The organism is Janibacter sp. A1S7, assembly GCF_037198315.1.
Taxonomy (GTDB): domain Bacteria; phylum Actinomycetota; class Actinomycetes; order Actinomycetales; family Dermatophilaceae; genus Janibacter; species Janibacter alittae.
The window spans coordinates 57672-113519 of the sequence record NZ_CP144913.1; the positions used below are offsets into that span (position 1 = coordinate 57672).

At 70.9% G+C, this 55848-nt stretch carries 56 protein-coding genes and 1 pseudogene (2 of these 57 running past the window's edge); 18 read left to right on the forward strand and 39 right to left on the reverse strand.

Annotation, left to right across the window (positions count from 1 at the left end; all coding sequences use genetic code 11):
- The 4 genes and pseudogenes from V1351_RS00280 to V1351_RS00295 all read right to left on the reverse strand — a co-directional run.
- Positions 1 to 388: the start of an MDR family MFS transporter gene (locus V1351_RS00280; protein WP_338749589.1), read on the reverse strand. It extends 1253 nt beyond the left edge of the window; 388 of the gene's 1641 nt are visible here — the first part of the coding sequence; its start codon is at positions 386 to 388; its stop codon lies off the left edge, out of view.
- 2 nt (positions 389 to 390) lie between these two features.
- Positions 391 to 900 (reverse strand): MarR family winged helix-turn-helix transcriptional regulator, encoded by a 510-nt coding sequence (locus V1351_RS00285; protein WP_338749591.1) that lies wholly within the window; start codon positions 898 to 900, stop codon positions 391 to 393.
- 140 nt (positions 901 to 1040) lie between these two features.
- On the reverse strand, positions 1041 to 1664 hold the full coding sequence (locus V1351_RS00290) for a VOC family protein (RefSeq protein ID WP_338749593.1): 624 nt from the start codon (positions 1662 to 1664) through the stop codon (positions 1041 to 1043).
- A 7-nt stretch (positions 1665 to 1671) separates the two neighbouring features.
- Positions 1672 to 2208 (reverse strand): annotated as a pseudogene (locus V1351_RS00295) (DUF664 domain-containing protein); the annotation flags it as partial.
- Positions 2209 to 2230: 22 nt separating this feature from the next.
- On the opposite strand from V1351_RS00295, the gene V1351_RS00300 reads away from it, so the two are divergent.
- Complete coding sequence (locus tag V1351_RS00300; protein ID WP_338749595.1) at positions 2231 to 3070, forward strand: helix-turn-helix transcriptional regulator; 840 nt, start codon at positions 2231 to 2233, stop codon at positions 3068 to 3070.
- Between the two features lie 130 nt (positions 3071 to 3200).
- On the opposite strand, the gene V1351_RS00305 is transcribed toward V1351_RS00300, so the two are convergent.
- Positions 3201 to 3959, reverse strand: coding sequence for an SDR family oxidoreductase (locus tag V1351_RS00305; RefSeq protein ID WP_338749597.1), 759 nt, complete (start codon positions 3957 to 3959; stop codon positions 3201 to 3203).
- A gap of 152 nt (positions 3960 to 4111) precedes the next feature.
- On the opposite strand from V1351_RS00305, the gene V1351_RS00310 reads away from it, so the two are divergent.
- Positions 4112 to 4576, forward strand: coding sequence for a pyridoxamine 5'-phosphate oxidase family protein (locus V1351_RS00310; protein WP_338749599.1), 465 nt, complete (start codon positions 4112 to 4114; stop codon positions 4574 to 4576).
- Complete coding sequence (locus tag V1351_RS00315) at positions 4570 to 4848, forward strand: WhiB family transcriptional regulator (RefSeq protein WP_338752420.1); 279 nt, start codon at positions 4570 to 4572, stop codon at positions 4846 to 4848. The genes V1351_RS00310 and V1351_RS00315 overlap by 7 nt, the downstream gene beginning before the upstream one ends.
- Here V1351_RS00315 and V1351_RS00320 read toward each other — a convergent pair.
- From V1351_RS00320 to V1351_RS00340, 5 genes are all read right to left on the reverse strand, one after another.
- Positions 4845 to 5750 carry a diacylglycerol/lipid kinase family protein gene (locus V1351_RS00320; RefSeq protein ID WP_338749601.1) on the reverse strand — a complete coding sequence of 302 codons (906 nt, stop codon included), beginning with the start codon at positions 5748 to 5750 and terminating at the stop codon, positions 4845 to 4847. The genes V1351_RS00315 and V1351_RS00320 overlap by 4 nt on opposite strands.
- On the reverse strand, positions 5747 to 7009 hold the full coding sequence (locus tag V1351_RS00325; RefSeq protein ID WP_338749603.1) for a YncE family protein: 1263 nt from the start codon (positions 7007 to 7009) through the stop codon (positions 5747 to 5749). The genes V1351_RS00320 and V1351_RS00325 overlap by 4 nt, the downstream gene beginning before the upstream one ends.
- A gap of 206 nt (positions 7010 to 7215) precedes the next feature.
- The gene (locus tag V1351_RS00330) at positions 7216 to 8805 is read right to left on the reverse strand and encodes an ABC transporter permease (protein ID WP_338749605.1); all 1590 of its coding nucleotides are present in this window, start codon (positions 8803 to 8805) and stop codon (positions 7216 to 7218) included.
- On the reverse strand, positions 8802 to 9719 hold the full coding sequence (locus tag V1351_RS00335) for an ABC transporter ATP-binding protein (RefSeq protein ID WP_338749607.1): 918 nt from the start codon (positions 9717 to 9719) through the stop codon (positions 8802 to 8804). The genes V1351_RS00330 and V1351_RS00335 overlap by 4 nt, the downstream gene beginning before the upstream one ends.
- The gene (locus V1351_RS00340) at positions 9716 to 10384 is read right to left on the reverse strand and encodes a TetR/AcrR family transcriptional regulator (RefSeq protein ID WP_338749609.1); all 669 of its coding nucleotides are present in this window, start codon (positions 10382 to 10384) and stop codon (positions 9716 to 9718) included. The genes V1351_RS00335 and V1351_RS00340 overlap by 4 nt, the downstream gene beginning before the upstream one ends.
- A 233-nt stretch (positions 10385 to 10617) precedes the next feature.
- On the opposite strand from V1351_RS00340, the gene V1351_RS00345 reads away from it, so the two are divergent.
- Genes V1351_RS00345 through V1351_RS00355 form a run of 3 tightly spaced genes read left to right on the forward strand, consistent with a single transcriptional unit; the run spans position 10618 to position 13612 of the window.
- Positions 10618 to 11181, forward strand: a complete 564-nt coding sequence (locus tag V1351_RS00345) for a nucleotidyltransferase family protein (protein ID WP_338749611.1) — start codon at positions 10618 to 10620, stop codon at positions 11179 to 11181.
- Positions 11182 to 11209: 28 nt separating this feature from the next.
- Positions 11210 to 12052: an SCO6745 family protein gene (locus tag V1351_RS00350; protein WP_338749613.1), complete on the forward strand. Its 843-nt coding sequence runs from the start codon at positions 11210 to 11212 to the stop codon at positions 12050 to 12052.
- Between the two features lie 33 nt (positions 12053 to 12085).
- Positions 12086 to 13612 carry a DHA2 family efflux MFS transporter permease subunit gene (locus V1351_RS00355; RefSeq protein ID WP_338749615.1) on the forward strand — a complete coding sequence of 509 codons (1527 nt, stop codon included), beginning with the start codon at positions 12086 to 12088 and terminating at the stop codon, positions 13610 to 13612.
- A 39-nt stretch (positions 13613 to 13651) separates the two neighbouring features.
- On the opposite strand, the gene V1351_RS00360 is transcribed toward V1351_RS00355, so the two are convergent.
- On the reverse strand, positions 13652 to 13984 hold the full coding sequence (locus tag V1351_RS00360; RefSeq protein ID WP_338749617.1) for an MGMT family protein: 333 nt from the start codon (positions 13982 to 13984) through the stop codon (positions 13652 to 13654).
- A gap of 3 nt (positions 13985 to 13987) precedes the next feature.
- A complete protein-coding gene (locus V1351_RS00365; RefSeq protein WP_338749619.1) occupies positions 13988 to 14647 on the reverse strand; it encodes a peptidylprolyl isomerase in 660 nt (219 codons plus the stop codon).
- 39 nt (positions 14648 to 14686) lie between these two features.
- On the opposite strand from V1351_RS00365, the gene V1351_RS00370 reads away from it, so the two are divergent.
- Entirely contained in the window at positions 14687 to 15607 is a 921-nt protein-coding gene (locus V1351_RS00370) for an NAD(P)H-dependent flavin oxidoreductase (protein WP_338749621.1), read from the forward strand.
- Between the two features lie 88 nt (positions 15608 to 15695).
- Positions 15696 to 17183, forward strand: coding sequence for a hypothetical protein (locus tag V1351_RS00375; protein ID WP_338749623.1), 1488 nt, complete (start codon positions 15696 to 15698; stop codon positions 17181 to 17183).
- Between the two features lie 293 nt (positions 17184 to 17476).
- Here the strand turns inward: V1351_RS00375 and V1351_RS00380 are convergent, their stop codons facing one another.
- The 4 genes from V1351_RS00380 to V1351_RS00395 form a co-directional block, all read right to left on the reverse strand.
- Positions 17477 to 18118: an FMN reductase gene (locus V1351_RS00380; protein ID WP_338749625.1), complete on the reverse strand. Its 642-nt coding sequence runs from the start codon at positions 18116 to 18118 to the stop codon at positions 17477 to 17479.
- Positions 18115 to 19284, reverse strand: a complete 1170-nt coding sequence (locus V1351_RS00385) for a CE1758 family FMN-dependent luciferase-like monooxygenase (protein ID WP_338749627.1) — start codon at positions 19282 to 19284, stop codon at positions 18115 to 18117. Before V1351_RS00385 ends, V1351_RS00380 begins: the two co-directional genes overlap by 4 nt.
- Positions 19285 to 19349: 65 nt before the next feature.
- A complete protein-coding gene (locus V1351_RS00390) occupies positions 19350 to 20189 on the reverse strand; it encodes an SMP-30/gluconolactonase/LRE family protein (RefSeq protein WP_338749629.1) in 840 nt (279 codons plus the stop codon).
- Between the two features lie 10 nt (positions 20190 to 20199).
- A complete protein-coding gene (locus V1351_RS00395) occupies positions 20200 to 21147 on the reverse strand; it encodes a 5,10-methylenetetrahydrofolate reductase (RefSeq protein ID WP_338749631.1) in 948 nt (315 codons plus the stop codon).
- Positions 21148 to 21260: 113 nt separating this feature from the next.
- Between V1351_RS00395 and V1351_RS00400 the strand changes: the two genes are divergently transcribed.
- Positions 21261 to 22019 carry an SDR family NAD(P)-dependent oxidoreductase gene (locus V1351_RS00400; protein WP_338749633.1) on the forward strand — a complete coding sequence of 253 codons (759 nt, stop codon included), beginning with the start codon at positions 21261 to 21263 and terminating at the stop codon, positions 22017 to 22019.
- Between the two features lie 160 nt (positions 22020 to 22179).
- Here V1351_RS00400 and V1351_RS00405 read toward each other — a convergent pair whose 3' ends face one another.
- The 9 genes from V1351_RS00405 to V1351_RS00445 all read right to left on the reverse strand — a co-directional run bounded on the left by V1351_RS00405 (position 22180) and on the right by V1351_RS00445 (position 29481).
- On the reverse strand, positions 22180 to 22647 hold the full coding sequence (locus tag V1351_RS00405) for an aminoacyl-tRNA deacylase (protein ID WP_338749635.1): 468 nt from the start codon (positions 22645 to 22647) through the stop codon (positions 22180 to 22182).
- A gap of 27 nt (positions 22648 to 22674) precedes the next feature.
- Positions 22675 to 23082, reverse strand: coding sequence for a DUF2178 domain-containing protein (locus V1351_RS00410; RefSeq protein ID WP_338749637.1), 408 nt, complete (start codon positions 23080 to 23082; stop codon positions 22675 to 22677).
- Positions 23063 to 23263, reverse strand: coding sequence for a helix-turn-helix transcriptional regulator (locus V1351_RS00415; RefSeq protein WP_338749639.1), 201 nt, complete (start codon positions 23261 to 23263; stop codon positions 23063 to 23065). Before V1351_RS00415 ends, V1351_RS00410 begins: the two co-directional genes overlap by 20 nt.
- A gap of 137 nt (positions 23264 to 23400) precedes the next feature.
- Positions 23401 to 24150 carry an enoyl-CoA hydratase/isomerase family protein gene (locus V1351_RS00420; RefSeq protein ID WP_338749641.1) on the reverse strand — a complete coding sequence of 250 codons (750 nt, stop codon included), beginning with the start codon at positions 24148 to 24150 and terminating at the stop codon, positions 23401 to 23403.
- On the reverse strand, positions 24150 to 25364 hold the full coding sequence (locus V1351_RS00425; RefSeq protein WP_338749643.1) for a thiolase family protein: 1215 nt from the start codon (positions 25362 to 25364) through the stop codon (positions 24150 to 24152). Before V1351_RS00425 ends, V1351_RS00420 begins: the two co-directional genes overlap by 1 nt.
- Before the next feature lie 58 nt (positions 25365 to 25422).
- Positions 25423 to 25935 carry a GyrI-like domain-containing protein gene (locus tag V1351_RS00430; RefSeq protein ID WP_338749645.1) on the reverse strand — a complete coding sequence of 171 codons (513 nt, stop codon included), beginning with the start codon at positions 25933 to 25935 and terminating at the stop codon, positions 25423 to 25425.
- 30 nt (positions 25936 to 25965) lie between these two features.
- On the reverse strand, positions 25966 to 27501 hold the full coding sequence (locus tag V1351_RS00435) for an FMN-binding glutamate synthase family protein (RefSeq protein ID WP_338749647.1): 1536 nt from the start codon (positions 27499 to 27501) through the stop codon (positions 25966 to 25968).
- Between the two features lie 137 nt (positions 27502 to 27638).
- The gene (locus V1351_RS00440) at positions 27639 to 27770 is read right to left on the reverse strand and encodes a putative transporter small subunit (RefSeq protein ID WP_338749649.1); all 132 of its coding nucleotides are present in this window, start codon (positions 27768 to 27770) and stop codon (positions 27639 to 27641) included.
- 13 nt (positions 27771 to 27783) lie between these two features.
- Positions 27784 to 29481 (reverse strand): sodium:solute symporter family transporter, encoded by a 1698-nt coding sequence (locus V1351_RS00445; RefSeq protein ID WP_338749651.1) that lies wholly within the window; start codon positions 29479 to 29481, stop codon positions 27784 to 27786.
- Positions 29482 to 29882: 401 nt separating this feature from the next.
- On the opposite strand from V1351_RS00445, the gene V1351_RS00450 reads away from it, so the two are divergent.
- A complete protein-coding gene (locus V1351_RS00450) occupies positions 29883 to 30668 on the forward strand; it encodes a hypothetical protein (RefSeq protein ID WP_338749653.1) in 786 nt (261 codons plus the stop codon).
- Between the two features lie 79 nt (positions 30669 to 30747).
- On the opposite strand, the gene V1351_RS00455 is transcribed toward V1351_RS00450, so the two are convergent.
- The 5 genes from V1351_RS00455 to V1351_RS00475 form a co-directional block, all read right to left on the reverse strand.
- Entirely contained in the window at positions 30748 to 31356 is a 609-nt protein-coding gene (locus tag V1351_RS00455; RefSeq protein WP_338749655.1) for a class I SAM-dependent methyltransferase, read from the reverse strand.
- Positions 31346 to 31693 carry a hypothetical protein gene (locus V1351_RS00460; protein ID WP_338749657.1) on the reverse strand — a complete coding sequence of 116 codons (348 nt, stop codon included), beginning with the start codon at positions 31691 to 31693 and terminating at the stop codon, positions 31346 to 31348. Before V1351_RS00460 ends, V1351_RS00455 begins: the two co-directional genes overlap by 11 nt.
- A 27-nt stretch (positions 31694 to 31720) precedes the next feature.
- Positions 31721 to 32134: an RrF2 family transcriptional regulator gene (locus V1351_RS00465; protein WP_338749659.1), complete on the reverse strand. Its 414-nt coding sequence runs from the start codon at positions 32132 to 32134 to the stop codon at positions 31721 to 31723.
- A gap of 17 nt (positions 32135 to 32151) precedes the next feature.
- Positions 32152 to 32739: a 2'-5' RNA ligase family protein gene (locus V1351_RS00470; protein WP_338749661.1), complete on the reverse strand. Its 588-nt coding sequence runs from the start codon at positions 32737 to 32739 to the stop codon at positions 32152 to 32154.
- 151 nt (positions 32740 to 32890) lie between these two features.
- Entirely contained in the window at positions 32891 to 33334 is a 444-nt protein-coding gene (locus V1351_RS00475; protein WP_338749663.1) for a DUF2177 family protein, read from the reverse strand.
- A gap of 146 nt (positions 33335 to 33480) precedes the next feature.
- Between V1351_RS00475 and V1351_RS00480 the strand changes: the two genes are divergently transcribed.
- A complete protein-coding gene (locus V1351_RS00480; RefSeq protein WP_338749665.1) occupies positions 33481 to 33666 on the forward strand; it encodes a PspC domain-containing protein in 186 nt (61 codons plus the stop codon).
- Between the two features lie 338 nt (positions 33667 to 34004).
- Here the strand turns inward: V1351_RS00480 and V1351_RS00485 are convergent, their stop codons facing one another.
- Positions 34005 to 34202 (reverse strand): hypothetical protein, encoded by a 198-nt coding sequence (locus V1351_RS00485; protein WP_338749667.1) that lies wholly within the window; start codon positions 34200 to 34202, stop codon positions 34005 to 34007.
- 81 nt (positions 34203 to 34283) lie between these two features.
- On the opposite strand from V1351_RS00485, the gene V1351_RS00490 reads away from it, so the two are divergent.
- Entirely contained in the window at positions 34284 to 35189 is a 906-nt protein-coding gene (locus V1351_RS00490) for a LysR family transcriptional regulator (protein WP_338749669.1), read from the forward strand.
- 155 nt (positions 35190 to 35344) lie between these two features.
- A complete protein-coding gene (locus tag V1351_RS00495; RefSeq protein ID WP_338749671.1) occupies positions 35345 to 36763 on the forward strand; it encodes a uracil-xanthine permease family protein in 1419 nt (472 codons plus the stop codon).
- A gap of 200 nt (positions 36764 to 36963) precedes the next feature.
- Here the strand turns inward: V1351_RS00495 and V1351_RS00500 are convergent, their stop codons facing one another.
- On the reverse strand, positions 36964 to 38382 hold the full coding sequence (locus V1351_RS00500) for an HNH endonuclease signature motif containing protein (protein ID WP_338749673.1): 1419 nt from the start codon (positions 38380 to 38382) through the stop codon (positions 36964 to 36966).
- 99 nt (positions 38383 to 38481) lie between these two features.
- Here V1351_RS00500 and V1351_RS00505 point away from each other — a divergent pair, with 99 nt between their 5' ends.
- From V1351_RS00505 to V1351_RS00520, 4 genes are all read left to right on the forward strand, one after another.
- Positions 38482 to 38946: a VOC family protein gene (locus V1351_RS00505; RefSeq protein WP_338749675.1), complete on the forward strand. Its 465-nt coding sequence runs from the start codon at positions 38482 to 38484 to the stop codon at positions 38944 to 38946.
- A gap of 53 nt (positions 38947 to 38999) precedes the next feature.
- Positions 39000 to 40334 carry an alpha-hydroxy-acid oxidizing protein gene (locus V1351_RS00510; RefSeq protein ID WP_338749677.1) on the forward strand — a complete coding sequence of 445 codons (1335 nt, stop codon included), beginning with the start codon at positions 39000 to 39002 and terminating at the stop codon, positions 40332 to 40334.
- A gap of 196 nt (positions 40335 to 40530) precedes the next feature.
- Positions 40531 to 41136, forward strand: coding sequence for a TetR/AcrR family transcriptional regulator (locus tag V1351_RS00515; RefSeq protein ID WP_338749679.1), 606 nt, complete (start codon positions 40531 to 40533; stop codon positions 41134 to 41136).
- A gap of 90 nt (positions 41137 to 41226) precedes the next feature.
- Complete coding sequence (locus tag V1351_RS00520; protein ID WP_338749681.1) at positions 41227 to 43566, forward strand: MMPL family transporter; 2340 nt, start codon at positions 41227 to 41229, stop codon at positions 43564 to 43566.
- Positions 43567 to 43689: 123 nt separating this feature from the next.
- On the opposite strand, the gene V1351_RS00525 is transcribed toward V1351_RS00520, so the two are convergent.
- The 7 genes from V1351_RS00525 to V1351_RS00555 form a co-directional block, all read right to left on the reverse strand.
- Positions 43690 to 45276: a cation:proton antiporter family protein gene (locus V1351_RS00525; protein WP_338749682.1), complete on the reverse strand. Its 1587-nt coding sequence runs from the start codon at positions 45274 to 45276 to the stop codon at positions 43690 to 43692.
- A 95-nt stretch (positions 45277 to 45371) separates the two neighbouring features.
- Positions 45372 to 46490, reverse strand: a complete 1119-nt coding sequence (locus tag V1351_RS00530) for an enolase C-terminal domain-like protein (RefSeq protein WP_338749684.1) — start codon at positions 46488 to 46490, stop codon at positions 45372 to 45374.
- Positions 46487 to 48319, reverse strand: coding sequence for a thiamine pyrophosphate-requiring protein (locus tag V1351_RS00535; protein ID WP_338749686.1), 1833 nt, complete (start codon positions 48317 to 48319; stop codon positions 46487 to 46489). Before V1351_RS00535 ends, V1351_RS00530 begins: the two co-directional genes overlap by 4 nt.
- 41 nt (positions 48320 to 48360) lie before the next feature.
- The gene (locus tag V1351_RS00540) at positions 48361 to 50148 is read right to left on the reverse strand and encodes a glycoside hydrolase family 15 protein (RefSeq protein ID WP_338749688.1); all 1788 of its coding nucleotides are present in this window, start codon (positions 50146 to 50148) and stop codon (positions 48361 to 48363) included.
- 3 nt (positions 50149 to 50151) lie between these two features.
- Positions 50152 to 51861, reverse strand: a complete 1710-nt coding sequence (locus V1351_RS00545; protein WP_338749690.1) for a GMC family oxidoreductase — start codon at positions 51859 to 51861, stop codon at positions 50152 to 50154.
- Positions 51858 to 52598, reverse strand: coding sequence for a gluconate 2-dehydrogenase subunit 3 family protein (locus tag V1351_RS00550; protein WP_338749692.1), 741 nt, complete (start codon positions 52596 to 52598; stop codon positions 51858 to 51860). Before V1351_RS00550 ends, V1351_RS00545 begins: the two co-directional genes overlap by 4 nt.
- An 8-nt stretch (positions 52599 to 52606) precedes the next feature.
- Complete coding sequence (locus tag V1351_RS00555; protein ID WP_338749693.1) at positions 52607 to 53065, reverse strand: hypothetical protein; 459 nt, start codon at positions 53063 to 53065, stop codon at positions 52607 to 52609.
- A gap of 965 nt (positions 53066 to 54030) precedes the next feature.
- Between V1351_RS00555 and V1351_RS00560 the strand changes: the two genes are divergently transcribed.
- A protein-coding gene (locus tag V1351_RS00560) for a DUF4365 domain-containing protein (protein WP_338749694.1) crosses the window boundary here: on the forward strand, positions 54031 to 55848 show its 5' portion. 957 nt of this gene lie beyond the right edge of the window; the window shows 1818 of its 2775 coding nt (coding positions 1-1818); its start codon is at positions 54031 to 54033; the stop codon falls past the right edge of the window.

The following is a 55848-nucleotide window of genomic DNA, read 5'->3' on the forward strand; positions in this document are numbered from 1 at the left end:
TGATGGTCTGCGACAAGGGCATCAGCGTGCCCATGCCCAGTCCCTGGACGCCGCGCGCGATCACGAGCATCCAGAAGCTCTGTGCGAAGCCGGCGAAGACCGTACCGACCATGAAGACGATGATTCCGCCGATGTAGAACTCCCGGCGGCCGTAGAGGTCGGAGAACTTGCCGACGATCGGGACCGTCACCGCGGAGACGAGCATCGCGGCGGTGGCGACCCAGCTGTAGTGGCTCATCCCGCCGAGCTCGGCGACGATCCGTGGCAGCGCGGGGCTGACGATCGTCTGGCTGATCGAGGCGACGAGCATGCCGAGCATGAGGCCGATGAAGACCCGGCGGTGCTCGGCGCTCATCCGGTAGGCGGTGGGAGTGGCGGGGGCGCTCATTGTCAGGCCTTTCCGGTGGCGTGGGCGACGGGCGACGGGGGCTGCCCGGCGGACCGGGCGCCGGTGGCCAGGTCCTCGCTCAGGCGGGTGAGCAGGCGGTCGAGGTCGACGAGGTCGGCGCGCGGCCAGTCGGTGAGGACGGCGCCGATCAGGTCGGTGCGGGCGGTGCGCTCGCCGGCCAGGGCGGTGCGGCCCGCCGGGGTCAGGCGCACCGTGGAGGCGCGGCCGTCGCTGGGGTCGGCCAGGCGCTCGATGTGACCCTGCGCCTCGAGCTGGCCCAGTCGCCGGCTGACGGTGGACGCGTCCTGGCCCTGGGTCTCCGCGAGGCGGGAGGTACGCATCCCCGCCTCGTGGTGGCAGTGCTCGAGCGTGGCGAGCAGGGAGTAGTCGGTGCGCGACATCGCGGTCGGGTCGAGTGCCTGGCGGCGGGCGATCAGGCGGGAGAACTGGCCGAAGACGCGTCCCAGGGTCTCCTGCAGGTGGGGCCCGACCGGACTGATAGTTGTGTGCACCCAGCAAGTATATATCTGCGTGAGGCATGCATCAAACGCGGGCGAGGCGAGGTGCTGCAGGCAGCAGTCCGTGTCGTCGGCACGACCTCGAGGTGCTGCCGGCAGGACGACGTGCTGCTGACTCTCCGGTCGGCGTCGGGTCAGGCGCTGGCGACGAGCAGCGTCGGGACGGCGAGGTGGGGGTCGCGGACCGTCGTCACGCGGGTGCCCGGCTTGCGGCCCTCGCGCACCGGCGACAGCTCGACGCGCTTGGCAGCGAGGCGCGCGCGGGTCGCGTCCAGGTCGGCCACCCGCCAGGCCACCCCACCGAAGGTGTCCGGCCCCTCGTGAGGCTCGCCGGGCACGATGACCTCGACGACCGCGTTGCCGCACCGGAAGAACAGGCCCCGGAAACCGTGGTCGGTCTGCCGGTCCAACCGCAGGTCCAGTCCGAGGCGCGCGCCGTAGTCGGCGGCGGCGCGCTCGCCGTCACCGGTGCGCACGACGAGGTGATCAAGGGCGAGCTCGCCGGACTCGCCCTCGGTGGAGGGCGTCGGCCGCCAGGTCGTGCCGCCGAGGTCGAAGCCGGCGGCGTCCCCGACGAGCCCGCGGCGCCGCCACAACCGCTCGGTGGTGGCGACCTCGTCCACGCCGAGGAGGACTGCGGTCAGGCCCCCTTCGCCCTCTTCGATGTGCACGTCCCGGTCGACCCCACCGAGCCGGCGCCACGCGGCCCGGGTGGCAGCGACGTCGGGGGTGGCGATGACGAGTCCGGTGATCCTCACCCGGCCATCATGACGTGACCGGTTCCGGGGCCGACCACGGCTGCGCGAAGGGGGTGGCCGGCCGCCCCGTGTCGGCGAGCACCAGCTCCAGGGTTGTCGCCCCGTCGATCTGCTCGCGGATGATGTCGGCGTGACCGGCGTGCCGGGCCAGCTCCTCGATCAGATGCCCGAAGGAGTAGCGCAGGCGGGCCGTCGAGGAGTTCATCAGGCCGTACCACGGAGCGGGCGGGACGGTGATCTCCGCGTCCGGGGCGCCGGAGCGGATCCACTCGACGACACCCGTCCGCCGGCCGTCGAAGACCTCGAGCGTCCCGGCGAGGGTCTCGTCGTCGCGCAGGGCGAAGGTGTCCATGAACCCCGCGTAGGCGTCCTCGCTGATCGTTCCCCCCTCCTGGGGCCCGCTGGGCTTCTCGTCGGGCGGAGCGATGACGTAGCTCGTGTGCTTCAGGATCCCGCCGATCGACAGGGCGGATCGGGTCGGCGTCAGGCGCGCCTGCTCCTCGGTGAGTCCGAAGGCGCTGGCGCGCAGGGCCTCGAGCTGCTGGTCGACGTACTCCGCGTAGCCGGTGGTCTCGTCGTGGCTGGTCTACCCGATCGAGGCGACACCGGGAGTCGGGGGCGGGTACCGCTTCGGCGCCGGTGGGCACATGCCCCCGCTCCTGCTCGAGGAGGACGAGGTCGTGGCCGTGACCGTGGCGCTAGGTGTTGGGGCGCAGGGGATCTCGGCCATCGGTGAGCCAGCGGTACGGGCCCTGACCAAACTCGACCAGGTGATGCCGCCCCGGCTGCGCGGGGAGGTCGCCGCGCTCGCCGACGCCACCGCCCTGCTGCCGGGGGCCACCGACGATGTCGACACCGGGGTGCTCGTCGTGCTGGCGCACGCCATCCGCGACCGGGTGCGGGCCCGGTTCGGCTACACCGGCCGCACCGGTGAGGACAGCGAGCGGGACGTCGAGCCGTACCGTCTCGTCGCGACCGGCCGACGGTGGTACCTGCTCGCGTGGGATCTGCGGCGGCAGGACTGGCGCACCTTCCGCCTCGACCGGATGTCGGGGGTGCGGGCGTCGACCTTCCGGTTCACCCCGAGGCCGACCCCGGACGCCGTCGAGCACGTGCGCCGGGCCGTGACCCGGTCCGGGTACGCCCACCGGGTCCGGGTCCGGCTGAGCGCGGACGCCGCGGACGTGCGCCGTCGGGTGCCGCAGGCGTACGGCACCGCGACGTCCCTCGGTCCCGGACTGACCGAGCTCGAGTCCTCCGCGGACGACCTGGGCATGCTCGCCCGGCACCTGACCCTCGCGGCCTTCGACCTCGGCGCGCGGCTGACCGTGGTCGACCCACCCGAGCTCGCCGCCGCCATCGACGAGTTCACGACGCGGCTGGCCGACGTCCGCCGGGGCGGGTAGGTCAGGACCCGAACGAAGTGCTGCTGGCAGCAGTTCGTTGAGTCGGCACCAGCACGAGGTGCGGCTGGCCATACGAAGTGCAGCCAGCAGCAGTTCGTGACGGGAGGGGAGGCGCGGGTGCGCCGGAGGCTCAGAGCAGCTTGCGCACCACGGGCAGGGGCAGGGTCTTCATGGCGGCGCCGATGACGACCCACGGCTTCGCCGGCACGTAGGCCTTGGGCTTGCGGGCCTCGATCGCCTCGACCATCGAGCGGACGCCCACGTCGGTGTCGACCATGAACTTCGTTCGCTGCTCGACCTTCTCGTTCATCTCCGAGCGGATGTATCCCGGGTAGAGCACGCTCACGTCGATGTCGAGGTCGGGCTTGCCGAGCATCTCGGAGCGGATGCCCTCACCGAGCGAGGCGACGAAGGCCTTGCTCGCCCCGTAGGTCGTCATCGACTTGGGCATGCCACGCAGCGCGGTGATCGATGCGACGAGCACGAGGTGCCCGGCCTGCTGCTCGCGGAAGATCGCCATCGCGGCCTCGGTCTGCGCGGCGGCACCGAGGACGTTCGTCACCAGCGTCTCCCGGTTGGCGTAGTGGCTGCCCTTGCCGTACGGGGCGCCCTTGCCGAGGCCGGCGTTGACGACCACGCGGTCGAGGCGGCCGAGGTCCCCCTTCGCCTGCTCGAAGACCGCGGTGACGTCCTCGTCCCGGGTGACGTCGAGGGCGTAGGTCTCGACGCGACGCTGGGGGTGGGCCGTGGCGATCTCCGCCTTCAGCGCGTCGAGGCGGTCGGTCCGGCGCGCGGTGAGCGCGAGGTCGTGCCCGAGTGCGGCGAACTGGCGGGCCATCTCGGCGCCGAGACCGGAGCTGGCGCCGGTGATCAGGGTGGTGAAGGTCATGGCCCGACGGTATCGCGTTGCCGGTCGGACCCCGCATCGCGCGCCGATGATCGGATCTATTATTCACGATCAGAACCGTGTAAATTTAGTGGGACCAGCAGCACCCCGAAAGGACCCACGTCGCCAGGAGTGCACGAGCCAGGAGGCCCGCCATGACAACCACACAGCAGCGATCGCAGACCACCGCGACGGACCACCGCGGTCTGGGGGTGCTGGACCACCAGGAGTGTCTGCGCCGGATCGCCTCGACGCCGATCGGACGGATCGCCTTCCACGACGCCGGGGAGACGGTCATCCTCCCGGTCAACCACGTCGTCGACGGCAGCTGCATCGCCTTCCGCGCCCGGTGGGACTCGGTGCTGGCGTCTGCGGTGAACCAGACCTCCGTCGCCTTCGAGGTCGACGAGTTCGACGCGCTCGAGGGGACCGGCTGGAGCGTGCTCGTCCGGGGTGTCGCGAGCACCGTCTACGACGAGGAGACCAGCCGGCGCTTCGAGGACAGGCTCGGCGACCAGTGGGGCGAGCAACCGGACGGGACGTTCTGGACCTCCATCCGACCCGACGAGGTCAGCGGGCGCGAGATGAAGGCCACCCGGGGGGAGTGCGGCTGCTGTTGAACCCCTTCACCCGACGGGCGGATGACGCCCGGCACTGGCGCCACGACGCCGCGTGCTTCGGCGAGGAGCTGGACCTGTTCTTCCCGGTCGGCGTCGCCGGCCCGGCCGTGTGGCAGATCAGCCAGGCCAAGGCGATCTGCGAGGACTGCCCCGTGCGGGCACAGTGCCTCGAGTACGCCCTGCGCACCGGGCAGGACCACGGCGTCTGGGGAGGGCTGACCCCGCAGGAGCGGCGTGAGCTGCGTCGCGCCGACGACGCCCGCGGCGCCTAGGGGAGCCCCGTCCGTGCGGGTGCGCGCACGGACAGCGCATGCCGGATGCAGCGCACCTGCATCCGTCGGGCCGGCCCGATGACATCACCGTCGAGCTGGATGTGCAGGGGGGTGGCGCTCGTGACCGTCAGCTCCGTCGAGGGCCGTGTCCGCAAGCCGGAGACGTTGCGCCGCCAGCCCAGCGCCCCCTTCGCCGCCACACCGACCCACTGGACCGGCCGGCGCACGATCACCTCGAGCACGTCGAGGAGCCCGTCGTCGACGAGCCCCCCGGGGACCAGCACCCCGGCGCGCACCCGGGTGCAGTTGGCCGCCAGGATGCTCCAGGCGAGGACCTCGCGCTCCGGCTCGTCGTCGTGGCGCACCCTCATCGGCACCGGCCGGCGCATCGCCGAGACCGCGGCAGGGGCCAGGTAGGCCGGCCAGCCGATGCGCTCCTTCAGCCCCGGCCGGGTGGCCGCGACCGTCGCCGCGTCGTGGCCCATCCCCGCCAGGACGACGAAGGGGTGGTCCTCCACCTCGTCGTCGATGCGGGCGAGCCCGAGATCGACCGGACGGGCGCTGCCGGTGACCGCGACCTGCGCGGCCGCGGCGACGGTCTCGGGCAGATCGAGGTTGTGGGCGAGGAGGTTGGCGGTCCCGATCGGGACCACGCCCAACTCGGTGCCCGTGCCGGCCAGGGCCTGCGCCACCGAGCGCACTGTGCCGTCGCCCCCGGCGGCGATGACCACCTGCGCGCCGGCCCGGACCGCGCTCATGGCCTGGGCGCGGCCGGTCTCGGCGCGCGTCGTCAGGTGCACCGTCGGGGCGGGCCAGCCGGCCGACAGCGCTCGCTCGGAGACCGCCTCGAGTGCTCGCTCCCATCCCCCCTTCGACGGGTTGACGACGAGCGCGGACCTCACTCGGTGGCCGTGCGGGAGTCGTCGAAGACGATGATCGACCCTCCGTAGCAGGCGACCCAGACCCGCTCCTGGGTCGGCTCGTAGGTGATGCCGATCGGGTGCGGGTCGGTCTCGACGGTCTGGATGACCTCGAAGTCGTCGGTGGCGACCTTGCTCATCGTGGCGTCGTCGTAGTTGACGACGTACAGGGCGCCGCCGTCCGGACTCATCGTCATCGAGCGGGGCTGGGTGCCGACGGCGACCTCCCGGGTGACCTCACCCGTCGCGGTGTCGACCTCGCTGACGGTGCCGCTGTTGTTGTTGGTGACGTAGAGGTGCTCGCCCTCGGGGGAGAGCACCAGGTGCCGGGGACCGTCGCCGGTGTCGGTGAAGTCGGCATCCACCGCACCCGAGTCCAGGTCGACGGCGACGGTGCGGTCGGCGCCCATGAGCGCGACATAGGCGGTGGAGCTGTCCGGGGAGACCTCGATGCCGCGGGGGTTGTCGCCGCCGAGCGGGATGGTCGAGGTGACCTTGCCCTTCGCGACGTCGATGACGCTGAGGTCCATCGAGCACCAGTTGGTCACCAGGACGTGCTTGCCGTCGGGGGTGGCGGCGACGTACTTCGGCACCGCCCCGACCTCGACGACGTCGTCGATCTCGAGCGTCGTGGTGTCGATCTCGTAGACGTAGCTGTTGGAGATGCCCTCGGGCCCGGCGCACGCGTCCTTGCCCTCGGGCAGGAAGTTCTCCCCGTACATCGAGTAGTTGCTCACCCACGCGGTCTCGCCGTCGGGAGAGAAGGCCATCTCCACCGGCGCGCCCTTGCTGGTGCCCGGATGTCCCTCGATGCCGAAGTCGGCGAGCTCGACCGAGTCGTCGATGGTCTTCTGCAGGGCCCCGTCGGCGGTGAAGACGCTCACGCTGTGCCGGTACATCATGTTCTGCGCGAAGACCTGGCCCTTGGCCGAGGCGACGACCGACTTCGGTGCCATCTCGCCGGTGAGGCGTTGGACGCGCACGAGGTCGGTCTCGGCGGAGTCGGCCGACTTCCCCTGGGACGTGGCCGGGGAGTCCTCCGGCGCAGGGGTTTCCACCTCCGTCGGCTGGGTGGGTTCGGCTGCGGTGCCCGTCGACGACGCGGCCTCCGCCGGCGGCTCACCCTCGTTGGCGACGACCAGGGAGCCGACGAGCAGCACGAGGACGACGGCGATGGCGACGGCCACCGTGAGGACGATCCGTCGCCGACGGACGTAGACCGGGTCGTTCTTGATCTTCACGAAGGGCACCTCATTGTGGACAGCGTCACCGCGGAGTCTAGGGCCGGTTGGGTCCCGGGCGGGGGGAGGCGCACCGGGGCGGTGCGGATGGGGTGCGGACCAGGGAAGGTGACCCGTCACCGGTGGTCGTGGGATGGCCCTCCTGACGACGCAGGTCCCCGTGCGGCCCGGGGCGACTTCTCGAGCGGCCCGGGTGCCTGCGGGACTCAGCGCCGCGGGACGTCCCGCCGGGTGAAGCCGAGGACACCGAGCCCGAGCAGGGTCAGTCCACCCAGACCCGCGACGAGTGAACCGGTGACGTCCACGTCCTGGGCGGGGACGTTGCCGACGAGCCCGAAGGGCGCCCACTCCACGAGCGCCTCGGGCAGGTCCAGCCCGGGGCCCATGTACGCCAGCACGGCAGCGATGGCGAAGACCGCCCAGACCGCCGGCTGCATCCGCGGCAGCCACCCGAACAGCGTCACGGACAGGCCGGCGAGCAGGAGCATGACCGGCAGGTAGGCGAGCGCCGCGCCCATCAGGGTGCTGATCCACGAGGGGTCGTCGAGGGAGGCCGCGGTGGAGGTGGCCAGGGCGAGGCCACCGACGCCACCGACGACGAGCGTGCCGACCGCGAGGACGGCCAGGTGGGGCGTCAGCCAGGCGAACCGGCCACGGGCCTCGCTGAGCTGCAGCTCGAGACGGCCGGAGGTCTCCTCCTTGCGCAGCGAGCCGAGCGACTGGAGTACGTAGCCACCGACGAGCATCGCGAGCAGGAGGACGAACATCGCCGCCATCGACTCGACGATCTGCTCACCTCCGCCGGCGATGAACTGCGCCAGCTCGGGGTTGCCCGCGAAGGCGTCCAGGACCGTCTGGGTCAGCGCACCGTAGGTACCCATGAGGATCGCGACGAGCAGGGTCCAGCCGAGCGTGCTGCCGCGGTGCTCCCGTGCAGCCAGCCCGAGAGGGGTTCCCAGCCACGGGGTGGCCCGGTGTGGCCCGGTGCGGGCGGCGACGAGCGAGCCGCCGACGTCCCGGCGGGCGGACAGGCGCAGCGCGAGGGCGAGCAGCAGCAGGGTCGCCACCGCGCCGACGACGAAGGGGGTCACCCGCGGGTCGCCGAAGGGCGCCGCCTCGTCGTACCAGCCGTGCGGGGAGAGCCACACCACCCAGGTGCCGTCGACCGAGCCCGCGCCGCGGACGATGTAGGAGGTCAGGGCGAGGGCCAGGCCGACCCCCCAGACGGAGCGCATGTGGCCGAAGGCCTGCGCGAGCACCGCCGCGATCCCGACGAAGACCGCGCCCAGGAGGACGAGGTCCAGCCCGTAGACGAGGGAGCCGGTCGTGTCCGCGCCGGCCACGACGAAGGTCAGCGCCGTCAGGGCGCCCAGGGCGACCAGCGCGGCGAGGGCGAGCAGCACCGCGGCGACGAGCGGGGCCTGTCGTCCCATCCGCGATGCGAGCAGGAGCTCGAGGCGGCCGGCCTCCTCCTCCCTTCGTGTCCCGCGACCGGTGAGGGAGATCGCCAGGACCGGGATGGCGAAGCCGACGACGAAGCCGAGCTCGTTCATCATCACCCCGCCGAGCGTGTCGAGCCCGGCGACGTCGCCGTTGAGCATCCGGATCGCGGGGGTGTCCGAGGAGTCGGCGTAGGTCGCCAGCTTCGCCGGGGTCTCGTAGAGGCTGGTGATCGATGCGGCCGTGATCACCACGAGCGCGACGAGCCCGAGGATCCAGGCGGCGAGCGCCTTCCACCCCGTGCGCCACTGGACGCCCAGGTTGATGCCGACACCGGCGGTGCTCACGCTGCTCATCGGACGGCGTCCTCGGCTCGGACCCGGTACTGCTCGAGGAAGAGGTCGTCGAGGCTCGGCGGGGTGATCGTCAGGGTGTGCACCCCCGCGTCGTGGATGCGGCCGACGATCTCGGCGATGTCGGTCGCGTCGACGTGGCAGCGGATCTCCGGCCGGCCCTCGGCGGTGCTCGTCTCGAGAGCGCCGACGCCGGGGACGCAGGTGAGGTCGACCGTGTGGTCCGTGACGGCGTGGACCCGGCTGCTGGTGCTGCGGCGCAGGTCGGTGAGCGTGCCCGTGGTGACCGTCCGCCCGGCCCGGATGATGCTCACCCGGTCGGCCAGCGCCTCGACCTCGCCGAGGATGTGGCTGGAGAGCAGGACGGTCGTGCCCTCGGCGACACGCTCGCGGAGGGTCTCCTGGAAGACCTGCTCCATCAGCGGGTCCAGACCCGAGGTCGGCTCGTCGAGGAGGAGCAGGTCGACATCGGCGGCCAGGGCGGCGATGAGCGAGACCTTCTGCTTGTTGCCGGTGGAGTAGTCGCGGGTCCTCTTCTTCGTGTCGAGGTCGAAGCGCTCGACGAGCTCGGCCCGGCGGGTCTCGTCGATGCCGCCGTGGGCGCGGCCGAGGACATCGATGCACTGCCCGCCGGTCAGGCCGGGCCACAGCGTGACGCCGGCGGGGACGTAGGCGAGGCGGTGGTGCAGCTCGACGGCGTCGTGCCAGGGGTCGCCGCCGAGGACGGTGACGCTGCCGCTGTCGGCGCGGGTCAGCCCGAGCAGCACCCGGATGGTCGTCGACTTGCCGGCACCGTTGGGTCCGAGGAAGCCGTGCACCTCCCCGGGAGCCACGTCGAGGTGGAGGCCGTCGAGGGCGTGGGTGCTGCCGTACGTCTTGTGCAGGTCGTGGGCGCGGACGATGGGTGCATCGCTCATGGGGTCTCCTTCGGCGATGTGGGACGGGGCGCGATCGCGCTCTCTTGGGATATATCGAAGCTGGGCAAGATTGCGCCATAGAAGCGCATCGCCTCGGCGGCCCAGCGGGCGAGCCCCTCCCCGTGGAGCGGGTCGTAGCCCAGGACCTGCCGCCAGTGGTCGGCGAGGAAGAGCGTGCCGAGGTCGGCGGTCATCGCCATGGCCGCGCGGGTCTCGGGGTCGGGGCCCGCGAGGAGCCTGCCGGCGGCGTCCCAGGCCCGGAAGGTCTCGACCGTGTGCTGGTGCCAGTCGGTGAGCAGCTCGGTGGCCATCGGGTCGCCGGTCATCACCAGGCGCCGCAGGTACGGGATGACCGGAGAGTTCTCGGGGAGGGCCTGCTGGAGCATCCCACCGATCGAGGACCACTCGCCCGCCTGCACGTCCTCGACGACCGCGGCGTCGGTCGAGAGGTCGAAGAGGTCGTCCATCCATGCGCGCACATGCTCGACGACCGCCTCGCGCAGTCCGGCCCGGGAGCCGAAGTGGTGGACGACCAGGGCCGCCGAGACGTCGGCCCGCTCGGCGATCTGGCGCATCGTCACCGCGTCCTCGCCCTGCTCGGCGAAGAGCTCGAGCGCTGCGTCCCGCACTCGTGCCCGCGCGGTGCGGTCATCGACTGAACTCATGTTCAGCAGACTAAACGTTAGTTCAGTTTCCGGTCAAGGCCACACGAGGTGCGGCCGGCCATACGAACTCGAGCCTGCAGCACTTCGTTGAGTCAGCAGCAGTACGAGGTGCGGCCGGCCATACGAACTCGAGCCTGCAGCACTTCGTTGAGTCAGCAGCAGTACGAGGTGCGGCCAGCCATACGAACTCGGGCCTGCAGCACTTCGTTGGGGGGCGGCCTACGCTGGCGGGCATGGCGAACGTGAGCGGGCTGGTCCTCGCGGCGGGGGCCGGGCGCCGGATGGGGATGCCCAAGGCCCTCGTGACCGATCCCGACGGCACGCCCTGGCTGGCGCGGGCCGTCGGCGTGCTGCGCGACGGCGGGTGTGCCGACGTGACCGTCGTCCTCGGCGCCTGCGGTGGCCGCGCGGCCGGACTCGTCCCCGATGTGCCCCACCTGCTCTGCCCCGACTGGGACGAGGGGATCGGTGCCTCGCTCGCCCACGGCCTGCGCCACCTCACCGCCCGCCCGCAGGTCGACGCCGTGCTCGTGCACCTCGTCGACCTCCCCGACGTCACGGCGGACATCCCCCGTCGTCTGCTGGCGAAGGGGGCCGGTCGCGACGATCTGCGCCGGGCCGTCTACGACGGTGTCCCCGGGCATCCCGCCCTCCTCGGTCGCCACCACTGGGCGCCGCTGGTCGCCGAGCTCGCCGGAGACCGCGGCGCCAACGCCTACCTGCGGCGGCACGGCGCGTTGGAGGTCGAGTGCGGCGACCTGGCGTCCGGCCTGGACGTCGACTCCCCGCAGGTCTGAGGGTGGACGTGCACGGTAGACAGGGGACATGGATCCCCACGACGCAGGTCGCACCGCCCGGTCCCTCGAGACCCTCCACGCCTTCGGCTACTTCGCCCCCGAGGTGCAGGAGGAGCTCACCCAGCTCGGTCTGAGGAAGGGAAGGCAGTGCTACTTCACCTCCCGCTCGGCACCGATGGGCGCTCTCTCGTCGGGAACGGTGGCCGCGACCTTCTTCGTCTTCAATCCCTCCCTCGTGGCGCACCACATGAGTGACGTCTGGACACGGGTGTCGCCGCAGGAGGTCACAGCGGCCCGGTACCGCGGCATCTCCGCCGGGTGGCAGCGGCTCCTGCCGGACCTCGCGCCGGACGACCTCGCCGAAGCGGCCGAGCTGGCCCGCAGTGCGGCACGGGCCTGCTCGGTGGCCGGCCGCCCGCTCTCGGCCGCCCACGCGGACCTGCCCTGGCCGCAGGAGCCGCACCTCGTGCTCTTCCACGCCCTGACGATCCTGCGCGAGCACCGCGGTGACGGGCACGTCGCCGCCCTTCTCGGCGAGGGTCTCTCCGGCCTCGAGGCCCTGGTCACGCACACCGCCACCGGCCGCGGCTTCACCGTCTCCGCCGCCAAGGCGACGCGGGGCTGGAGCGACGACGAGTGGGACGCCGCGGTGACCGATCTCGTCGACCGGGGCGTGATGACGCCCGAAGGCGGCCTGACGGAGGCAGGGCGCGCCCTTCGTCGGGAGATCGAGGCGGCCACCGACCGGATGGCCAGCGACCCGTGGCAGGCCCTCGGCGAGGAGCGCGCCACCCGGCTTGCCGAGCTGGGTCGGCCGTGGGTGCGTCAGGCCCTGGCCAACGGCGCCTTCCCGGAGGGGGTCTTCGCCTGACGTCACCTGCGTCGGGGCGTAGCGTCGACCCCCATGACCGACAGCCCGGTGGCGCAGGCGCCCAGCACGCACGATCCCCTGCCCGAGAACCCGTGGCCGGCGCTGTGGGCGCTGGTCATCGGCTTCTTCATGATCCTCGTCGACGTCTCGATCGTCTCGATCGCGACACCGGCGCTGATGGAGTCCTTCGACGCGGGCATCGAGCCGGTGCTGTGGGTGACCAGTGCCTACCTGCTCGCCTACGCGGTGCCGCTGCTGATCACCGGACGCTTCGGTGACCGGTACGGTCCCAAGCGGATCTACCTCGTCGGCCTGACCATCTTCACCCTGGCCTCCCTCGCGTGCGGCCTCAGCCCGACGATCCACTGGCTCGTCGCCGCCCGCGTCGTGCAGGGTCTGGGTGCCTCGCTGATGACCCCGCAGACGATGGCCGTGATCACCCGGACCTTCCCTCCCGAGCGGAGGGGGTCGGCCATGGCCCTGTGGGGTGCCACCGCGGGGGTGGCCTTCCTCGTCGGGCCCCTGCTCGGCGGGCTGCTGCTGGATGCCTTCGGCTGGGAGTGGATCTTCTTCATCAACGTCCCCGTCGGGCTGATCGGCCTCGTGCTGGCGGTGCGGCTGGTGCCCTCGCTGCGCACGCATGCACACGCGATGGACTGGGTGGGGGTCGTGCTCTCCGCGGTCGGGCTCTTCCTCGTGATCTTCGGCCTGCAGGAGGGTGAGGGCCTTGACTGGGGACGGATCATCGGCCCGGTGACGGTCCCCGTGCTCATCGGTGCCGGGGTCCTGGTGCTCGTGGCCTTCGTCGGGTGGCAGGCGCGCGGACCGCAGGAGCCGCTCGTGCCGCTCGGCCTCTTCCGGGACCGCAACTTCTCGCTGGCCAACGTCGCCATCACGATGATGAGCCTCGCCGTCACCGCGATGATGTTCCCGCTGCTCGTCTGGCTGCAGACGGTGCGTGGCTTCTCGCCCACCGGGGCGGCATTGATCATCGCCCCCCAGGGCATCGCCGCGATCCTGCTGGCGCGCCGGGTCGGGCACCTCGTCGACCGGATCCACCCGCGGGTGCTGCCCACCATCGGGCTCGGCGGTTTCGCGGTCACCCTCTTCGTCCTCGCCGCGTTGATGACCCCGGACTCGCCGTTGTGGGCGGTCCTGGTCGCCGTCGCCTGCATCGGCATCACCGGGGCCTTCGTGTGGGGTCCGCTCGCGACGACCGCCAACCGCAACCTGCCGGTGCAGCAGGCCGGCGCCGGAGCCGGGGTCTACAACGCCACCCGCCAGGTCGGTGCCGTCATCGGGTCGGCGGCCATCGCGGCCGTGATGTCCGCCCGGATCGCCGCCCACATGGGGCCGGGCGCCGCCGAGCAGTTCACCGGTGGAGCAGAGGGTGCCGCAGCGAAGGGGGGTGGTGGCCTGCCACCACAGGTCGCAGAGTCCCTGTCGGCCGCCTTCGCGGAGTCGATGTTCCTGCCCGCAGGTGTCCTCGTCATCGGGGCCCTCGCCGCCCTCGCACTGGAGCAGATGCGCCACACCCGCCCGGTGCCGCCGCCGCGGTGATCCCGCGAGAGCGGTCGGGCGTTGGTGCAGCTACCCGGCTCACAGATCCGCGACCGCCGCGGCGTGCGCCCGCGCGAGCTCCTCGAGGTCGACGCGCTGCTCGGCGATCCGGCAACCGAGTCCGTTCGGCTTGATCGGGATCCCCTCGTCACGCCAGTGCTCGAAGGCCGCCTGCCGCTTGTGCTTCGGTGCATCACCCGAGGCGTTGACCACCCGCCACCAGGCGACAGTGCTGCCGTACTCGCGCAGGACCGTGCCGACGTGCCGCGGCCCCGTCCCGACGAGGGCGGCGATGTCGCCGTAGGAGATCACCCGCCCGGAGGGCACGAGCTCGACCGCCCGCAGCACCTTCTCCACCAGGACGTCGTCCACCGCTCACCCCTGACTGATCGTCACGCTCTCGATGGTGTGCACCGTGGCCGGTGAGCCCTCGCCCTCGGACCCGTCGGCCTCGATCGTCTCGACGACGTCCATCCCGTCGGTCACCGTGCCGAAGAGGCTGTACTTCGGTGGCAGCCCGACGCCCGCCTCGCCGGTGACGACGAAGAACTGCGACCCGTTGGTGTCGGCGCCGGAGTTGGCCATCGCGACGGACCCGACCTCGTACTGCCCCGCCTCGGGCAGCTCGTCGTCGAACTGGTAGCCCGGGCCGCCGCTGCCGTCTCCGGACGGGTCGCCGCCCTGGGCCATGAAGCCCTGGATGACCCGGTGGAAGGTCAGCCCGTCGTAGAAGCGGTACCGCGCCAGGACGACGAAGTTGTTGACCGTGCGCGGCGCCGTGTCCTCGAGCAGGTCGACCTCGATGTCGCCCACGTCCGTCGTCAGCGTGGCCGTGTAGTCCGTCGACTCGTCGATGCACATGGGGGGCGCCTGCTCGAACTGCGTGACCCGCTCGGCGCTCCCGTCGGCCGGAGGGCACTCGGTGGCGCCCGTGCTGCGACCACCGTTCACCTCGCCCTCCTGGTCTGCGGATCCGCCGCACCCGGCCAGAGCGAGCACGGCGGCAGCGAGGAGGGGAAGCACGCGAGGGGTCATGGGGCGAGTGTAGAAGGCACCCGGGCGCATCATGGGGGCATGAGCCCTCTCAGCGACACCCTCGGCATCGCCGCCCCGATCGTGCTGGCACCCATGGCCGGAGTCGCCGGCGGCCGTCTCGCCCACGCGGTCTCGAGCGCCGGTGGGCTCGGGATGATCGGCACCCGCGGCAGCTCCTCTCCCGACTGGATCCGTGAGCAGGCGGCGATCGCGGGAGAGGGGGGCACCCCCTTCGGCATCGGGCTGATGGCCTGGGTGCCGCACCTGCGCACCCAGATCGAGACGATCCTCGCCCTCGAGGACGAAGCCCGGCCGACGCTCGTGTCGGTCTCCTTCGGTGATCTCGCCGAGCCGGTCCGGGTGCTGCGCGAGGCCGGGCTGGCCGTGGCCTGCCAGGTCGGCAACGCCGCGGACGTCGCCGCGGCCGCCGCAGCCGGTGCGGACGTGGTCGTGGCCCGTGGGGGCGAAGGGGGCGGACACGGCCGGGACGAGATGGCCACCGACGAGATCCTCGCGCTCGCGCTCGAGTCGACGGACCGTCCGGTCCTCGCCGCCGGCGGCATCGCCGATGCGGCGGACGTCTCCCGGCTGATGGCCGCCGGGGCGTCCGGAGCCTGGTGCGGCACGGCCTTCCTCACCTGCCGCGAGGCGGACAGCCCGCACGCGGCGCGGTCCGCGATCGGGGCCTCGGCCTACACGAGGTACTCCCGGGTCCACGACGTCGCCCAGGGCTTGGCCTGGCCCCGGGAGTTCGGTGGCCGCTCGGTGGCGACCGACTTCGTCCTGGCGTGGGCCGGGCGCGAGGACGAGATGACCGACGAGGCCCGGGCCGAGCACGCTGCCGGCATGGAGCGGGGCGACGTCGACTACACGCCGCTCTACGCAGGCGTGGGCGTGGATCGGCTCGGCGCGCAGACCGACGCGGCCGAGGTGGTCTCGGCGCTGACCCCGCGCCCCTGACCGACGGTCCGCAGGAGCCTGGGCAGTTGCGCAGGAGGGGGTGGTGGCGGACTTGATCCGGTGTGAGCGTCGCCACAAGGATGGGGCCATGAGCGACGAGACCTCCGCCGGTGTCCATTTCCCGGCCGACGAGCAGGGGCGCCGGTCGACCACCTCGACGACGCGGGGAGTCCTCGCGGACGCGGTGCGTGGCGTCGACGCGGCCCTGGCCGAGCGGATCGACGGCTCCCGCGAGTGGCGCAGGGACTACGTCGACCTCGTGCACGCGGTGACCGCCGCCAGCGCCGGGTCGGCCGACCGGGCCGCGCGCATCGCCACCGACGGGCTGGCCTCGATGCGCCGCCGGATGGTGCTCGTCGACGACTCCGGCGCGCAGGCTCCGCTCGACGAGGCGACGCCGACCGTGCCCGCTGGTGCGGCCCCCTTCGGCACCGAGTCCGTGCGCGGTACGGCCGAGCCGGAGACGACCCTGCGGGTCCCGCTCGACGGGCGGGTGCTCGAGGGCGAGGAGTTGCGCGGACAGCTCGCGTCGTGGGTGGACCGGCAGCTCGTCGAACCCTCCTTCGCCACCGCCGTCGGCGAGGTCATCGACCACCCGGAGTGGCTCATGCTGCCGGGCAGACGGGTGCTGCTCGTCGGGGCCGGCGCCGAGATGGGCCCGCTCGAGACGCTGCTGTCCTGGGGCGCCGACGTGATGGCGATCGACCTGCCGCGCAGTCGCGCCTGGCGCCACAAGAAGGGCCTGGCGACCCGTGGCGCGGGCACCCTGACCTTCCCGATCGACGCGTCCGGCGACTCCGGCGCCGATGTCATCCACCAGCCGGGACAGGTGCTCGAGTGGATCCGCCGCGTGCGTGGCGACGACCCCCTGGCCGTGGGGATGCACGCCTACGCCGACTCCGGGGTGCACGTGCGCGTCAGCGCCGCGATGGACCTGCTCATGGACGAGCTGACCGCCGACGACGCCGAGACCGCGCTGGGGTGGCTGGCCACCCCGACGGATGCCTTCGTGGTCCCGCCCGAGGTCGTCGCCGCCGCCCGCGAGCGCTGGGCCGCGCGGGGCGTCGCCCTCAAGTCCGCACAGGCGCCGGCCCGGGCCCTGGGACGGGGGAAGCTCTTCGCCCCCGCCTACCGGGACGCCCACGCGGGACAGCCGGGCATCGCCGACGTGCTCGTGCCCCAGCAGGGCCCCAACTACGCGATCGCCAAGCGGCTGCAGCGCTGGCGCGGGGTCGCCGCCGAGGGCGCGGGGCAACGGGTCTCCTTCAACGTCGCGCCGGCCACGTGGACCCGCTCGGTGACCAAGAACCCGGTGCTCGGCGCCGCGTACGGCGGGGCGCACCACTTCGGGGTGGAGGTCTTCCGCCCGGAGACGGTCCGCCCGCTCATGGCGGCACTGCTCGTGCGCGACCTCGTCCGGGACGCGCCGGTGCGCTCGCACCCCGAGGAGCTCTTCAGCGAGGCCGCGGCCCACGGAGGGCTCTGGCGCGTGGGCTACGAGCCGAAGACGGCACTCGGGGTCGCGGCGGCAGCGGGGCTGCCGGGATCGCTCGGTCGGCGGTTGCGGCGGCACTGACTGTGGCCGGCCGATGTCATCGTGCACTCATACGCGCGGGAGGACGTCGACACCGGCGATGTGTCGGACCCGCCACCCCAGGGTCGATGGCGGGTCCGACTGCGAACGACGACGACGTAGGAGGAAACAGGAAAACCTTCGTCGCGTGCTCTGCGGGGAAGTCTGCCTCGATCGGCTGGGATCAGCCTGAGCGTCGTCTGCGGGTCCACTCAACGGCCTGACCCGCCGGGACACGGCCGCCCCGATCACCACTGCTGCGGACGCGACCTGCTCCCCGATGCCGACCGATCGCCTCAGCCGCCGTCGTGTCCCCGCAGCAGCTCGGCGAAGTCGGTGACCGGCGCGTCGGGCTCCACACCCTCCTCGCCGGTGCCGGCCAGACCGGCCACACCGGTGCGCTCGGCGACCACGAGGGTGGCCAGCTCACCAGCGGCCCGGTGCACGCGGCGCTCGAGGTCGACGTCCCCGCCGAAGTCCTCGGTCGCGGCGAACACCGCGGTCGGCACGACGACGGCCCGCAGGTAGCTGAAGAGCGGACGCATCGCGTACTCGAGGACCAGGCTGTGCCGGGACGTGCCCGCCGTGGCCGCGACGAGCACCGGCTTGCCGGTCAGCGAGTCCTTGTCGAGGAGGTCGACGAAGGTCTTGAACAGACCGGAGTAGCTCGCGGTGAAGACCGGTGTGACGGCGATGATCCCGTCCGCAGCAGCGATCTTCCGCTTCGCGTCGACCATCCCGGGTGTGGGCCGGTTGCCCGAGACCATCGTCTGGGCCATCTCGACGGCGAGCTCGCGCAGCTCGATCGTCTCCACCTGCGCCGACTCGCCCCGTCCGCCGACCGCTGCGCGGGAGGCGTCGGCGAGCTGGTCGGCGAGCAGGCGGGTGCTGGAGGGCTGGGACAGCCCGGCACTGATGACCAGGATGCGGCGACTCATCGGGCGCTCACCTTCTCTTGCTCGCGGGCGGCCTTCTCCTCCTCGCGGGCGATGGCGACCGGGGAGGAGACGACCTGACGGTGCGGGCCGTCGGGGCCCTGGGCAGCCAGCGACGCGTGAGTCGGCGGCTCGCTCGGCACGTGCTCGGGACGACGACGCTCGAACTCCCTGCGCAGCACCGGCACGACCTGCGTGCCGAGGATCTCGACCTGCTCGAGGGCCATCTCGAGGGGCAGGCCGGCGTGGTCCATGAGGAAGAGCTGGCGCTGGTAGTCACCGACGGAGTCGGCGAAGGACAGCGTGCGGTCGATGACCATCTCCGGGGTGCCGACGGTCAACGGGGTCTGCGCGGTGAAGTCCTCGAGCGACGGTCCGTGCCCGTAGACCGGTGCGTTGTCGAAGTAGGGCCGGAAGATGCGCTTGGCCTCGGCCTCGCTCCCGGCCATGAAGGCCTGCCCACCGAGCCCGACGATGGCCTGGTCGGCGGCGCCGTGACCGTAGTGCTCGAAGCGCCGGCGGTACATGTTCACCATCTGCGAGGTGTGCTCGATGTTCCAGAAGATGTTGTTGTGGAAGAACCCGTCGCCGTAGAACGCGGCCTGCTCGGCGATCTCCGTGGAGCGGATCGAGCCGTGCCACACGAAGGGCGGGGTGTCGTCCAGCGGGCAGGGCGTGGTCGTGAAGCCCTGCAGGGGCGTGCGGAACTGGCCCTTCCAGTTCACGTTCTTCTCGCGCCACAGGCGCCGCAGGAGGTGGTAGTTCTCGATGGCCAGCGGGATGCCCTGACGGATGTCCTTGCCGAACCACGGGTAGACCGGGCCGGTGTTGCCGCGGCCCATCATCAGGTCGACGCGACCGTCCGAGAGGTGCTGCAGGAACGAGTAGTCCTCGGCAATGCGCACCGGGTCGGTCGTGGTGATCAGGGTGGTCGCGGTCGAGAGCTTCAGCCGCTGCGTCTGCGCGGCGATGTACGCCAGGTGCGTGGTCGGCGCGGACGGCACGAAGGGTGGGTTGTGGTGCTCGCCGGTGGCGAAGACGTCGAGCCCGACCTCCTCGGCCTTGAGTGCGAGCTGCGTCATGGCGGAGATGCGCTCGCCCTCGCTCGGCGTGCGGCCGGTGGTGGGGTCCATCGTCACGTCACCGATGGAGAAGATTCCGAACTGCACTGCGTCCTCCACTGCTTGATTGAATCGTCAACTAGTCTAACAGAGGAGGCATCGGATGCATTCCCTCACCCCGCGAAGGGGGTCACCGCCTTCCCCGGCACCCCCGGCCGCGCGAGGAAGAGCGCGCCGGCAGCAGGGTCCTCACCCTCGGTGAGCCCCTCGCGGGAGGTCGTGATGTAGAGGTCCGCCAGGTCCGCGCCGCCGAAGGTGCACGCCGTCACCTGCCGCGCGCCGACCTCCACCACCGCGTCGCGGGTCCCGTCCGGCGACCACCGTTCGACCCGGCTGCCGCCGAAGATCGCCGTCCACACTCCCCCTTCGGCATCGACGGTGAGGCCGTCGGGGAAGCCGTCGACGTCGGCGAAGGCCCGTCCTCGCGCCAGCCCGTCCTCCGCCGACCAGTCGAAGACCGTGATCCGGCCCGTCGGGGTGTCGTTGTAGTAGGCGCGGGTCCCGTCGGGTGAGAAGTCGATGCCGTTGGAGACCGTCACCGAGTCGAGTGCGGTCTCCACCGCACCGTCGGGACGCACGCGGTAGAGGTGGGCGGCGCCCGTCGTCTGGTCGTAGGCCATCGAGCCGACGTAGAGGCTGCCGTCGGGTGCGACGCCTCCCTCGTTCATCCGGACCGCATCCGTGGTCCACATCGGGCGAAGGGGGTCGACCCGCCAGTCCTCGTCCGCGAGGGCCACCCCGCGCTCGACCGCGATGACGGCTCCACCGGCCGCCCGGGGGCGGACCATCGCCGCGACGTCCCCGACCGGTACGCGGTCGATCCTGCCGCTCGCGTCCAGCGCCAGCACGTCGCCGGCGAGCATGTCCACCCAGCGCAGGCCACCCCACCCCGGCCACCAGCACGGTCCCTCGGCGTGGTGGGCGATGGCATCGGTGAGGCGTTCGGCCCGCATGGACCCGAGGCTAGTCCCGCTCGAGCAGCTCCGCGATCTCGTGGGTGAGGGCCACGGCCGCCTCGATCTCGACCCTGCGGCTGGAGACGGACTCGACGTTGAAGCCGAAGGGGATGCCCAGGTACCGGCAGAAGTCGGCGAGCTCACGGGCGGCGCCCAGGGCCTGCTGGCGGGACCAGTCGAGCGGGTCCTCGGTGTGCAGGATCTCGTTGCGCACCCACTGCGGGACCTCGACGCCGAGCCACTCGAGGAAGGACAGCGTCTTCGCCGAGCCGCACAGCGACAGGCTGAAGACGAGTGGTGCGGCGTCGATGTGGCTGTCGTGGGCGGCGTAGCGGTAGTCGGAGGCGAGGTTCTTGGCGGCGCCGATGTCGTAGACGATCTGGCTGATGAAGAACTGCGAGCCTCCGCGTTGCTTGCGCAGCAGCCGCTCGTGCTCGTCACCGCGCCCGATGTGACGCTCCGGGATCGTCACCCCACCCAGGGGCAGCCCCGGTCGGGTCTCGTGGTGGATCTGCACGGCCTGCGAGAGGGTCGTGCGGGCCGGGGCGTCGCTGCTGGAGGACCCGACGAAGACCGTCATGACGTTGTCGGGAGCCGACTGCAGCCAGCCCCGCAGCTCATCCGGGTCGTACTTGCCGACGTAGCGGTAGACGACGGCCGGCTTGTCCCAGCCGGTCAGGCCGTCGCACAGGTACGTCGCCGGATCGAGCATCTCGACGAAGGGGAAGGGGCGTGGCTGCGGGTTGCGGTCGGTCTCGTCGGTGATGTCGTAGATGACCAGTGCGTCGATCGGCAGTGCGTCGACGCGGGCCAGGGTCCGCTCGGCGATCTCGGTGATGCGCTCGGGCGTGGTGTCGGCACGCGGGGGAGTCAGACCGAAGAGCAGGACCTCCCGGGGGTTGCGGGCCGGTGCGGGGAAGGCGGCCGGGGCGAGGGCGGGCGTCTGGTCCTGCATGGGGGCACGTTAACCCCCGCACCGACGCCCACGTCGTGCCGTCTCGCGACCGGTGGCCGGGTCATGGTTAGGCTCACACCAGAAGGCACCGCACCAACACGAGGAGCACGGACATGCAGGTCAAGGACACCGCCGCCATCGTCACCGGAGGCGCCTCCGGGCTGGGCGCGGCCACCGCAGCGGCGCTCGCGGAGCAGGGGGCGAGGGTCTTCGCCTTCGACCTGGCGGACTCCATCGCCACGGCGCCCGCCGTCGACGGCGTGCAGTACGTCGAGGTGGACGTGACCGACCAGGCGCAGGTCCGCCAGGGGGTGGCCACCGCAGCAGGTGCCGGCCTCCCCCTTCGCACGGTCGTCAACTGCGCCGGCATCGGCCCGTCGATGCGCGTCCTGGGCCGCAAGGGCCCGCACGACCTCGACCTCTACGCCAAGGTCGTCCAGATCAACCTCGTCGGCTCCTTCAACGTGCTCACCCTCGCGGCGGACGCGATGGCCGGGACCGAGCCGCTCGAGGACAACGCGCGGGGTGTCATCATCAACACCGCCTCGATCGCGGGGTACGAGGGGCAGATCGGCCAGGCGGCCTATGCCTCGAGCAAGGCCGGCATCATCGGGCTGACCCTGCCCGCGGCGCGCGATCTGGCCCAGCACGGCATCCGGGTGCTCACGATCGCGCCGGGCATCGTCGAGACCCCGATGCTCGCGACGGTCTCCGAGGAGTTCCGCGAGGGCCTGGCCAAGGGCGTGCCCTTCCCGCAGCGCCTGGCCCGCCCGGACGAGTACGCCCAGCTCGCGCTCTCGCTCGTCGACCACGACTACCTCAACGGTGAGGTCGTGCGGATGGACGGCGCCCTGCGCATGGCGCCCCGCTGATCTGCGCGCCCGTCCCCCGGTCCCTCCCCCTCCCTGGCCCCTCCCCCTCCCTGGCCCCTCCCCCTACGAAGTGCTGCAGGCCGCATCTCGTTGACCCAGCAGCAGCACGTACTGCGGCTGGGTCAACGAAACCGAGCCAGCAGCACTTCGTAGGGGCGGATCAGGCGGGGTCGGTGACGTCGGCGACCTGCGCGCCCAGGTGGGCGATGGCGGCGTCGGCGTCGAGGGTGGCCGCCACCCCGTGGGCGCCCGCGCCGATGGAGACCGTCCGGCCCACCATCGTCTCGTCCGCGATGACCGGTAGCGTCGTCAGCGAGCCGAAGGGGGTGATCGTGCCCCTCTCGTATCCGGTCACCTCCCGGGCGACGTCCTTGTCCGGCAACGAGATCCGGTTGACGCCGAGGAGCGTGCGCAGCTTCGGCCAGGAGATCGCCCGGTCACCGGGCACGAGGACGAAGAGGTGGTCGTCCTCGCCCCTGCGCACGACGAGGGTCTTGATGATGTCGGCCGGCTCGACCCCGCGGGCGGCCGCGGCCTCCTCGAGGGAGCCGACCTTCCCGTGCCGGGTGATCGTGTGCTCGATGCCGCTGTCGGTCAGGGCCTTCGCCGCCCGGGTGCCACCGTCCATGGCCCGAGCCTACGGCCCGCCGCGGCGTCACCCGCGGACCGAGTGCCAGATGATGCCGGCGATGAAGGCCACCCCGCCGAGGGCGGCCAGCCCCGCGAAGACCTCGGTGTACTCGGACCGGGTCGCCAGGCTGACGAAGAAGCCGCCGAGGATGGCGATGACCAGGACGTTCGCCGTGAACGCGAGCGCGCGCTGGCCGATGTCCTGCTGGCGCTCATCGGTGACGGCGCCGCCGAGCAGGGCGAGCGCCTCGAGGCGGCGGCGCCCCACGAAGAGCACGGCGCCGTAGGCGAGCATGATCAGCAGGCCGATGACGCCGAATCGGGTCTGGTCGGTGGCGACGCCGATCGCCAGGTAGACCAGGCCCATCACCACGCAGACCGTCAGGACCCCGGCGATGCCGGATGCACGGTGCTCACGTGACTGATTCGTCATGGAAGATCTCCTCGACTGTCGCGTTGAAGTGTCGGGCGATGCGCAGCGCCAGGCCCAGGGAGGGGTCGTACCGGCCCCGCTCGATCGCGATCACGGTCTGGCGCGAGACGCCCAGCGCGGCTGCGAGCTGGGCCTGGGTGTCTCCCGCTCGCCTCCGCAGCTGCTGGACGGTGTTCTGCACAATGTCAAGGGTGCTTGACGTCGGTCGTCCATGTCAAGGGACCTTGACGTGGGCGGCGGGGTGCGGGCGCAGACATCGCGAGTCCGGACGTCGGCATGCCGACGTCCGGACTCGATTGCCGCTGTGGCGAAGGGGGGTCAGCGCCCGAGGAACTGCGCGAAGAGCGCCTGCGCCTCCGGACTCGTCGAGCGGGCACTGATCGTGCCTGCCTCGTCGCGCCCGATCTCCTGTCGCGATCCGGTGACCCCCGCGCGCAGCAACCGCCGCGCCTCACCGAACGCGACCGCTGCGCCGCCGGCCCAGGTGGCGGCGAGCTCGTGGGCACGGGTGAGCGGGTCCGCCGCGACCTCGGTGACGAGGCCATGGGCGAGCGCCTGCTCGCTGGTGAGGGCGGCACCGGACAGCGCGAAGGCCAGCGCCCGCTGCTGTCCCATCGCGCGTGGCAGCGACGCCGAGGTGCCGCAGTCCGGGGTCAGGCCGATCGCGGGGTAGGCGAAGACGAACTTCGTGCCCTCCGCGGCCACGACGACGTCGCCGGAGAGCATGACCCCCAGGCCGCCGCCGGCGACCGCGCCGTGCACGGCGGAGACGACCGGCTTGGCCATCGACTCGAGGACGTGGATCCCCGCGTCGGCGGTCGTCGCGAGCTCGTGGACGTACCCACTCGGGTCGTCGGAGTCGGCGAAGGTGGAGACGTCGCCGCCCCCGCAGAAGCGTTTGCCGGCTCCGCTGAGGACCACGGCGCGCACCCCGTCGTCCTCGCGGGCGGCCACCGCCGCCTCGCCGAGCGCACGCGCAAGGCCCATGTCGATGGTGTTGGCCGCTTCGGGGCGGTTGAGCTCGATGTGGGCGACGCCGTCGGTGACGGAGTAGGTGACGGCAGACATCAGAACCTCCGGAAGAGAGCCGCGAGCGCCTGGCCGCCACCGATGCACATGGTGACGATGCCGTACTCGAGGTCGTGGCGGACCATGTGCTTGGCCGCGCGGACGGTGAGGATGCCGCCGGTCGCGCCGACGGGGTGGCCGAGCGCGATGGCCCCGCCGTAGGGGTTGACCCGCGCCGGGTCGAGGCCGCTGTCGCGGATGACGGCGACGGCCTGGGAGGCGAAGGCCTCGTTGAGCTCGATGACGCCGATGTCGGCGGGCGTCAGGCCGGTCTTGGCGAAGAGCGCCTTGAGCGCGTGCGTGGGCGCGTAGCCCATGAGCTCCGGTTCCATCGCGGCGGTGGTGACGGCCTCGAGACTGACCAGTCCGGTCAGGCCGCGCTCCCGGACGGCGGACTCACGGCCGAGGACGACGACACCGGCGCCGTCGTTGATGCCGGAGGCGTTGCCGGCGGTGACCGTGCCGTCCTTGGCGAAGGCCGGGCGCAGCGTGGCGAGCGTCTCCAGTGTCGTGTCCGGCTTGGGGTGCTCGTCCGTCTCTGCGGTGAAGGGCTTACGGCCCCCGACCTCGACGGCCGTGATCTCCTCGGCGAAGGCGGCCCGCGCCTCGGGGCTCGCCGCGCGGCGCTGCGACTCCAGGGCGAACTCGTCCTGCTCCTGCCGGGAGACGCCGTACTTCGCCGCGACGTTCTCCGCGGTGACACCCATGTGGATGTCGTGGAAGGGGTCGGTGAGCATCAGGACCGTGCCGTCCTCGAGCTTCCGGTTGCCGAGCCTGTAGCCGTTGCGGGCGCCGAAGTCGTAGAACGGCATCCGGGTCATCGACTCGTCGCCACCGGCGAGGGTGAAATCGAGGTCGTTCCACCGCATCTCCATCGCGGCGGACCAGATGGCCTGCAGGCCGGAGCCGCAGAGGCGGTTGACGGTGTATGCCGGGACGTTGGTGGGCAGGCCGGCCGCAACGGCGACCCGGCGGGCGTTGTAGGCATCCGGCCCGACCTGGCCGATGCAGCCCATGACGACCTCACTGACGTCCTCGCCGGCGACACCGGCGCGTGCCAGCGCCGCACGGCCGGCCGTCGCGCCGAGCTCGTGCGCGGGGACGTCCTTGAAAATGCCGCCGAAGCTGCCGGTGGGGGTGCGGGCTCCGTCGACGACGACGATCTTCTCCACGGTGGACTCCGATGATCGGGGAGGGGGTGCTCCTCCCAGCATCCCACCCACGATCCGGTCATCGGCGACCGCACCCCGCGGCGAGCGGAGTCGGCGCTGGTCAGTCGTCGAGCAGGGTCACCAGATCGGTCCGCAGGGTGCTCGGGTCGACGTCCGGGCCGGGTTCGGTCACGTAGACCTCCCAGAACGGCAGTCGGGTGTGGTGGCCGTCGGCGGCGACCCGGGTCATGAAGGCCTCCCAGGCCTGCGGCAGGCCGTCATAGCCACCGAGGTGGGAGATCGTCGCGATGCGCCCGGCGGGCAGGGTCGAGGCGTAGAAGGTGATGCCGCCCGCCTCCAGCTCACCGTTGAGCACCTCGGTCACGGGGAAGCCGAGGTCGAAGGTCATCGTCGCCCCGGGCAGCCGGTGGTGCAGGGAGAAGGCGGGGCCGGCGGCGGTGACGTCGAAATCGTCGAGGCCCGGGACCAGCGCGGAGAAGGTCTCGTCGAAGATCCCGGTCATCTCGTGCGGCGCGACGCCCTCGGCGACACGCACGACCGTCGGGGTCGCCTCGGCGGTGAGGTAGGTGACGTCGGTGTGGGGCTCGGCGTGGTAGCTGGGCGTGTCGGTCACGAAGTGCTCCTGTGTTCGGTGGGTGGTGGTTCAGCGGTGCCCGGCCGTGTGCGGGGCGAAGCTGTGGGCGGAGGCGGCCCGCCAGTCCTGCGTCCAGGTGGCCGGCGCCTCGGCAAGGAGCTCACCCGGGGCCAGCCACTCGAACAGCTCGGCGTAGGACCGGGCCTCCTTGGGCGAGACGTTGCGCCGCAACATGTGGGGGCTGAGCTGCTCCGGACGGCGGACGCCCATGCTGGCCATCATCTGCGACGCCTGGGCCACGGTGGACTCGTGGTACTGACGCACGCGCACGCTCTTGTCGGGGACGTCCAGGGCGCGGGCGCGCCGCGGGTCCTGTGTCGTCACCCCGACCGGGCAGCGGCCGGTGTGGCAGATCTGGGCCTGGATGCAGCCGATGGCCATCATCATCGCGCGGGCCGAGTTGGTGTAGTCGGCTCCCTGGATGATGCGCTTGACGATGTCGTTGGCGCCGGCGACCTTGCCGCTCGCCCCGATCTTGATGCGGTCACGCAGGCCGGTGCCGACCAGAGCGTTGTGCACGAGCATCAGGCCGTCGGTCAAGGGCATCCCGACGTGGTCCTCGTACTCCAGGGGAGCCGCCGCAGTACCCCCTTCGGAGCCGTCGACGATGATGAAGTCCGGTGCGGTGCCGACCTCGAGGATCGCCTTGCAGATGGCGAGCACGTCGCGCCGGGAGCCGACGCACAACTTGAAGCCGGCCGGCTTGCCCCCGGACATCTCCCGCATGGAGGCGATGAACTCGATGAGTCCGATCGGGGTGTCGAAGACCGAGTGGCCGGCCGGACTGACGCACTTCTCACCCACGGGGACCCCGCGGACTGCGGCGATCTCCCGGGTGACCTTGGCTGCCGGAAGGACCCCACCGATCCCGGGCTTGGCGCCCTGGGAGAGCTTGAGGGAGACGCACTTGACCTGGTCGCGGGCGGCATTGTCGCGGAACTGGTCCGGATCGAAGGCGCCGTCCTTCGTCCGGGTGGAGAAGTAGCCCGACCCCACCTCCCAGACGAGGTCGCCCCCCTTCTCCAAGTGGTACCGCGAGAGCCCGCCCTCACCCGTGTCGTGGGCGAAACCGCCCATCCGCGCGCCCTCGTTGAGGGCGCGGACGGCGTTGGCGGACAGGGACCCGAAGCTCATCGCGGAGACGTTCAGCAGGGACATGCTGTAGGGCCGGCTGCAGTCCGGCCCGCCGACGAGCACGCGCGACGGCTCGGTCGGGGCCTCGAGGGGCGCGGTGGAGTGGACGAGGTACTCGTAGCCGGGACGGGAGACATCGCGCTCGGTACCGAAGGCCTGCTCGCTGTGGATGCCCTTGGCCCGTTGGTAGATGATCGAGCGGGTGTCCCGGTCGAAGGGACGACCGTCCCAGTTGCGCTCGATGAAGTACTGCTGCAACTCCGGCCGGAGCTCCTCGAGCAGGTAACGCATGTGCCCGATGACGGGGTAGTTGCGCAGGATCGAGTGCTTCTTCTGCAGCATGTCGTGCGCAGCGAGACCGGCGGCCGCGACTCCCGTCTCGACCACGCCGTATCGAAGTCGTCCTGCCATGGCGACGCTCCTTCCCGGAGCACTGGGGTGCGGGGTACACGACCCACTATGCGCCTGACGCCCGTCCGGCGCCCAGCCCCCGACACGGCCGGTGGCCGCCTCCCTGACGGGAAGCGGCCACCGGCGGGGGAAGGGGGTCAGACGAGGTCCTCGCCCTTCCTGCGGGCGGCGCGCATCTCGCGGATGAACCCGGTGCAGATCACCGCGAGGATGACGGCGACGATCGCGGGCCACATGAGGATGTAGATGGTCAGGGCGGTGATGGACATGCAGGGTCCTTTCTCAGACGGTCGCGGGCTCGTCGTCGAGGTCGGTGACGGGGCTGCTCGTGGATGGGTCGTCCTCCGGGTCGAAGTCATCCGTCCGGCGGGCGATGACGTCGAAGTCGAAGGGCTCGCCGCGGGAGGCGAAGGTCATCCCCGCACAGACGAGCGTCGAGACGGCGTAGGCCACCAGCGACCCGGACAGCGCGGCGTAGTCCGCGATGAGGCCGATGGCGAAGGGGGCGAGGGCGAGGGCGCCGATGGTGCCACCGATCGTGCCGACCTTCGGCCCGAAGAACCCGAAGAGCATCAGGCCGAGGACGACGCCGATCCCGACGACGCCGATCAGCTCGACGACCAGGTCCATCCCGGTGGTGCGCGGCAGCCACCCGAAGCGGACCGGGAGGAAGGCAGCCAGGGCGAGCAGCACCGAGACGGTGAACGCCGAGTTGGTCACCTTCGTCCAGTAGAAGGACGCGATCACGGGGAAGACGAGGCAGCCCCAGAGCGCGCCGACGAAGACGAGCAGGTCGAGGATGCTCAGCTCCAGTGCCGCGAAGGAGACCGCCGCTGCCGTGGCCAGGACCATCGTCAGACGCCCGATGAGCAGCATCGTGCGCGGGCTGACGGCGCGGCCACTGCGGCGGGCGGTCTGGCCGTAGATGTCGGTCATGACGATCGAGGACAGCGCGGCCAGGTCGGAGTCGGCCGTGGACGACAGCGAGCCGATGATCATCACGAAGAAGATGACGATGAGCGGGGTGGCCAGGTGGCTGGCGGCCAGCTGCGGCAGCAGGTTGTTCGGGTCGCCTCCGGCCGGCTGGACGCCGGCATAGAGGGCGAGGACGCCGAGCATGCCGACACCGATGACGGTGGCCCCGTAACCGATGGTCGCCGTGATGAAGGTCGGCTTGATCAGGTCCTCGCGCACCGCGAAGAGGCGCTGGGCGATCGTCTGGTTGCCGATGGCGTAGGCGAGGACGGCCGCGATGTACGGGGCGCCCTGCATGAGGAAGGCCTCGGAGGAGAAGAAGTTCGACTGCTCCGGGGTGAGGTTGGTCGCGCCCTCACGCAGCAGATCGGTACCGCCCAGGAGGAAGAAGAAGGTCGGGACGAGGACGACGACGGCGCCGAGCATCGCGACGACCTGGGCGAAGTCGGTCAGCACCGAGGCGCGGAAGCCGGACCCGATCGTGTACAGCAGCACACCGCCGGCGATCGCGAAGACACCCTGGATGAAGGTCAGCGGCGAGAGCATCGCGATGAGCGCGCCACCGGCGATGAAGTTCGACATCAGCGAGATGACGCTGCCCAGGACGTTGGACCCGGCGAGCATCAGCTGGCTGGACCGTCCGTGACGCACGGCCATGACCTGGGCGAGCGTGTGGGCACGCGGCGCGACGGCGCGGATCCGCTTGCCGAAGGGGTAGATGAACAGGATCATCAACGCGCCCCACAGGCCGTAGTGGATCGGTCCGGAGATCCCGTACAGGTACCCGGAGGTGGCCGAGGCGTACATCGACGACGCCCAGATCCACGTGGCGGTCATCGAGGCGGCGGAGATGCCGAATCCGATGCCGTGACCGGCGGTCATGTAGTCGTCGGCGTTCTCGTCGTTGCCCCGGCTGATCTTGACGGACATGTACATCGTCAGTCCGTAGAAGAGGAGCAGAAGCAGGATGACGCTGACGATTCCCAAGGGCGGCTCGGTAGGCATGCCTTCCTTCCGGTGTGGTGTTGTCGGGTGTGGCATGCGGAACGTAACCCGGATGCATATGCATGGCCAATATCGGCAAACGCCCCCAAACTGCACGAGAAGCCGATGACACCAACGAAAAGTGCATGGACATGCACCCTGTGCAGTGTGTTGAACATCACGCGGGGTGGCCGCGCGACATCGCTCCCGACGCGGTTCGGTCCACCTGCCGACACGCCGTCGCGATATTCCACCCGGGGTGGTTGCGCGCGGGGCGGGATCCGGTTTGGCTGTGCCACATGAGTTACCAGCCGCCACCCCCGCCGCCCCCGCCCCCCGGCGGTCCTGGTCAGCCACCCCCTCCGGGCGGTCCCGCAGGACCACCGATGCCACCGCCCCCGGGCGGACCAGGAGGCGGTGGCATGCCGCCGCCCCCCGGTGGGTTCGGCGGCCCACCCCAGGGCCCGCCTCCCGGTGGCTACGGGGGACAGCCGCCCGGCGGCTACGGCGGCCGGCCCGGGTCGGACTTCAGCCCGCTCGAGGCCCTGTCCTACGGGTGGAAGCGATTCACCGAGAACCTCGGGCCCTTCCTCGGGATGACGGTGCTGCTCTTCGTCGTCGGCCTCGGGCTCTCCTTCATCTCCGACGTGCTGCTGCAGACCGGGCCGACCGTCACCGAAACGGACCCGATCACCGGGATGCCGTCCCAGGTCCACCAGCCGGGGGTCGGCGCCATTGCGGCCAGCGTCGTTCTCAGCATCGTCAGCGCGATCGTCCAGTTCGTCCTCGCCGCGGCAGTGATCCGTGCCGCGGTCGACGTGGTCGACACCGGCAGCGCGAGCATCGGCACGATGTTCACCCGGATCCCGTGGTTGCACCTGGTCCTCGCGGCCATCCTCGTGGCCCTGATGACCTTCGTCGGGATCATCCTGTGCATCATCCCGGGCATCATCGTCGCCTTCCTGCTGTCCTTCACCAACTTCGCCGTCATGGACGGCAACTCGGCCACGGACGCGATCGGGGCGAGCTTCAGGTTCACCAAGGCCAATGTCGGTCCGGTGCTGCTGCTCTTCCTGGTCTTCCTCGGACTCGGGATCCTGTCGGTGTGCACCCTCGGCCTCGGCTTCCTCGTCCTCGTCCCGGTGGGCTACATCGCGGTGGCCTACACGTGGCGGTCACTCCAGGGGCGTCGACCCGTCGGAGCCTGACCGGACACACCGCAGCGCCGCGGCACGTCACTGACGTGCCGCGGCGCTGCGTCGTTCCGGACGAAGGGGGTCGCTCGGCTCAGCGACCGAAGGTCGCCACGACGTACCCGCCGTCCTCGGCGAAGGGCTCGAGGGCCCACCCGCCCAGCAGTACCTGCCCGGTCAGGCCCGCGGCGGCCGCATCGGCCCGGAAGTCGGCGAACTCGTAGCCACGTTCCGCCCCGAAACCGATGACGACGCGACCGTCCTCGTCGAGGTGCTCCGCGAAGCGGGCGAGCACGTCGCCGCGGGTGCTCGGTGCGAGGAAGGTCATGACGTTGCCCGCACAGACGATGACGTCGAAGAGCTGACGCTGGCCCCCGTCGCCCTGCAGGTCCAGGACGGCGAGGTCGCTGACCACCCATCGCGGGCCGGGGTGGTCCTCCTCGGCGGCGGCGATGAGGGCGGGGTCGACGTCGGCCCCGGTCACGTCGTGGCCCAGCTCGTGCAGTCGGCCGCCGACTCGGCCCGGGCCGCAGCCGGCGTCGAGGACGCGCGCGCCACGCGCGATCATCGCGTCGACGAGCCGCGCCTCGCCGTGCAGGTCGTCGCCGCGAGCGGCCATCTCCCGGAACCGCTCGATGTACCACTGGGAGTGGTTCGGATCCTCCGCGACGATCCGCATCCATTGGCTTGTCTCAGGCACCATGCCCCCACGATAGGAGAGCGCCCGTCGTCCGCGACCGGAGCACGTCCGCGTCCGCAGGGTTCTGCGGGTCCTCAGGCGCCACCCGCTCGCTCCTGCATCTGCAGCACGCGCGGGAAGAGCACGTGGTTCTCCTGGTGGACGTGCTCGTGCACGTCCTGCTCCAGCTCCGCCGGGCCGGGAAGACCGCCCGCTCCTCGCGCGTCATGTGCGGCTCGAGCTCGGCGACGACCCGGCCGTAGACCTCCTGCACCTCGCCGAGCTCGGGGTGGCGGTCCCCGTGCACGCCGGCGGCCTCGGTGACCAGCTCACCGAGCGTTGCGGTGGTGGCGACGGCCATGGTGGGTCTTCCCTTCGTCGTGGGGCGTCACGCGGTGGGGCCCCGGCGGTGGACGTCGACCGCCGGGGTGGCGGCCAGCGTCGTGGTGAGTGTGCTGCGGGCGCGGGTCCACGCCTCGTGCAGGGCGCAGGTTCGTCCGTGACCGCACGCGCGGTCCTCGGCGACGCAGCGCCCGTTGGCGGTCGGTCCGTCGATGGCTTCGATGACGTCGAGCACGCTGGCCCGGCCCGCGGAGTCGGTGAGCGAGTAGCCGCCGGTCGGGCCGGGGGTGGAGCGGACCCAGCCGGCCTTGACCAGCGGACCCACCACCTGGGCGACGAAGCCGGGGGTCGCGTCCAGCGCCTCACCCAGCTCGGGAGCCTTGAGTCGGGCGTCCCTCGGCGACAGGGCCGCGATCGCCTGGACGGCAAGCTCGGCCCGGCGGGTGACCTCTAGTCTCATAGTGGGAGACTAATGAATTAGTCCGGGGGTGGGAAGAGCTCCTCGCCGACGGGGGTACCGCGCGGCGGGCCGAGCGGATCACCCCGCCCCAGTGGCCACTCGTTCATCACGTGGCACCGATCGGACTCCCACCACGCGAGCTGCAGGTGCGTGAGGGTGCACACCGCCGGGAGGACCTCGTCGAGCAGTCGACGGGTGCTCTCGAGGGACACTGTCGGCGAGGCCGCGTCGAGCGTGAGGTGCGGGTCCACGCGGGGCCCGAACCTCCCTTCGTACGGCGGGAGGTCCGGGAAGGCGGCGACCAGCGTCTCGGTCAGGGCGCGAAGGGGGCCGTCCGGCTCGGGCCGCAGGTGGATGACCCCGTTGCGGAACTGCCCGAGATCGGCCAGCCGGATCGGCATCGTCGCGGTCGCCGCCGCGATCCGCGCCACCTCGGTGAGGTCGGGGGCGGTCGGAGCCGGGGCGAAGGGGGCCAGCGCCGTGATGTGCGCGTGGCCGAATCGTGGGTCGGCGGAGACGAACCCGGTGTCGTAGAAGCGGGTGCGCTCGCGGACCCAGTCCTCCAACGCAGGCACGGGGAGCTGCAGCACGGTGTGGCCGGTCACGGGGCGACTCTGCCTCATCCCGGCGCCGGCCGGTCGACCGGTTCGAGGTGGATTCGCGCGCTCCGGCGCGCGAATCGTCGACCCGCAGGGACCAGCTCGCCGGCAGGAGAGTCGGTCGCCACGTGGGCGGCCGGGCGAGTGGCCCCGGTCCTCAGCGCCGTGCGGCCCGGCGGGACCGTGACACGGCCGTCGCGGCCGCAGCCGCGCTGGAGGTGGCGAGGGTCCCCCAGGCCATGTCGAGAGGCACGATCCCCGCGGGGTAGCCCTCGAGGACGGCCAGTCCGGTCAGGTTGAAGGCCGCGTACGCGACGACGCCCAGGACGGCCCCCTGGATGGCGGCGATGCGGATGCTGCTCCCACGCAGGCCCGGGGCGGTCGCGAAGTAGGTGATACCGAGGGTGTAGATGAGGTAGAACGCTGCAGCTGCAGGAGGGTTCGCAGGGTCGGCGAGCAGCGAGCCGAAGGCGCGCTCGTAGTGGCCCTTGGCGATGATGCCGAGCCAGAGGCCGTCGAGGACGCCGAAGGCGGCCGCAGTCACGACCCAGCTCGCGAGCCAGCGGCCCGCGCCCAGTGGGGGACTCGTCGGATGGGTCATCGGGGCCTCCCGCTCATGGGTGCTGGCGTTGGTGCTCGACCGGCCGATCCAGAGGTGTCCGACCCTTGTCGAAGGTTAGCCGAAGCCTGCCGGGTGATGGTCCGGCTGTCGCGCATGATCTGTGGGGGTGCGGGTAGGTCAGACGCATGTCACGTCAACTCGCACGTCCGCGCAACGGCAAGTGGATCGCCGGTGTCTGTGCCGGCCTGGCCGACCGGTTCGGCCTGCCGCGCTTCCTGGTGCGCCTCGGCTTCGTCATCTTCGGCATCGTCGGGGTGGGGGAGCTGGTCTACATCGGGTTGTGGATCCTGATGCCGAAGTCCGACCTGTAGCCGCGCCATCCCCTTCGCAGGAGCCCAGGCCGGTGCGAAGGGCGGGGGTCGTCAGTCCGCAAGAGCCTGCGCAGTTGCGAGCGTGGGGCGGCTGGTGCGTGGGTGTGCCCACTGCGCCTTGAGGTGCTCACCCGGGCGTCCATGACGTCGTCGGTCGAGGGCGAGCGTCGCCGGACACGTCGGACTGGGTCGCTGGTGGCGCCGCCACCCGCACGGCCGACCGCCCGCGAGGTATGACAAAGGACCGTCACACGGTGACGGTCCTGGAGAAGGGCGGGCGCGCAGCGCCCGGGGAGGGAGTTGGTCGCGGGTCCGACGACGCTGTCGGACCGCGCGACTCAGTTGCGGGACTGGATCGTGGCGGGGACGTACATGTTGGCGCCGCGACGGAGAGTGTCGACGATGCCCGCGAGGCCCAGCTCGTTCAGCGCGACACGCTCGGTGCCGGGGGTGAGGTAGCGACCGGCGACCCACCACGGGGACAGGCCCGCGACGAGGAGGACGGCCAGGACGGTGATGGTTGCGAGGATGCTCATGGCTCAAGTATCGCGAAGATTTTCAACAACCACAAGCAACGCTTTCCACATGAACATAAGCCTTTGCCATATGGTTGGCGGATGATCGACCTGCACCGTCTGTCCATCTGGCGAGCCGTGGTCGCGAGTGGTTCCGTCAGCGGCGCTGCGGCCAACCTCGGCTTCACGCCGGCGACCGTCAGCCAGCACATCATCGCGCTGCAGACGGCCGTCGGGCTCCCGCTCTACGAGCGGCGTGGGCGGGGCATCGAGCCCACGGCGGTCGGGGAGCGGTTGGCCCGGGAGTCGACGGAGGTCTTCGAGAGCGTGGGGCGTCTGGAAGCCTTCATCGAGGACCTGCACGCGGGGCCGACGCCCACCCTGTCGATCGGATCCTTCGCGTCGGCCGCCCGGGCCTGGCTGCCGGGAGTCGTCGCTGACCTGACGAAGGAGTTCCCCGAGGTGCAGTGGGCGATCGACATCCACACCCCCGAAGCGCCGCCGGGATACCGCACCCGCGACATCGAGATCGACGAAGAGGTCCCCGCTGACCTGCCGCGCACGCTCACCGGCTATCGCCGGCGGGAGTTGACCGTCGACGACTTCGGTGTCGTCGTCGCGGCCGACCACCCGCTCGCGGGCTCGGTCGAGGTCAGGGCCGCGGACCTGCGCGACGAGTCGTGGATCGACCACGACATGTACGACCGCACCTCCGGGCGGGTCGTTCGGGATGCCTGTCACGCCGCGGGCTTCGAGCCGCGGTACGTCGCGCGTTCCGACGACCACAACGTCGCCCTGGCGATGGTCGCCGCCGGTGTCGGCATCGCGATGATCCCGAGGCTGGCGAAGGGGGAGGTGCCCTTCCACGTGCACTCCGCCCCGGTCGTCGACCCGGCCCCGCTGCGCCGAGTGACGATGCACGTGCGCGACACCAGTGCCCACCTCGACTACGTGCACCGTGCCGTGGAGCTCATCGAGGAACGCGCCGGGGTCGCCGATCCCGAGTAGGACCGGCCACTGCGGGCCGTGCGCTCGACGGCCCACGACTGCTCCGCCTGTTGTCACCTTGCGCCTCGACCGGCGTCGTCTCGTGTCACTTCCTGCTCTGGTCACCCACGGTGCGGCTGCCAAGGATGAGTGGAGCCAATCCGGAAGGAAATGCAATGACGCATGTCGAGCCAGGGACGCGAGCGGACGAACCGCTCGACCCGCACGAGGACGCGACGATCGAGGCGCGCTACGGGATCAACGAGATGCCGCCGATCGGTAAGGCCATGCTGCTGGGCATCCAGCACGTCCTGGTGATGATGGCCAGCAACGTGACGATCCCGATCATTCTGGCGACGGCGATCGGCGCGACGACTGGGGAGACCACTTTCCTGGTGCAGGTCGCACTGCTGGTCGCGGGCCTGACGACCCTGATCCAGACCTTCGGTATCGGACCGGTCGGCGCTCGACTGCCGATCGTGCAGGGGACGAGCTTCGGCTTCCTCGTCGTCTCGGTCCCGCTGGCCCAGGACTACGGCATCGCGGCGGTCTTCGGCGGTGCGCTGTTCGCGGGGCTCGTCCAAGTGGTCCTTGGCTTCAGCCTGCGGTGGCTGAATGTGCTCTTCCCCCCCATCGTCACCGGCATCGTGGTCCTCGTCATCGGCATCGGTCTGCTGCCGACCGGAATGCAGCTCTATGGCGGCGGGGCCGGTGCCGACGACTTCGGCTCGTGGACCAACTTGGGCCTGGCCACCTTCGTCCTGGTGTTTCTCCTGGTGACCTATCGGTACGGCCGAGGGATCCTCAGTGCCGCGTCCGTGCTCGTCGCCCTGGTGGCCGGCTACCTCGTCGCCATCCCCACCGGCAAGGTGGATTTCACCGAGGTGGGCGACGCCGAGTGGTTCTCCATCCCCATGCCGTTGGAGTTCGGTCTCGACTTCCCCGCTGCAGCGCTGATCGCCATGGGAGCCATGGCGATCGCCACCTCCGTGGAGACCATCGGTGATCTCTCGGCCATCACCAAGACCGGGGCCGGGCGTCAGGTGACCGAACGGGAGCTGACCGGTGGTGTCCTGGCTGACGGCGTCTCGACCTCCTTCGCTGCGCTCTTCAGTGCGCTGCCGAATACCACGTTCGGGCAGAACGTCGGCCTCGTCGCCTTCACCGGAGTCATGAGTCGCCACGTGGTCTCGGTCGGTGCCGGCTTCCTGATCTTCCTGGGTCTGGTGCCCAAGCTGGCCGCCGTCATCGCCGTCATGCCTGCAGCGGTCATGGGCGGTGCCGCTGTCGTGATGTTCGGCATGTTGCTCGGAGCGGGAGTAAAGCTCTTGGCGGACTCGCCGCTGGACCGCCACGATCTGCTGGTCATCGCCGTCTCCGTTGGCGTGGGCCAGGGATTCGCCGCGATCCCGGAGGTCACGGTGCTGCTGCCCGAGACGATCGAGGTCCTGATGACCTCGGGCATCGTCCCGGCGACCGCGCTCGCCGTGGTCCTGAACCTGGCTCGTCCCAAGCCCGAGAGCGGCGGACGGATCGACGTCGACCTGCCGCGCAGCCAGGAACCCGTGGGCGAGTACAGCCGCACCCTCGAGTGAGTGGCGGGTGTCGACCCGACGCCGCCGCGCCGTCGGGTCGGTCACCCACCACATCGTCGGCCGGGCGCGGACGGGGTCGGTGGCCCTGCGGATCACAGGCAGACACGCTCGCGGGAGGTCACGCTCGCGACCACGCCTGACGAGGCTGCCAGGGCACACCGGTGCCGCCCGGCCGGATGGCCGGGCGCGGGGCGGGGCAGCTAGACGTGCCAGGTGACGCCGGTGGGCGTGATGGTTGCTCGCGGGTCGAGGGTGTGGACCTTGGTGTGGTGGCGCTCGCAGAGCAGGGCTGCGTTGTCCATGTCCGTGACCCCACCCCGGGACCACCAGTCGACGTGGTGGGCGTCGCACCACTGCGGGGGCATCGTGCAGCCCGGGTAGGTGCATCCTCCGTCCCTGAGCCAGACCGCTCTGCGTTGCCCGGGGGTGAACAGTCTCGCGGTGCGGCCCATGTCTAGGACCTCCCCGCCAGAACCGAGGACGACGGGGATCACGCCCGCATCGCAGGCGAGACGGCGCACCACACCGGGGGCGAGGACCTCGCCGGTGGTGGTCACGCCCGCGCCGTGGGTCCCGTCACGCAGGTCGGCCAAGGAGATGGTGACCATCAGCTGCGCCTTGTCGCTCTTGGGCGCCTCCCCGGGCGAGGACACTCCGCGGCGGATGACGTCCAGCAGGGCATCGGCACGGCGGCGGGGCGCGGGTCGCTCGTCGCGCTCGCCGTCGGGCCCCTTGACCGGGCCGGACAGCGCGGCGATCGCCGAGTCGACGACCGCGGCGCCCTCGGCATCGAGGACCACCGTGTAGGAGGACATCCCCGCCGGGCCGGGGGACTTGGTCAGCGACCGCGCGGCCGTGGCGCGCTCGTCCTCGCGGTCCTGGTCCTTCGCGGGTGTGAGCAGGCGACCGGTGCGCGTCACCAGGGTGGCCAGTTCCTTCTCGGTCAGACCGCGTACGCGCTGGGTCGCCCGCCCGTCTGGGCCGGTGGCGACGACGTCGTCCTTGGCGGCCGCGACCATCATCTGCACGTCCTCGTCGAGGGCGTCCTCGTCGGCCACCGGCGCGACCTGGGCATGGAACCGCACCAGCTGGTCGGCCTTGCCCAACGGCAGCTCCCCGTCGTCGAAGGCCCGGCGCATCCGCATGGTCCCGGCCCGTGCGGTGGTGGCGTACCGCCCAGCCAGCGGGGTGCCGGCCCTGGCCACGCGGACCACGGACGCGATGTGCCGCATCGCCGGATCCGGAGCGCGTTGCCCCTCGGCGCGGGCGACCCAGTCGTGCGCCGACCAGGACGCCTCGCTCGGCAGGCCGCGGTGCAGACCCTCACGTACCAACGAGACCTCAGCGACCTCCAGCAACTGCCGGACCTGGCCGACCACGGCCAACGCCTCGGTGATCTCGGTGTCACTGCGCCGCCACAGACCGTCGCCCACACCCGCGGCGCCGCCGGCCCCGTCGCCATCGCAGGCATCGGCCATGCCACCGGGGGCGGCCCTCCCTTCGCCGGCAGCAGCGGGACGGGCCCGGTCGGCGCCGGCTCCCAGCATCAGCGACCGCAGCGCCTCACGCAGGCCGGGGACCAGCCCGTCCCCCTCGTGCCACTGCGCCACCGTCGACATGGGTCGATCATATGTTCGACCACCGACAGCCTGCCGCCCGCTACTCTGCGCTGTGGACAACGCTGCGATCCGTGGACCAGCGAGTGCGGGTGGTGGATCATGGACTCGACGAAGGGACGTGCCGTGGGGCAGATCAGACGTTTCGACCATGTCGGCATCACGGTGGCCGATCTCGATCCCGTGACCGACTTCTTCGTGGCCCTCGGCCTGGAGGTCGAGGGCCGGGCGTTCGTCGAAGGGGAGTTCCTGGACACGGTCTGCGGCATCCCCGATTCCCGCACCGAGATCGTCATGCTCACCTCGCCCGATGGTGGCACCCGCCTGGAGCTGTCGAGGTTCGTGCAGCCCGACTCGGTGCCGGGCTCGCCGGACGCCATGGCCAACGAGCTGGGCCTGCGCACCATCGCCTTCGAGGTCGATGACCTCCACGCAGCAGTCGAGTGGGCTGCGGGCGAGGGTTACGGCCTTGTCGGTGGCGTCGGCGAGTACGAGGGCGCGTGGCGGATGGCGTACGTGCGGGGACCGGAAGGGATCATCGTCTCGCTGGCCGAGCGCATCGACTGATTCGGTGCCGGTGAGGAGGGGATCGTCGGTCAGGGCAGCGCTAGCCTGCGTGCATGACCACCTCCGAGGAGCCGGCCCGGGCCGCCACCGGCCGCGGCCGCGACCGGCAGAACGCGATCTACCGCCCCGGCACGCTGGGTATCACGCCGACCGTCCCCACCGACATCACCGAGCTCGAGCGCCGGGCGAAGCGGGCGATGACTCCCAAGGCGTGGGCCTACGTCGCGGGCGGCGCGGGTTCGGGGGCGACGATGCGGGCCAACCGGGAGGCCTTCGACCGGTGGCGGGTCGTCCCGCGGATGCTGCACGCGACCACCGAGCGCGACCTGGGTACCCGCGTCCTCGGCACCGACCTCACCGCACCGCTGATGCTGGCGCCCGTGGGCGCGGCCGGGCTCATCACGGACGACGCCGACGTGCGGATCGCGGAAGGTGCCAGTGCCAGCGGCATCCCCTACGTCTTCTCCTGCCAGGGCAGCACTCCGATGGAGCTGACGGCGCGCGCGATGGAGGGGACCCCCTTCTGGTACCAGCTGTACTGGTCCACCGACGAGGACCTCGTCGACTCCATGATCAGCCGTGCCGAGGCGGCCGGCGCGCAGGCGCTCGTGGTCACCCTCGACACGACCATGCTCGGCTGGCGCCCCCAGGACCTCGATCTGGGTAGCCTCCCCTTCGCCCGCGGGCAGGGGATCGCCCAGTACACCTCGGACCCGCACTTCATGAGTGTGGTCCGCCGGCGACTGGCGGCTGCCGGCGCCACGGCGCACGGTCTCGGGCTGGACCCACGGCGGCCTGTGGAGCTGGCCAGGGCGGCGAAGGGGGGCGCCGGCACCCTGCTGTCGATGTCCAGGGAGCACCCCGGCGCGGTGCGGAGCAACCTGCGCTCGGCAGAGCCGCGGGCGGCGGTCGAGACCTTCCTCGACATCTACTCCAACCCGGCCTTGTCGTGGGACCACATCGCCACCCTCAGGGAGCGCACCTCCCTGCCCGTCGTGCTCAAGGGCGTGCTCCACGAGGACGACGCGAGACGTGCCTTCGACTCGGGTGTCGACGGCATCGTCGTGTCCAACCACGGCGGGCGCCAGGTGGACCGCTCGATCAGCGCCCTGGACGCGCTGGTGCGCATCCGCGATGCCGTCGGACCCGACCCGACCGTGCTCATGGACAGCGGGATCCGCACTGGGGCGGACCTCTTCGTCGCGCTCGCGCTCGGTGCCGACGCGTGTCTGCTCGGCCGTCCGCACGTCTACGGGCTCGCCCTCGACGGGGCCGCCGGCGTCAGTGCGGTCATCGACGACGTGCTCGCCGAGCTCGACCTGACCATGGGCCTGGTCGGTGCCGCCTCGATCGCGGACATCGCCCGGGAGCTGCTCGTCGAGGTCTGACCAGCGCTGCTCCCGTGCGCTGAGCCGTGGTCGAGTCATGGCGAGAGACGCCGGCCCCGACCGGCTCGTCCTCCTCGTCCGATGACGCGGTTCCTCTCGGGGCACGGGCGATTCGAGGTCACGCCGCACATGTAACTGCCCAATGGGCAATATTGCCCATTGGGCAATCATGTGTCATTGTTGTGGGGTGACCGAGATGACTTTGCGTGAAGCCAAGCGACGCGAGACCGCCCACGCCCTGGCGCAGACTGCATTCGATCTGGCCCTGGAGCGGGGCGTCGACGGCTTCACCATCGACGAGGTGGCAGCGCGGGCGGGCTACTCCCGACGCACCTTCGCCAACCACTACGCGGGCAAGGAGCAAGCCATCGTCGGGGTCGCCGCAGAGCGTGTCCGTCAGGGCCTCGACTCGACCCCGGACGACGATCTGCCGCTGGTCGACTGGCTGCGAGTCGTGGCTCGGCAGCAGCTGACCGGCGGCCTGCTGAGGGTGCTGCGCGAGCTGCACCAGCTGGCCGAGTCGCACCCTCCACTGCGTCCCCACCTGCTGGAGGTCCATCGCTCCATCCGGGAGTCGGCGCGCGAAGCAGCCCTCGCCCGGGTCGACGGGCCGGCCGGTCGGGTCAATGCCCACCTGCTCGTGGGTGCCGCCTACGGCGCCCTGACCTGTGTCCTCGAGGGGCACATCCCCCTTCGCCCGCTGACGTCGCAGACGGGCGCGGGTGAGTCCGTCGAAGGGGGCGAGATGACGCTCGAGGACTTCGTCGACGTCACCTTCACCCGCCTGCGCGAGGGTTTCTGAGCCCCGCTCCCACCTTCGTCCACCCAGTTGCGCGCGGGCCACCGGCCCGTCGCGGTGACCGACCCATCCCGAAAAGGGGCGCTGCCCGACATGTCCACGGTTCTCCACCGGCTCGGCCGGACCGCCTTCCACCGACCGATCATCGTCCTCCTGCTCTGGTTGGCGGTCCTGGGCGGCACCCTTGGCGTCGCCGCCACGAGCGATGGGCAGATCTCCACGAGCATGACCATCGACGACACTGCGAGCGAACAGGTCCTGGACCGGCTGCAAGAGGACCTGCCACAGGCCAGCGGGGGTCAGGGGACGCTCGTCTTCACGGCACCCGAAGGGCAACGGCTCGACACCGGGCCGCGCGCCGAGGCGATGGCCGAGTCCGCCACTGCAATCGCGGAGATGCCGGAACTGGTGGACAGGCCCACCGTCGCCGCAGAGGCGCCCACGGGCGAAGCTGGCCCTGATGCACCCACGCAGGGAGCGGACCCGAATGCCGCCCGACCTGACGCGGAGCAACAGCCCGGCCCCGGGGAGGACGCCGCCGGTCCGACTCCTGCCCAGCGACCGCTGGTGGTCGACGGCTCACCGGTGCCCGGGGTGATCGTCTCCACGGACGGCGCCGTGGCGATGCTCCAGATGCAGTTCACCAGCCAGATCGACGAACTTCCCGAGGGCACGGTCGACGAGGTCGTCGACGTCGCCGAGCAGGCCGTCGCCGGAACCGGGGTCTCGGTCCTGCCGAGCCAGTCCCTCGAGTCGATGCACCCCCCGATCGGCGGCCACGAGGTCATCGGGCTGGTCATCGCGCTGCTCGTGCTCCTGCTCACCCTCGGTTCGCTGTGGTCGGCCGGCCTGCCCATCCTCACCGCGCTGACCGGTGTCGGCATCGGCTTCGGTGGCGCCTTCGCGCTCTCCTCGTCCATCACCCTCACGACGGCGACCCCGGCCCTGGCCCTCATGGTCGGCCTGGCAGTCGGGATCGACTACGCCCTGTTCATCCTCAACCGGCAGCGTCGCCTGATCCTCACCGAGGGTCTCAGCGCCGCCGACGCCACGGCCCAAGCGGTGGCCACCGCCGGCAGCGCAGTTGTCTTCGCCGGCTCGACCGTGGTCATCGCGCTCGTCGGGATGAGCGTCATCGGGATCGGCTTCCTCACGACGATGGCCTTCGTGGCGGCGACGACGGTGGCGCTCGCGGTCCTCATCGCGCTCACCCTCCTGCCGGCACTCCTGGGTCTCGTCGGCGAGAGGGTGTGCTCCCCGAAGGCCCGAGAGCGGACCCGTGTCCAGCAGGCCGAAGGTGCCAGCCACTCCACGAATCGCTGGGTCGAGGCCCTCGTCCGCCGGCCGTGGGTCGCCATCGTCGCGGTGGTGGCCGTCCTCGGCCTGGCTGCCGTCCCCGCACTGGGCATGCAGCTGGGGATGCCCTCCGGCGGGACCGACCCGCGCGAGAGCACCTCGCGGCAGAGCTACGACGCGATCACCCGCGGTTTCGGTGAGGGGTTCAACGCTCCCCTCGTCGTCGTCGCCCGCCCCGGGGAGGACCGGACACTGGACGAGCCCGACCTCGCGGCGATGACGCAGGGACTGGAAGGTGTCGACGACGTCGCCTCGGCGAGCCTGATGGGCATCGACCCCGACCGCAGCATGGCGATGTTCAACGTCATCCCCGAGCAGGGTCCCGACGACGAGCGCACCGGTGAGCTCGTCGAGGCCCTGCGCGCCACGGACAACCCCGTCACCGAGCGAACGGGAGCCACTCTGGGAGTGACCGGTCTGACCGCCGTGAACATCGACATCACCGAACGTCTCGGTGCCGCGCTACCCGAGTACGTGGCCATCATCGTCGGGCTGTCCCTGCTCCTGCTCCTGCTCGTCTTCCGCTCCGTGGTCATCCCCATCAAGGCCACCGTCGGATTCCTGCTGAGCATCGCCGCGACCTTCGGGGTGACGACCGCGGTCTTCCAATGGGGCTGGTTCATCGACATCGTCGGACTGGACACCCCTGGCCCGCTGCTGAGCTTCCTCCCGATCATGGTCACCGGCATCCTCTACGGGCTTGCCATGGACTACCAGGTCTTCCTCGTCAGCTCCATGCGGGAGGCCCACGTGCACGGCCAGTCGCCCCGCCGAGCCATCGTCGACGGCTTCGAGCACTCCAGCCGGGTCGTCACGGCCGCCGCCGTGATCATGGTCTCGGTCTTCGCCAGCTTCGTCCTCAGCGACGACCCGATGATCAAGCAGTTCGGCTTCGCCCTGTCCGTGGGGGTGCTCATCGACGCCTTCCTCGTGCGGATGACCCTCGTCCCGGCCGTGATGAGTTTGCTCGACCACAGCTCGTGGTGGCTGCCCGGCTGGCTCGATCGACTCCTGCCGACCATCGACGTCGAGGGACAGGACCATGACACGACCGGGACTCCGGCGGATCCTGTCTGACCCCGACGTCCCGGGCCGGGGCGCGTGTCGGGAGGCGCCCGCCTCCTGGCCACCACGTCAACATCGTTCGAAGCCGACACGGGCGTCCACGGATCGGGGACGTCGGCGGAACGTCGCCCCCCATCAGTGGGAGGGGATCTGGCGGTCCGCCGAGACGGAACGGTCCGCGAGGGTTTCGCCGGCACCTTCGTACAGGCGGATGACGGCGTCGAGCCCGAGCTCCTCGAGTTCCTCGACGTCCTCCTGGTAGGACGCGACCGCGGCCACCGTGACCCGGCCGTAGCCGAAGCTGCGCAGCTCGCGCAGGGCGTCGATGTTGGCGTGTTGGGCGGGCATGGCCAGCACGACGATGCGCACCGTGCTCGACCCCATCAGTCGGGCCCAGAAGTCGTAGTCCGTGGCATCGCCTTCGACGACGTTGACCCCGCGTTCGCGCAACTTCTGCACCCGGAACGGGTCGTGTTCCACCCCGAGCACGGCGTAGCCGTGCGCGTCGGTGAGCTGCTGGTAGGTGGCGTGGCCGACCCGGCCCATGCCGAGCACGATCGCGGTCGCCTCGCCGAGCTCGATGGGGCGGTCGTCGGGGTGGATCTTGTGCGGGGGCCGCGCCGGCAGGTGCTGGGCGAACCGGGAGGCCAGCGACACGCTGCGCGGGTTCGCGACGGCCGAGACGACGAATCCGGCGGACTCGGCGATCGACAACGACAACAGCCAGTGCGACGAGAGCCAACCGGCGGAGACCCCCATCGCAGCGATGATCAACGCGAACTCGGAGTAGTTCGACAGCAGCAGCGCCGAGAGCACGCTGGTGCGGTTGCGCATCCCCAACAGCCACAGCAAGCCCCAGTACACCACCGCGTGCAGAGGGAGCAGCAGCAACAGCACCGCCGCGACGGTGACGTTGTGCCAGGTGGGCAGCCCCTCGAACCCGATCGTGACGAAGAAACCCACCAGCAGCAGTTCCTTGACCGTGAACAGCGAGTGCGACAGCTGGTCCGCCCCCGGGTGCGGGGCGAGGACGAGCCCCATGACCAGGGCGCCGAGGCTGCCGGACAGGCCCAGCCACTCGAAGAGCGCGTACCCGGGGATCAACGCCATCGCGATGCCGAACAGTGCGCCCAGGTCACCGTGACCGAGCCGGTACCAGTGCCGGGTTCCCCAGTACAGCAGGGGGATGAGTGCCAGCAGGCCGAGCGAGTACACGCTCGGTGCCTGGCCGCGGGAGATCGAGATCACCACGACGGCCGCGATGTCCTGCATGATCAGCACGCCGATGCAGATGCTGCCGTAGAGGGCCTGCTCGTCGCCGCGCTCCTGCAGGATCTTCACCACGAAGATGGTGCTCGAGAACGACAGCACGAGCGCGAGCGTCGCGAGCACCTGCCACGACTCGGGAGCGAAGAGGCCCAGAGCGCTCATCCCGGCCAGGAACAGGGTGCCGATGCCGGTCAGGAGCAGCATGTGCGCACCGGCGGTGACCCACACGTGCTTGCCGAGCAGGCTACGCAGATCAAGTCGCAGGCCGATCGCGAAGAGCATCAGCGTCACACCGATGTCCGCGAGCACCGACAACGCGTCGACCTGCTCCACCTCGAGCGCATTGAGCGCGAACCCGGCGCCGAGGAAGCCGATCAGCGGCGGCAACTTGACCACCTTCGCGATCAGGCCGCAACCGAAGATCACCGCCAGATACGTCACCACCATGCCCATGCGGGTCATTCTTGCGCGGGCACGGTCACCCGGGGGGAGCCCCTCGACTTCGGACCTCGACCGGCTGCCGGATGGTCGACCAGGTGACGTCCCGCTCAGCGGTCGCGGTAGCGCTCCATCGCGTCGGTGCGCAGGGTCAGTCCGTGGCCCGGCGCCGAGCGGTCGGGGGTCACCGTTCCGCCGGTGGGGTCGAGGGCGCCCGCGAAGGCCAGGGACTCGATCCGCACGTGGTCGTGGAACCACTCCAGGTGGCGCAGTCCCGGCGTCGCCGCGGCCACGTGCGCGTGCAGGTTGGGCGCGCAGTGCCCGGAGACGGGCAGCTCGTGGGCCGCAGCCACCGCGGCCGAGCGCAGCCACTCGGTGTAGCCGCCGCATCGCGTCGCGTCGATCTGCAGGCAGTCGACGGCTCCGGCGGCGCACATCCGCTGGAAGTAGCCGACATCGCTGCCGTACTCCCCGGCCGCCACGTCCGCGGTGACCTGCCCGCGCACGAGGCGCAGCCCATCGAGGTCGTTGGAGCTGACCGGCTCCTCGAGCCAGCTGACCCGGGCATCGGCGCACCGGTCCATGACCCGCACCGCCTGCTTGGCGCCGTAGGCACCATTGGCGTCGACGTACAGCTCGGCGTCCGGGCCGATGACCTCACGGGCGAGCGCGATGCGCGCCACGTCACGCTCGACCCGGGTGCCCCGGTCCTGGCCGATCTTGATCTTCACCCGCGGGATGCCCTGCTCGTGCACCCAGCTGCCGAGCTGCTCGCGCGTACGGGCGTCGTCGTAGGTGGTGAACCCGCCGCTGCCGTAGACGGGCACCTGCGTGCCGACCGCTCCGAGGAGGTCGACCAGGGACACGTCGAGCAGCCGGGCCTTGAGGTCCCAGCACGCGACGTCGACGGCGGAGACGGCGTAGCCGGCGAGGCCCGGTCGGGTGTCGTTGCGCACCGCGCGGACCATCGCCACCCAGGTGCCGGGCACCGCCAGCGGGTCCCGGCCGACGACGACGTCGGCCAGCTGCTCCTCGATCAGGCGCGCACAGGCGGGGGGCGCGTAGGTCCAGCCCGTCCCGGTGACGCCGTCGCACTCGAGGGTGGCCACGACGAGCGTCGTCGAGTCCCAGGCCAGGGTCCCGTCGGCCTCCGGTGCATCGGTGGGGATCGTCCAGGCGGTGGCGCGAAGGGAGTCGACCACCGGCCGTTGACCGGTCGCCGTGGTCATCGCCGGGTGGGTCGTGTCTCGTCGTCGACGCCGAGCGCGTCCTTGGCCTTGGCGAAGAGCTCGGCGCCCATCGCCCGGGCCGAGTTGCGCACGACGGCCACCTGTGCCGGGTCACCCCTGAGCATGCTCTCGACGAACCCCTTCGCCTGGCTGAAGGAGATGTGCGCGGGCAGGGGCGGGACGTTGGGGTCGGTGCGCACGTCGAGGACGACCGGGCGGTCCGCGGCGAAGGCCTCGTCCCACGCCTTCTCGACGTCCTCGGGCCGCTCGACGGTGATGCCGCGCAGACCGAGCAGCTGGGCGTAGCCGGCGTAGTCCATGTCCTCGACCAGCTGACTGGTGTCGTAGCGAGGGTCGCCCGCCTCACGCATCTCCCACGAGACCTGGGTCAGGTCGTCGTTGTGCAGCACGAGGACGATGAGGCGCGGGTCGTCCCACTCCTTCCAGTGCCGCTTGATGGTGATCAGCTCGTTCATGCCGAGCATCTGGAAGGCCCCGTCACCGATCGTGCACACGACCGGCCGGTGCGGGTGGGCGAACTTGGCCGCCAGCGCGTACGGCATCGCCGCGAGCATCGAGGCGAGCATCCCGGAGAGGTTGCCGGACATCTCCGGGCCGAGGCGCAGGTGGTGGCCGTACCAGTCGGCGGTGGACCCGGCGTCCGCGGTGACGATCGCGTTGTGCGGGAGGCGGTCGTTGAGTGCCTGGTAGACCCGGCGGGGGTTGATCGGGTCGGCCTCGACGGCGGCCTCCTGCGCCGTGATCTCCTCCCACTCCCGCATCCCGTCCACGACGTGCTTCTGCCAGTCGAGGTCCTCGGTCTGCGTCAGGTGGGGCAGCAGCGCGGCCAGGGTCGCCTTGGCGTCCCCGGCCAGGTTGACCTCCATCGGGTAGCGCAGGCTCAGGTGGTCCGGCGAGAGGTCGATCTGCACGCCTCGCGCCTGGCCGCTCCTGGGCAGGAACTCGGCGTAGGGGAAGTTCGTGCCGATCATCAACAGGGTGTCGCAGTCCTGCATCATCTCGTAGCTCGGCAGCGACCCGAGCAGACCGAGCTGCTGGGTGTGGAACGGCAGGTCGCCCGGCACGACGTCCTTGCCGAGCAGGGCGGTCGCGACCCCGGCCCCGAGGCGCTCGGCGACGGCGATGACCTCGTCGGTGGCGCCACGGGCCCCCTGACCGACCATCATGGCGACCTTGCCGCCGGAATTGAGGACCTCCGCCGCTCGGCGCAACTCGTCCTCCGGGGGCACGAGGGCGGGCGAGGAGTGCCCGACCCCGGTGCGCGAGACCCAGTGCTCGAGGGGCGGTTCGACCATCTGGAGGGTCTGCACGTCCGCCGGCAGGATGATGACGGTCGGGCAGCGCCGTGCCGCCGCGATCCGCACCGCCCGGTCGACGACAGTCTGGGCGTGCGCCGGGGTCAGCACGGTCTGGCAGTACCCGGCGACATCGGCGAAGACCGCCTCGAGGTCCATCTCCTGCTGCGCCTCGGTGCCCAGCGACACCCGTCCCTGCTGCCCGACGACCGCGACGACGGGCTGGTTGTCCATCTTCGCGTCGTAGAGCCCGTTGAGCAGGTGCACCGCGCCGGGGCCGGAGGTGGCGATGCACACGCCGACCTCGCCGGTGAACTTCGCGTGCGCGGTGGCGAGGAAGCTCGCGACCTCCTCGTGCGTCGGCCGGATGTAGCGGAAGGCCTTGCCGGCGGCCTCGCCGCTCTCCAGGGCGCCGTCGAAGCCGCCGATCCCGTCTCCGGGGTAGCCGTAGAACCGGTGCAGGTCCCACTCGATGAGTCGATCGATGACGAACTCGCTCACGGTGCTGCTCATGGTGCGCTCCTGTCTGTGGTGGGGTTGGTGGACGAAGGGGGTCAGCCGCGGGTGTCCGCGTCCGGGCGGGGGTACTGCGGCCGATCGGGGAGGCGGATCGAGGCCTCGAACATCACGGCGTGGACGAAGGCCTGCGGCAGGTTGCCGCGCAGCTGACGCTGGTGGATGTCGTACTCCTCGGAGTACAGGCCGGGCGGGCCGCAGGCGGCGCGGTTGCGCTCGAACCACCGGTAGGCCTCCACCTGCCGACCCTGCTGCTGCAGTGCCATGGCCATGAGGAAGCCGCACATGAGGAAGGACCCCTCGGCGTCGGCCAGCGGTCCCGGCTGCTGACGGAACCGGTAGAGGTGGTGGTCGTCGGCCAGCTCGTCGAGGAGTGCGCTGAGAGTGGCCTCCGTGCGAGGGTCGTCGGCGGCGATCCCGCCCCGCAGGGCGGGCAGGAGCAGACCGGCATCGACGCCCGGGTCGTCGGGCGCGCGCTGCCACCGCCCGGACTCGTGGGTGCAGGTCGTCGCGGTGTCGGCGAGGATCTCGTCGGCGAGCGCCATCCAGCCGCCGGTGCTGCTCGTCGGTGCACCTGCCGCCGCGATGGCCCGCAGCCCGGCCACGCAGATCAGTCGGCTCTCGGTCCACTGGTGGGGGTCGAGCTCCCAGAAGCCGGCCTCGGACTCGTGCCACCGCTCGACGATGGCGTCGACGGCGGCGCTCGCGGCACGCCAGCCCTCGGCGTCCAGACGGTCGTGCCCGGCGGCCGCCGCGAAGAGCAGCAGGACCTCACCGAAGACGTCGAGCTGGAACTGGGCATTGACGTGGTTGCCGACGACGTCGTTGCCGCCGGGGTATCCGGGCAGGTCGAGCTGGCGCTGGTCGGGCACCGCGTCGCCGTCGATGGTGTAGGCGGGCGCCAGCCGGGCGCCGTGCTCGAGGACCCGTGCCGCGACGAATCGGACCGCGTCGTCGAGCAGCGGGTGGGGCCCTGCCGCCGCGATCGCCTGACCGGTCAGGGCCTGGTCGCGGATCCACACGTAGCGGTAGTCGTAGTCGCGACCCTGATCGGCACGTTCCGGCAGGCTCGTCGTCGCCGCGGCGACCATCCCGCCGCTGGAGCTGGTCATCCCCCGCAGGACCGCGTACGCGTGCCGCGCCTCCCCGGGCGTCGCCGACTCGGCGACGTCGGGCACCTCCTGCGCCCAGGCGTAGGCAGTGGCCTCCCACAGGGTGTCGGGCTCGGGCGGCTCGTCCGGCAGGTCCTGCGTGGACAGCTCGAGGACGAAGTCGCGGTGCTCCCCTTGTGGAAGATGCAGATCCAGGGCCAGCTCGCCGGCGTCGTTCTCCTGCGCCTGGTCGCCGGCACCGCTCCACCGCAGGCGAAGGGGGCCGGTCGTCGCCGTCCAGGACCCGTCCCCGTGGGTGAGGTCGCCCATCGGTTCGACGCCGAAACCGGCCCGGGCGTCGAGGCGCACCTCCACGTCCGCGTCCCCCTCGAGCGCGACGACCTGTCGCATCAGCACCAGACGGTCGCGCTCGCCGGGGAAGGCGAGGGCCTCACGGCACTCGACGACGCCGTTGGTGGTGGTCCACCGGGATCGCCAGATGAGCGAGCCCTCCTCGTAGTACCCGCCCCAGACGTGGCGGCCGGTCGGGGTGATGGAGTAGCAGCCGCGCCCGCCGACGAGTGTGGAGAAGACCGCGTCGGAGTGCCATGCGGGTGCGCACAGCCAGGCCACGTGACCGTGCGGCCCCAGGAGTGCAGCGCGCTCGCCGTCGGCGAGCATCGCGTACTGCCGCAGGACATGGGGCGCGCAGCCCCCTTCGTCGGGTGCTCGCATCGGTCACCGCCCCCCTCTCGTGGGCACGGGCGTGGTGCCGGCGCGGGCGCGCGGGTCGTCGTCCATCGCCCGCCCGTCGGCCATCCGCTCCCCCAGGCGCGAGGCCAGGGCCATGATCGTCAGGGCGGGGTTGGCCGCTCCCTGGGTCGGGCAGACCGACCCGTCGCAGATGAAGAGGTTGGGCACCGCCCACGAGCGCTGGTTGGCGTCGACGACGCTCGTCCCTGGGCAGGAGCCCATCCGGGCACCACCGATGAGGTGGGCGAAACGGTGGATGGTGAGGATGTCCTGGGCCCCGGAGGCCTTGAGGATGTCGGTGATCACGTCGGTGGAGTAGGCCATGTTGGCCCTGTCGTTGTCGCCGAGGCTGTAGTCCATCCGCGCGACCGGCAACCCGTAGGCGTCCTGCTCGTCGGCGAGGGTGACCCGGTTGTCCGGGTGGGCGAGCAGCTCGTTGAGCACGCCGACGGTGGCCCAGTGGTTGTAGTCGCGCATGTATTCACGCATCGCCTTGCCCCAGTGGCCGTCTGCGAGCACGTGCTCCGCCCAGCCGATGGGCAGGGGGGAGACGGTCTGGATCGAGAAGCCGCGCCTGAAGCCGCGACGCTCGTCGGTCTCGTAGTAGTCCTCCGAGCTGACCTCCGGCGGCGGCGCCTTGTACATCCGCAGCTCCTCCGGCCAGCGGCCGGCGGTCTGGCTGGCGCCCTGCACCATGACGTAGCGCCCGACCTGGTCCTCGTTGTTGCACAGGCCGTGCGGGAAGCGGCTCGAGGTCGAGTTCAGCAGCAGGCGGGGGGTCTCGATGGAGTAGCCGGCCACGGCGACGTGCGCCGCCCGTTGCAGCCGCTCCGGGGCGTCGACGCCGTCGCGGAAGACGACGCCGGTGGCGTTTCCCCCGTCGTCCAGCTCGATCCGGGAGGCCATGCATCCCGAGCGGATCTCCACGCGGTGGGCCAGCGCGTCGGGCAGGTGGGTGACGTAGGGGCTGGCCTTGGCGCTGACCTTGCAGCCCTGCAGGCAGTAGCCGCGGTAGATGCAGTGCGGCCGGTTGCCGAAGGTGCCGTTGACGATCCCGACGGGGCCGACGCGCATCTCGATGCCGAGGTCGTGGGCGCCGTGCCAGAGCTTCTCGGCGGCTCCGGAGATCGGGTGCGGGGAGAAGGGGTAGCTGTGCGGGTGACCCCACGGCCAGTCCTGCCCGGCGACCGGCAGCTCGCGCTCGACCCGCTCGTAGTGGGCACGCAGGTCCTCGTAGCCGATCGGCCAGTCGGCGCCGACCCCGTCCCGGGAGTACGTGTCGAAGTCCGAGGGGTGGAAGCGCGGGGTGTAGCCGGCGTAGTGCACCATCGACCCGCCGACCCCCCGGCCGGAGTTGTTCTTGCCCAGCTCGATCGGGTCGTCCCCACCGATGATCCGCTTCTGCGTCCAGTAGAGGCCGTGGGAGCCGGCCTCGTCGGAGACCCAGTCGTCATCGGGGTGCCAGAACGGGCCTGCCTCCAGGATGACGATGCGCCAGCCGTGCCGGGCCAGCCGTTGGGCGAGCACGGAGCCGCCCGCGCCGGCGCCGACGATGACCAGGTCGACCTCGTCATCATCGGCGTAGCGGCACATGGTCTCCTCGCCGGGCAGCTGCCGGGAGTGCACGTCGAGCAGGAAGCGGGAGTCGTTGTCGACCGGGCCGACCGATCCCTTCAGGAGGTCCTTGAGGCTCATCCGAACTCCTCGGGGTGCTGCCGGACCACGCGAGAAGGGTCCTCGGCGCCCGCCCCGGGGGTCTCGAAGGGCTCGCGGCTGCCGAGCGTGCCACGCCGCATGAAGCCGCGCGGGTAGGCCGGCCCGCCGAAGCCGATCTCGTTCCATGCCCACGGGTGGGAGTAGAAGGCGGAGAGGATGGCGCGCATGCACACCGACCAGGCCCGGGAGACGTTCAGCCGGTCCCACGAGCCCCCGGTGAGGGCGCCTCGGGAGAGATCGTCGATGATCGCGTGTCGGGTCTCGTCGTCCGTCCCGGCGAAGGATGCCGCGCCGCGCTGGCGGGCGGCCTCGTCCAGACCCGCCAGCACCAGACGCCACGTGTCCCGGTCGTCGGGCATGTCGGCGTACTGGAAGCCGTCGAGCCTCCCGTCGGCCAGCTTGGCGTCCACCGTCTCGGCGACGGGCACCCGCGGCTCGCGGTCCTGGGCGGTGCACGCGTCGCAGAGGGCCCGCAAGGTGGGTTCCTCGTCGTCGGTGAAGAAGCGCAGCGGGCCCGGCGGGTCGAGACGGGCGAGCACGACCTTCTTTGTCGTCTCGTCCCACGTGTCGAGGGTGTCGAGCACGTCGAAGTCCGGGTACCGACCGATCATCTGCGGGGTCGTGCCGCGGCGCTGTCGCGGCAACCACGACGGGTGGGGTGGTTGTCGGTCGGGGCGGCGGTTGGGCAGGTGCTCCCCACGGTCCTTGTCGACCATCGCCCGGCTCACTTCTCGCGGCGCAGGAGCGCGGCCAGCAGGCCCATACCCCCGACGATGCACATCAGGCCCGGGGCCGCGATCGGCGGACCCATGGGGACGTTGTAGCTCGCCATCGCCCAGCCGCCCGGCTTGCGGGCGACACCCCGGGCGTGGAAGTACTCACCGGCCAGACCGTTGGCCGTGTAGATGGCCGCCGTGATCGGCAGGGCGGTCTTGGCCCACTTCGTGCTGAAGACGCCACCGATGCCCGCGACGACGACGGGTGGGGTGACGATGATCGGCGACCACATCCAGCGGTTGCCGAAGCTGGCCCCGTAGTGCTCGATGAAGACCTCGGCCGTCGTCACCAGCGCACCGACTGCGGTCAGGCCGGACAGGGATCGCTCGAAGCGTCCGTGCTCGACGTTGACCACCATGCGGTCGATGAGGTGCTCGGCGGTCGTGGCGGCGCGGGTGTTGAACATGCGTCCTCCTGGGTGCGCGCGACGACCTTGATCACATCCTCGCTACCCAGTCTTCGCCGGAGCATGCGGACTGACAAGAGGAGATTGGATGGTCTGCTGGACGGACGATCGGCAGCGGGCGCACTAGTGTCAACTCATGGTGCGACGTGTGCTTCTCGCGTTGGGAGCCGCCGCGGTCGTGGCGGCGGTGGTCCTGATGGTTACCCCAGTCGGGGCGGAAGGGGTCTCAGGCAACGCGATCTCGCCGCGGTACTCCGACTTCGGGTGGGTCTCCTACACGCCAGTGCCTGACAGCGCTACGGTCGCAGACCTGCGCGCCGCGGGGGTGCGTGTGCCTCACGATGCCGTCGTCGCTCGACGGTACGCAGCTGGAGGAGCCTTCGCGGGTGGGCTTGTATTGTTGGGAGTTGCATTTCGGCTGGGCCACCTGCGTCGATCCGAGAGCCGTCATGCGACGACTGAGCGCTCTTGACCGCACCCGGGATTGTCTGAGAATCAGCGGCCGATCTGACAACTGCGTGGCATTGAGCCATGTCCTTCCCCTCAGCCGGGTGACCCTCATCGAGTACGAACTACTCTCCGAGAACACCCCATCCCAGCCTGGGACTCCTCACCGAAAGTGGAAACCAAGCAGGAAGGCAAGTCAGGGTCGTCACCTGCCGTGCAGCAGACCCGCACCCCGCAGACAGCTATCAAGCATCCAGTCGTCAACTCCCGCTCATGTCCAGGTGCTGATGTTGCGACTCACCCGCTCGGTGGCCGGAAGTGCTGGCGCGTGTCACTTCGCCCAGATTGACGCGGCCGGCCGCCGGTTGTCAGACGCCTGCAAGTGGACAACCGGGACGTGCATGACATGACGACCGGCGACGAGCAGCTTCGTGGGTGCTTGAGTTCCCGACCACAAGAGCGCCCGCATCTGCGGGACCTTGACACTAGAGTGCTGCGTGACCTGATGGACTAGGGCCATGACGACGCCGGTGTACAGCACCAAGAAGACGGGCTCCCGCGGTGAGCTCAAGGCCCAGGTCATCTTTGCTGACATCGGGTGGGCGCCCCCGGTAAAGCTCGGCGAGGACATCGGGACCGACTTGATGACGTTCGCGCGCGACGACGTCGCTCCGGAGGACAAGGAGCGCTCTTGGGATCTCGGCGCTCCGGTCTTTATGCAGGTCAAGGGCAGCGACACCGAGTACTCGAAGCCGGTGAACAGACGCAGCGGCGAACCGGGCTGGTGGTTCCACGAGAACGACACTTATCACTTCGACCACTGGCTCTCGTTCGGCCTGCCGTACCTGCTGGTGCTCGTCGACACGAAAAACCAGATCGCGTACTGGGCCGAGGTCACCGGCGACGCCATCACCTCGACTGGCAAGGGTCGGAAGATCTTCGTGCCGTTCTCGCAGACCGTGGACGACCACAACATCGAGGCGCTGACGAGGGTCGCGGTATCCCGGCGAAGCAACGGCCTCGAGGGTTCTGCATGGAACGGAAAGCTGGACGAGCTCGGCCCCGCTGACCGCCTCCGTCACGCTCTCGTCCTTCCCCGCCTAGTCGCTCCCCACTCAAACCGGTCGGTCGAAAGTGTCGGTTTCGAGCAGGCCGTCGCGATGGTCATGCGAAACCGGTACTCCGAGCTCACCCGCCGCGCACGCGAGGGCCAGGTCCCGAAAGTTCAAGAGTGGGCCGAAAACAAAGAGTGGAGTTGGCGGTTCTTGCACGCAATCCGAGAGCTCGTGTCCACCGGTGGCAGCGACCGGTTCGAGAAGCTTGCGGCTGATGCACGTCACAGGTTCGAGCGCGATGCTGCACAGGTCATCCAGGCGTGTGCCGCGTACACCAGCGACCGGGCTCAGGAGGCGGTGGACGTCCTCAAACCGACGCCATCAACCAAACCCGCCGACCGCGGGTGGGTACTGGTACACAAAGCCGCCTTTCTGCTCGAACTCGACCGGCCGAAGGATGCGGCGGACGCCGCGAAGAAGGCGTTGGTCGCGATGAAGGCGCTCGACGGCGACCTCACGGTCAGCGCTATCCGAGGATCAGCCGCGTCCATCCTGTACTCCGTCTCCGGGTTCGCCGCCGGCGACATCCAGAGCATTATCACTGCGCAGGACCACGCCGGAAACTGGTGGCGCGCCCAGGCGGTCAGCTGGGCGCTCGAAAAGGACTTGAAGTACCGCTTCGAGGGCTGGACCGCGAACAACACGACTCACTTCATCAACAGCACCGCGCGCGATGACCTCGCGACCGTCGCCTGGAACGCCGCCTTCAGCGGCGCTTGGGAATCGTGGCGGCACCTGACCGCCATGAACGCAAAGCTCGCGTTCACCTCGACTGATGACCCCACCCGCGTCGCCGCAGCGCTCGAGGCCTTCACGTTCATCGGAGAAAAGAAGGCCGCCAAGGATGCCGCCCGCAAGATGTGGCTCGACGGGCCGCTCGACGCGCTGTCGCTCTTCGTGGACACCGTCGCTATCAGCGACTGGTCCAAGCGCCAGGAAGGCCCGTCGACGGCCATCCTTTCCCAGGCTGGCGATCTTCTCGACGTGAAGGCCGCTGACCACGTCATCGAACGCATTCTCAACCTGCTAGATATGGACGGTCGCGTCCGGGTGCACGGGAGCACCTGGAGCTACCGCTGGAGCGACGCCGACGGCGCCCTGGCGCGGCTCCTGAAGGCCGCATCACTCAAGTCTCACAAGCGTGTTGCCGACTACATCATCTCTGACTTCGCCACCTGCGACGACTCCATCGCCCACGCCTACCTTCGGGTCGCCCACTCC

Coding starts and splice junctions, on each gene's coding strand:
- V1351_RS00525 (WP_338749682.1), bottom strand. CDS start 45,276: ATGGGCATGGTGGTGACGTATCTGGCGGTGATCTTCGGTTGCGGCCTG.
- V1351_RS00395 (WP_338749631.1), bottom strand. CDS start 21,147: ATGCAGGACCAGACGCCCGCCCTCGCCCCGGCCGCCTTCCCCGCACCG.
- V1351_RS00460 (WP_338749657.1), bottom strand. CDS start 31,693: ATGGCCGTCGCCACCACCGCAACGCTCGGTGAGCTGGTCACCGAGGCC.
- V1351_RS00410 (WP_338749637.1), bottom strand. CDS start 23,082: ATGACGAATCAGTCACGTGAGCACCGTGCATCCGGCATCGCCGGGGTC.
- V1351_RS00515 (WP_338749679.1), top strand. CDS start 40,531: ATGACTTTGCGTGAAGCCAAGCGACGCGAGACCGCCCACGCCCTGGCG.
- V1351_RS00530 (WP_338749684.1), bottom strand. CDS start 46,490: ATGACCACGGCGACCGGTCAACGGCCGGTGGTCGACTCCCTTCGCGCC.
- V1351_RS00465 (WP_338749659.1), bottom strand. CDS start 32,134: ATGAGACTAGAGGTCACCCGCCGGGCCGAGCTTGCCGTCCAGGCGATC.
- V1351_RS00485 (WP_338749667.1), bottom strand. CDS start 34,202: ATGAGCATCCTCGCAACCATCACCGTCCTGGCCGTCCTCCTCGTCGCG.
- V1351_RS00535 (WP_338749686.1), bottom strand. CDS start 48,319: ATGAGCAGCACCGTGAGCGAGTTCGTCATCGATCGACTCATCGAGTGG.
- V1351_RS00520 (WP_338749681.1), top strand. CDS start 41,227: ATGTCCACGGTTCTCCACCGGCTCGGCCGGACCGCCTTCCACCGACCG.
- V1351_RS00305 (WP_338749597.1), bottom strand. CDS start 3,959: ATGACCTTCACCACCCTGATCACCGGCGCCAGCTCCGGTCTCGGCGCC.
- V1351_RS00350 (WP_338749613.1), top strand. CDS start 11,210: ATGGATCCCCACGACGCAGGTCGCACCGCCCGGTCCCTCGAGACCCTC.
- V1351_RS00555 (WP_338749693.1), bottom strand. CDS start 53,065: ATGTTCAACACCCGCGCCGCCACGACCGCCGAGCACCTCATCGACCGC.
- V1351_RS00550 (WP_338749692.1), bottom strand. CDS start 52,598: ATGGTCGACAAGGACCGTGGGGAGCACCTGCCCAACCGCCGCCCCGAC.
- V1351_RS00425 (WP_338749643.1), bottom strand. CDS start 25,364: ATGCTGGGAGGAGCACCCCCTCCCCGATCATCGGAGTCCACCGTGGAG.
- V1351_RS00490 (WP_338749669.1), top strand. CDS start 34,284: ATGATCGACCTGCACCGTCTGTCCATCTGGCGAGCCGTGGTCGCGAGT.
- V1351_RS00405 (WP_338749635.1), bottom strand. CDS start 22,647: ATGGACGGTGGCACCCGGGCGGCGAAGGCCCTGACCGACAGCGGCATC.
- V1351_RS00370 (WP_338749621.1), top strand. CDS start 14,687: ATGAGCCCTCTCAGCGACACCCTCGGCATCGCCGCCCCGATCGTGCTG.
- V1351_RS00480 (WP_338749665.1), top strand. CDS start 33,481: ATGTCACGTCAACTCGCACGTCCGCGCAACGGCAAGTGGATCGCCGGT.
- V1351_RS00310 (WP_338749599.1), top strand. CDS start 4,112: ATGACAACCACACAGCAGCGATCGCAGACCACCGCGACGGACCACCGC.
- V1351_RS00380 (WP_338749625.1), bottom strand. CDS start 18,118: ATGAGTCGCCGCATCCTGGTCATCAGTGCCGGGCTGTCCCAGCCCTCC.
- V1351_RS00420 (WP_338749641.1), bottom strand. CDS start 24,150: ATGTCTGCCGTCACCTACTCCGTCACCGACGGCGTCGCCCACATCGAG.
- V1351_RS00505 (WP_338749675.1), top strand. CDS start 38,482: ATGGACTCGACGAAGGGACGTGCCGTGGGGCAGATCAGACGTTTCGAC.
- V1351_RS00440 (WP_338749649.1), bottom strand. CDS start 27,770: ATGTCCATCACCGCCCTGACCATCTACATCCTCATGTGGCCCGCGATC.
- V1351_RS00435 (WP_338749647.1), bottom strand. CDS start 27,501: ATGGCAGGACGACTTCGATACGGCGTGGTCGAGACGGGAGTCGCGGCC.
- V1351_RS00375 (WP_338749623.1), top strand. CDS start 15,696: ATGAGCGACGAGACCTCCGCCGGTGTCCATTTCCCGGCCGACGAGCAG.
- V1351_RS00545 (WP_338749690.1), bottom strand. CDS start 51,861: ATGAGCCTCAAGGACCTCCTGAAGGGATCGGTCGGCCCGGTCGACAAC.
- V1351_RS00355 (WP_338749615.1), top strand. CDS start 12,086: ATGACCGACAGCCCGGTGGCGCAGGCGCCCAGCACGCACGATCCCCTG.
- V1351_RS00475 (WP_338749663.1), bottom strand. CDS start 33,334: ATGACCCATCCGACGAGTCCCCCACTGGGCGCGGGCCGCTGGCTCGCG.
- V1351_RS00455 (WP_338749655.1), bottom strand. CDS start 31,356: ATGGTGCCTGAGACAAGCCAATGGATGCGGATCGTCGCGGAGGATCCG.
- V1351_RS00510 (WP_338749677.1), top strand. CDS start 39,000: ATGACCACCTCCGAGGAGCCGGCCCGGGCCGCCACCGGCCGCGGCCGC.
- V1351_RS00340 (WP_338749609.1), bottom strand. CDS start 10,384: ATGAGTTCAGTCGATGACCGCACCGCGCGGGCACGAGTGCGGGACGCA.
- V1351_RS00345 (WP_338749611.1), top strand. CDS start 10,618: ATGGCGAACGTGAGCGGGCTGGTCCTCGCGGCGGGGGCCGGGCGCCGG.
- V1351_RS00500 (WP_338749673.1), bottom strand. CDS start 38,382: ATGTCGACGGTGGCGCAGTGGCACGAGGGGGACGGGCTGGTCCCCGGC.
- V1351_RS00330 (WP_338749605.1), bottom strand. CDS start 8,805: ATGAGCAGCGTGAGCACCGCCGGTGTCGGCATCAACCTGGGCGTCCAG.
- V1351_RS00390 (WP_338749629.1), bottom strand. CDS start 20,189: ATGCGGGCCGAACGCCTCACCGATGCCATCGCCCACCACGCCGAGGGA.
- V1351_RS00450 (WP_338749653.1), top strand. CDS start 29,883: ATGCCGCCGCCCCCCGGTGGGTTCGGCGGCCCACCCCAGGGCCCGCCT.
- V1351_RS00335 (WP_338749607.1), bottom strand. CDS start 9,719: ATGAGCGATGCACCCATCGTCCGCGCCCACGACCTGCACAAGACGTAC.
- V1351_RS00495 (WP_338749671.1), top strand. CDS start 35,345: ATGACGCATGTCGAGCCAGGGACGCGAGCGGACGAACCGCTCGACCCG.
- V1351_RS00400 (WP_338749633.1), top strand. CDS start 21,261: ATGCAGGTCAAGGACACCGCCGCCATCGTCACCGGAGGCGCCTCCGGG.
- V1351_RS00540 (WP_338749688.1), bottom strand. CDS start 50,148: ATGCGAGCACCCGACGAAGGGGGCTGCGCGCCCCATGTCCTGCGGCAG.
- V1351_RS00365 (WP_338749619.1), bottom strand. CDS start 14,647: ATGACCCCTCGCGTGCTTCCCCTCCTCGCTGCCGCCGTGCTCGCTCTG.
- V1351_RS00445 (WP_338749651.1), bottom strand. CDS start 29,481: ATGCCTACCGAGCCGCCCTTGGGAATCGTCAGCGTCATCCTGCTTCTG.